Origin of the sequence: Alistipes sp. 56_sp_Nov_56_25 (genome assembly GCF_001915285.1) — a bacterium.
In the GTDB taxonomy this organism is placed as follows: Bacteria; Bacteroidota; Bacteroidia; order Bacteroidales; family Rikenellaceae; genus Alistipes; species Alistipes shahii.
Genome location: NZ_MNQF01000005.1, coordinates 1 through 57,671, shown reverse-complemented (window position 1 = coordinate 57,671; position 57,671 = coordinate 1). Strand labels below are relative to the sequence as shown.

Sequence of the window (57,671 nt, the reverse complement as noted above, 5' to 3'; positions counted from 1 at the left end):
CCGTCGGCGGGAATCGTCTCGCCGCTCTCGATGTAGACCACGTCGCCCGTGACCACGTCGCGTCGCGGAATTTCGCGGATCGACCCTTCGCGCATCACCTTCACGGGGATGTCGTCGTTCACCTGGTTGAGCCTCCGGAAACGCCGCTGGGCGTCCCATTCGAACCAGAATCCGACGCAGGTGGCGAGGATGATGGCGCAGATGATGCCCACCGATTCGGTGAAGTCCTTGTGGACGAATCCGATGATGAGCGACAGCACGGCGGCCAGCAGAAGGATGCGGATGATCGGGTCGCGGAATTTTTCCAGCAGCAGGCGCCAGGCCGAATCGTCCTTCGGCGGGGTGATGACATTGTCGCCGTGACGCCGGCGGCTTTCGTCGATTTGCGGGGTAGTCAGTCCTTTGGGGTTGTAGCGAATCATCGGGTATTATAGTTTGTGTACGGAAAATTGTCGTGTCGAGGCGTCGAGCCGCACGGCGATGAACAGCAGGATCGTGAAGGCGATGAGCGACGAGCCTCCGTAGCTCATAAACGGCAGCGGAATGCCCATCACGGGCATCAGGCCGATGGTCATGCCCACGTTGACCAGCACGTGGAACAGCAGGATCGCCGCCACGCAGTAGCAGTAGATGCGTCCGAACGGCTCCTGCTGCCGTTCGCCCATGCGCATCAGCCGCAGGATCAGCAGGCACAGCAGCGTCAGCACCACGACCGAGCCGAGGAATCCCCACTCCTCGCCCACGGTGCAGAAGATGAAGTCGGTGTGCTTTTCGGGGACGAACCCGTATTTGATCTGGGTCCCTTCGAGGAAGCCCTTGCCCCAGAAGTTGCCCGAGCCGATGGCGATTTTCGCCTGGTTGACGTTGTAGTCGGTTCCGAGCGGGTCGCTGATGATGCCCAGGAAACTCAATATACGGTCGCGCTGGTGCTGTTTGAGGATCGAATTGAAGATGTAGTCGGTGGTGGGCAGGAAGACGAGCGAACCGACGAACAGTCCCAGCGTGATGAAGATGTTGGCGAGATTCGAGCGGTAGGCGTATACGGCAGCGAAGACCACGGCCGCGAGGGTCGTTGTGAGCAGGCTGTGGTAGAGATCGAGCGTTCCGGGGGCGATCAGCGCCATCACGAGGCACAGCAGGATGGCCGACAGCATCACCGCGGCCAGGAACACGAGGCGCGAACGCCACTGGCCGTTCATCATCGCCTCGGAGAGCGTGCAGACCAGAATCAGCGCCACGAGCAGCGTCATCGGCGAGAGAAGGAACGAGACGATGAACAGCGCGGCGATCAGCAGCACCGGGATGCAGAGCCATTTGTTCAGCCCTTCGCGGTAGAGCACGAAAAGGAACGACCCCAGCACGATGCCCGATCCGGTGTCGTTCTGCAGGATGATGATGAAGAGCGGAATGCAGATCACCACGGCGACCTTCATCAGGTCGCCCGCGCGGTTGATCGAGAAGGAGTATTCGCTCATCACGCGGGCCAGGGCCAGGGCCGTGGCGATCTTGGCGAACTCCACGGGCTGCACGCGCAGCGACCCGAACTCGAACCACGCCTTCGCGCCGTTGACCTCGCGGCCGAAGAGCAGCGCGGCCACGAGCAGCGCGATGCCGCCCAGATAGGCCGGGTAGGCGAACATGTGGTAGAACCGTTCGTCGAGCAGCAGGACGATGATCGCCGTGACCCACGCCATGCCGATCCACATCAGCTGCTTCATGTAGAAGTGCGAGAACGAGAGCAGGTCGGCCGCGCTGTCGTCGTACGACGCCGAAGTGATCGAGATCCATCCCGCCGCGACGATCAGCACGTAGAGCAGGACGGTCCAGCCGTCCACGCCGTAAAAGATGCCGTTATGCCGGTTATTTGTCATAAGCGGGATAATAGATGTTCATGTCCTTGATGTATTGCAGCAGTTCGGGCCTGCGGATCGTGTCCGTCAGGTAGTACTCTTCCAGCAGGCTGGCGATCGGCAGGGCCGCCGAGGCGCCGAATCCGCCGTTTTCGACGTAGACCGAAATGGCGATCTTCGGATTGTCCTTCGGTGCGAACGAGAGAAAGGTCGAGTGGTCGCGGCCGCGCGGGTTTTCGGCCGTTCCGGTCTTGCCGCAGACGTCCAATCCTTCGAGCCGGGCGCGGGTCGAGGTTCCCCCGACGTTCACGCCCCGCCACATGCCCTCGACGATGGGTTCGAAGTGTTTCGGCTCGACCATCGTGTAGTGGCGTTCGTAGAAACGCGCGTCGAGCGAGTCCTGTCCTTCGATCTTCTTCACGATGTGCGGGATGTAGTAGTAGCCGCGGTTGGCCACGATGCACGCCAGATTGGCCAGCTGCAACGGCGTGCAGCCCAGCGCATCCTGCCCGATCGAGAGCGACAGCACCGTGAGCGAGTTCCACGAACCCCGGTACTGGCGGTCGTAGTAGGCGCGGTCGGGCACGTATCCGTTGCCCTCGTCGAGGAAGTCCGAACCCAGCTTGCGCCCGAATCCGAAGCTCTCGACATATTGTTTCCAGACGTCGTAACCCTCCTTCACGCTTCCGTATTTGGGGTTGTCGAGGATGTCGCGGAAGACGTAGCAGAAGTAGGCGTTGCACGAGGTCGCCACCGCGAAGCGCAGGTCCAGCGGCGAGGCGTGGGCGTGGCAGGCCATCTTCAGGCGGCCCGCCTGGTAGCCCATGTGGCAGGAGTGCAGGTCCGAAGGCCGGAGCACCCCTTCCTGAAGGCCGATCAGCCCCTGCACCAGCTTGAAGGTCGACCCCGGGGGATATTTGGCCTTCACCGCACGGTTGAACAGCGGCTTGCGCTTGTTGTAGAGCATCTTCATGTAGTTGTTGCCCCGCTCGCGCCCCACCAGTTCGTCCGGATCGTACGTCGGCGAGGAGACCATCATCAGGATTTCGCCCGTCGAAGGCTCGATGGCCACCGCGGCTCCCACCTTGCCGCGCATCAGCTCCTCGCCCAGCAGTTGCAGGCGGGCGTCGATGGTGCTCACCAGATAGCGTCCCGGTTCGGGAACCGAGTCGTAGCGGCCGTTCATGTAGGAACCCTTGATCGCCCCGTGGGTGTCGATCTCCTGAATCCGGACGCCCTTGCGGCCCCGGAGCTGCGGCTCGTAGGCTGACTCCACGCCGTTCATCCCTACGTAGTCGCCCGTCTTGTATTCGGGGTTGCGCTTCAGGTAGTCGGGGTTCACCTCGCTCACATACCCCAGCAGGTTGCCGCCCACTTCGCGGGGATACCGGCGGACGGTGCGGTAGACGGTGTAGAACCCCCGGAAGTTGCACTCGTCGAAGCGCAGTTTGTCCTCCTTGGAGATGTAGTTCATAATCAGCCGCGGCGCCCGCGGACGCATCCGCGCGTTGGCCAGTTCGCGTTCGAGCCGGGCGCGCGAAAGTCCCAGCACGTCGCACATGCGGGCCGTGTCGAAGCCCTGTTTGCCGATTTCGCTCGATATGACCATCAGGTCGTAGCATTCGCGGCTCTGCACCAGATATTCGCCGTTGCGGTCGAAGACCTCGCCGCGCGGCGGGTACTGCACGACGTGGCGCAGCACGTTGGCGCGCGCCAGATCGTCGTAGCGCGAATCGAAGAGCTGGATGTAGGCCAGCCGTCCGACGATCAGCGCGAAGATCAGCAGGACGATGACTTGCAGGGTGCGCATCCGCATGAAACTCTCGGAGTTTCTCATATGCGCACGGGGATTTTGGCGGTGAAGATGCGGGCGATGATCCAGATGAAGCCCGCCGATACCGCCGTGCTGACGACGATGCGCAGCAGCGTATGGAGCGCGTGGGTCCACGAAAGGGCCTCCAGCGAAAAGAATACGGCGTGATGCACGAGCGTCAGCGCCACGAGGTAGGTGATGAACTTTCGTTCGCCCAGGCGCGCCGACGAGGGGATGCCCCCTTCGCGGACGTTGTCGCGGCCGCAGATCATGCCGGCGAGGGTCGGGCGCAGGAAGGCGATCAGCAGCGTGGCGATCGTGTTGATCCCCGCCGCGCCCATGGCGAAGTCCATCGTGACGCCCAGCGCCAGTCCGGCGCCCAGAACTGCCGCGGGCGGCGTGTCGAGCGGCAGCAGGGCGATGAAGACGATGTATACGAGCGGGTTGAGGTAGATGCTGATGGTCAGGTTGTCGAACAGGAAAACCTGAAGCAGCGCCGCCGCCGCGAAAAGTCCGAGATATGGTAGTGTGCGGTACATTTAGTCGTTCCGGGTGTGTTGTTCGATTTGTTCGCTTTGCTGCAGGTTGCGGATTTCGTAGAAGTCGCGGTTGCCGACCAGCACGACTTCGTTCAGCCGCGACATTTCGGCTGCGAGCCGCACCCGTACCGTGTAGGCCGTGCGGGTCTCGTTGAGCGAGGCGCTCTCGACCCAGCCGATCAGCACGTCGGCGGGAAAATACTGCGAGAATCCGGTCGTCACGACCTCCTGTCCGGGCTTCGGGTCGGCGTATTTCGACAGCTCGCCGAGGATCACCACGTTCTGGTCCAGCCCGTCCCAATAGATCGAGCCGTAATATTCGGCGTCGGCGAGCTTGCCGCTGGCCCGGAACGAGGTGTTCAGCACCGACATCGCCACGGCGTAGCGTTCCGTGCAGTCGACGACGTAGCCGGCCATCGCGCCGTCGGGCGAGAGGACGGCCATCTCTTCGACCACGCCGTCCTGACGTCCGCGGTTGAGCGTGATGAGGTTCTGCGCCCGGTTGACCGTGTTGGCCACGACCGATGCCGTGACGAAGCGGTATTTCGATTCGCCGATGTCCTGCATATAGCTGTCCAGCCGCGCGTTGGTTTCGGCCTCCTCGTACTGGGCGAGCCGCTCTTCGAGCTGTGCGACGCGGCCCAGCAGCAGCCGGTTTTCGTGTCCGAGGCTGAAGTAACGCCTTATGCCCGCGAAAAATCCGTGCACGCCTCCCGCCACCTGGTTCGACCGTGCGAGCAGCCGGGCCTGGGTGTAGTGGGTGGAGTGGGCGTAGTAGCTGATGGCCGCGACCTCCAACGCCACGAACAGCACCACGACGTAGATGCTTCGTATGAACTCGAACAGTTTGCGCAAAGCAGTTCCTTAATTTAAGATTGCGGACCAAGGCCCGCAATCCGTATTTGTCAATTTATCCGATTCTTGTCGGAACGAACCGTATTTCGGGCTTCGCGAAGTCGGCGGTGCAGGGGCATACTCGGGTATGTGACTGCACCGGAGGGCGAACGACGTGCGGAAGACGGCCGTTATCGCAAGAATCACTTCATCAGGAACGAGAACCGGTTGATATTCTTCAGCGCGATTCCCGTTCCGCGGGCGATGGCCCGCAGCGGGTCTTCGGCGATGTGGAACGGAATGCCGGTCTTTTCGTTCAGCCGCCGGTCGAGTCCCTTGATCAGCGCGCCGCCGCCGGCGAGGTAGATGCCGTTCTTCACGATGTCGGCGTACAGCTCGGGCGGCATGGATTCGAGCACCTTCATCAGCGCCGCGTCGATCTTCGTGAGCGACTTTTCCAGCGCGTAGGCGATTTCGCTGTACGAGAGCGACACGGTCTGGGGCAGTGCGGTCAGCATGTTGGGACCCGTCACGACGAAGTCCTCGGGCTCCTGCTCCAGGTCCGAAACGGCGGCGCCGATCGAACATTTGATCGCCTCGGCCGTGCGTTCGCCGATGCGGATGTTGTGCTGCTGGCGGACGTAGCTCTGGATGTCGTTGGTGAAGACGTCGCCCGCGGTGTTGATCGACTCCGAGCAGACGATGCCCCCCAGCGAGATGCAGGCGATCTCCGACGTGCCGCCGCCGATGTCGATGACCATGTTGCCTTCGGGGGCCTCCACGTCGAGACCCGCGCCGAGCGCCGCGGCCATCGGTTCGTAGATCATGTAGACTTCGCGCCCTCCGGCGTGTTCGGCCGAGTCGCGCACGGCGCGTATTTCGACGTTGGTCGACCCGGAGGGAATGCAGATCACCATGCGCAGCGAGGGTGCGAAGAGGCTGCCCGAGGTCTTGACCTTCTTGATCATGCCGCGCAGCATCAGCTCCGTGGCGTTGAAGTCGGCGATCACGCCGTCTTTGAGCGGACGGATGGTTTTGATGTTCGGGTTGGTCTTCTCGTGCATCTGGCGGGCCTGCTGGCCGATGGCCACGAGTTTGCCCGTGTGGACGTCCAGCGCCACGATCGAAGGTTCGTCGACGACGACCTTTCCGTTGTAAATTATCAGCGTGTTGGCCGTTCCGAGGTCGATGGCCAACTCCTGTGTCAATGAAAAAATTCCCATATTCCTACACCCAACTGTTCTGTTTCGTGAAATGCTTTATTCTCAATCCGATACGCACCCGCGACGCCGCTTCGGGCTTCGGCGGATGACATATCCCGACAAAGGTAGCAAAAAGCCCCGGAACTTTTTGTATTTTATTCTGATTTTTTTTAATTACATTTGTGCTGGAAAAACTGAATCTCCGCATGGAATACAAAATCGGAACCGACGCCCGCTGTGCGGTCATCGGCTATGGAAGCTGGGCGACGGCCATCGTCGGACTGCTTGCAGCCAACGGCCGGCGCGTAGGGTGGTATGTCCGCAATCCCGAGGTGCTCGAATCGCTGTGCTCGGACGGCCGCAACCCCCGCTATCTGAACGATCTGGAGTTCGACCGCAACAGCATCGCCCCCTCTTCCGACCTTGACGCCGTGGTGCGCGACGCCGACATCGTGATCCTCGCCACGCCTTCGGCCTACCTCAAGGATTTCCTCGCCCCGCTGACCGTTCCGCTCCGTGACAAATTCGTCGTTTCGGCCATCAAGGGCATCGTCCCGGGCGACTATCAGACCGTCGTGGAGTACATCCACGACCATTACGGGCTGTCGTATAGGCAGATCGGGCTGGTGACCGGGCCTTCGCACGCCGAGGAGGTCTCGCGCGGCAAGCTTTCGTACCTCACGGTCGTCTGCGCCGATCCCGAAAACGCGCGGCGCATCGGCGAACGCTTTGCCGGGGAGAACATTTGCTTCAGCTATTCCGCGGATCTCTATGGCGTCGAATACGCCGCAATTCTCAAGAATATCTACGCCCTTTCGGTCGGCATCGCCGTGGGGCTGGGCTACGGCGACAATTTTCTGGCCGTGCTGATCGCCAATGCGGCGGGCGAGATGACGCGTTTCCTGGAGGAGAGTTATCCCGATGAGCGCAACACGCAGGTCTCGGCCTATCTGGGCGACCTGCTGGTGACCTGCTATTCGACTTACAGCCGCAACCGCCGGCTGGGGCTGCTCATCGGCCACGGCTGTACCGTCAAGAGCGCCCTGAACGAGATGACGATGGTCGCCGAGGGCTATTTCGCGGCCGACTGCATCCGTCACATCAACTTCCGCCACCGGGTCGACATGCCCATCGCCGACATGGTTTACCGGGTGCTCTACGAGGGCGCCTCGGCGCGCAGGTGCATGCAGGAACTGACAACCAAATTAATTTAGTTAGCGATATGATGAAAAATGTGAAATTGGACATTGCCAAGACGGGCATTGAAATTTCCGCCGACATCGAGGCCAAAGCGCAGGCCGCCAATGCCCTGCTGCATTCGGGCAAAGGCGCCGGCAACGATTTTCTGGGTTGGGTGCACCTCCCCTCCTCGATTTCGGAGAACGAGATCGACGCCATCCGGAAGGAGGCTGCGAAACTGCGCTCGAAGGCCGACGTGGTCGTCTGCATCGGCATCGGCGGCTCGTACCTCGGCGCCAAGGCCGTGCTCGAAGCCATGAGCGACCCCTTCAAACTGCTGCACAAGGAGCAGAAGGACCCCACGGTCATTTTCGCCGGACAGAACATTTCGGAGGATTACACCGCCGAACTGCTCGCCGCGCTGAAGGAGCATTCGATCGCCGCCATCGTGATTTCGAAGTCGGGCACGACGACCGAGCCGGCCATCGCGTTCCGCCTCATAAAGGCCGAGATCGAGAAGCGTTACGGCAAGAAGGAGGCTGCGGAGCGTATCGTGGCCATCACCGACAAGGCGCGCGGGGCGTTGAAGACGCTCGCCACGCAGGAGGGATACCCGACGTTCGTCATTCCCGACGATGTGGGCGGACGTTTCTCGGTGCTGACCCCCGTGGGGCTGCTGCCGCTGGCCGTCGCCGGCGTGGACATCGCGGCCCTTGTCCGCGGTGCGCAGGAGATGGAGAAGGCCACGGCCGAAGGCGTTGCTTTCAAGGAGAATCCGGCAGCCGTCTACGCCGCCGTGCGCAACATCCTCTACGACGGAGGCAAGAAGATCGAGATTCTGGGTTCCTACGAACCTAAACTGCAATATATCAACGAGTGGTGGAAACAGCTCTACGGCGAGAGCGAGGGCAAGGAGGGCAAGGGCATCTTCCCGGCGAGCGTCACGCTGACGGCCGACCTGCACTCGATGGGCCAGTATATCCAGGACGGCGAGCGCACCCTGTTCGAGACGATCATTTCGGTGGCCAAACCCGCCGCCGAAGTGCTGATCGAGGCTGACGGGGAGAACCTCGACGGGCTGAACTTCCTGGCCGGGAAGCGCATTTCGGAGGTCAACCGCATGGCCGAGCTGGGCGTTCAGCTGGCCCACGTGGACGGCGGCGTGCCGAATATCCGCATCGAGATTCCCGAAATCTCGGAGAGCGTGATCGGCGGCCTGCTGTACTTCTTCGAGAAGGCCTGCGGCATCAGCGGCTATATGCTGGGCGTGAATCCCTTCGACCAGCCGGGCGTCGAGGCCTACAAGAAGAACATGTTCGCCCTGCTGGACAAACCCGGCTACGAGGAGGCTTCGAAAGCCATCAAGGCCCGTTTGTAAAACGGGTTTCAGGGGCGTGGGCGGCGGCGTTTCCGAGCTGCTCCTGCGCTTCCATCCGGCTGGTTTCTAAAGCCGATACCGAAAAAGCCAATCCCCGCCGGGGATTGGCTTTTTTTATTTATTGGCCGCGGCGTTTATTGACCGCGCACCCGTCTGCCTTTCTCGGTGAAAATCTCTGTTTCGCCCTCTTTCTGCATGTAGAGCAGTTTTTCCCGGAAACCGCCGTTCGGAGCCGCGACGCTCTTTCCGGCTTCTGCCGTGTCGGCCTGCGTGTCGATAACGGTATGCCCTTCTTTGTAATAAACAGCGTCGTAGACGCACGGGACGATCGGTCGGCCGCGGTCGTTCAGCACGCCCCACTTGCCGTCGCGCCGGACGATTGTGAATCCGGGGGTGGCTATGAGCAGGTACGCCAGCTCATAGACGCACGGCACGACGAGGCGGCCTTTCGGATCGATGCAGCCCCATTTCCCGTCGGCGAAGCCCAGGTTCTGCAACCGGGTGTCCGCGAAATCCGTGCGACCGTCGTTCACGAACGCCACCTTGTCCCGGACCGGGAAGATGAACCCGTAGAACGGCGTGACCCGGTTGCCTTTCCGGTCGATCAGGGCCGTTGGGCAATCCGAGAGAATCGGCACTTTGAATTTGTCGACTTCGTTTTTGACCATCGCGACGCTCTTGTCGAACCCGTATTCCCCGAAACTGCCGCACCAGTCGTATTGCAGGGGGACGGCCGTTGCGCCCGAGGGGTCGATGAACCCCCATTTGCCGTTGAGCCGTACGGCGGCCCGGTCGCCGATAAACTGCCGGGCGTCTTCGTAACGGGCATTCCCGAAAACGGCGTGGCCGTATTCGTCGGTGAAATAACACGGGGCGGAACCCCGCGTCCGGTTCATGTAAAGCTGCGGACACTGCGAAGCGGCGCACGATGACAGCGCGAGGCTGATTAATAAGATATATGGACGCATCGGTTTAATATCTGACGTGTTTCTCCGTGTCGTGTTTTTTCTCAAAAATGTACTGTTCCTTCCAATTCAGGGGCGCAGCTTGCATTATATTATTTATAGATGCAGGGGGGGGACAAAAAAGGCGAACTTGAAGAGAGTTCGTCTTTTTTCATGGAAAAAAATCGGCCTATATGACTCCCTGCTCGACCATCGACTTGGCGACTTTCATAAAGCCCGCGATGTTCGCGCCCTTCATGTAGTTGAGGTAGCCGTCCTTCTCGGTGCCGTACTCCACGCAGGCGTGGTGGATCGACGACATGATCTGGTGCAGCTTGGCGTCGACCTCCTCGGCCGTCCAGTTGAGCTTCTGCGAGTTCTGCGTCATTTCGAGACCCGACGTGGCCACGCCGCCGGCGTTCACGGCCTTGCCCGGTCCGTAGGGAATCTTCGCCGCGATGAAGGCGTCGATGGCCTCCGGGCGGCAGCCCATGTTCGAAACCTCGGCCACGACTTTCACGCCGTTGGCCAGCAGCCGTTTGGCGTCCTCGCCGTCCAGCTCGTTCTGCGTGGCGCACGGCATGGCGATGTCCACCTTGACCTCCCACGGTTTCTTGCCCGCGAAGAACTGCGAGCCGGGGAATTTCTTGGCGTAGGGTTCCACCACGTCGTTGTTCGACGCGCGCAGTTCGAGCATGTAGGCGATCTTCTCGGCGTCGAGACCCGCAGGATCGTAGATGTATCCGTCGGGACCCGAGATCGTCACCACCTTGGCGCCCAGTTCCGTGGCCTTCGTCGCCGCGCCCCAGGCCACGTTGCCGAAGCCCGAGATGGCGATGGTCTGGCCCTTGATGTCCATGCCGGCCTTTTCGAGCATCTGACGCAGGAAATAGACGGCTCCGAAGCCCGTCGCCTCGGGACGGATCAGCGAACCGCCGTAGGTCATGCCCTTGCCCGTCAGCACGCCGGTGTTCTCCTGGGCCAGCTTGCGGTACATGCCGTAGAGATAGCCGATTTCGCGTCCGCCGACGCCGATGTCGCCTGCCGGAACGTCGGTCTGCGGACCGATGTGACGCCACAGTTCGGTCATGAAGGCCTGGCAGAAGCGCATCACCTCACGGTCCGACTTGCCTTTGGGGTTGAAATCCGAACCGCCCTTCGCGCCGCCCATCGGAAGGGTCGTCAGCGCGTTCTTGAAGATCTGCTCGAAACCGAGGAACTTCAGGATCGAGGGGTTCACCGAGGGGTGGAAGCGCAGTCCGCCCTTGTAGGGGCCGATGGCGTTGTTGAACTGCACGCGGTAGCCCGTGTTCACCTGCACGTCGCCCTTGTCGTCGACCCATACGACCTTGAACGTGAAGGTTCGGTCGGGTTCCACGATGCGTTCGGCGATGCGGTTTGCCTCGAATTCCGGGTGCTGGTTGTAAGCATCCTCCACGGTCATCAGAACTTCGCGCACGGCTTGCAGGTATTCGCTTTCGCCGGGGTGCTTGCGCTCGAGTTCCGCCATAATTTTGTTAACGTTCATAGCTCTATCGGTTTTTGGTTGGTTTGCATCTCCTGTTCGGATTCTATCTTTTCACAAATATAAAAATATTTCCGACAGATTGTAATCTTTTCGGGGAAATTTATTTAAAATCCTAATCGTTTTTCCCTTCGCGTACCATGCCTTTGTTCGAACGCCCGTCGATGCAGACCCACAGCGGGCTGTCGAAGCGCACCTGCCGCAGGTACGTTCCGTCGTACAGCGCCTGTCGGGCGTCGAGTTCCTTTTCGCGGAAGAGGCCGTCGCCGCGGAAGGGGTTGATCGTCAGGTAACCCACGCCCAGCGAGGTGACGTTCTGGAAGAAGTGCGTGCCCTGCGAAGGCTCCACGTCGAACTTCTCGATGCCGCATTCGACGATCACCCTGGCCTCGGAGATGTGGTTCCACTTGACCGGAACCCCGAGGAACGGGTCCGAGGAGCCCCAGCGGCCGGGTCCCACGAGGATGTACGGCCGCCCCTGGTCGCGCATGCGGTTGTTGAGCGTCAGCAACTCTTCGGCGATCTTCTCGGTCGAGAGCGAGTCGAAGGCCTCGGATTTCACATAGATGATGTCGGCGATGTCGGTCATCTGCCCGATGCCGAGGGCCTGCTCGCCGTAGATCAGCGCGCGGGAGGCGTCGACCTCGTTCCAGTCGATGGACCGGTTGTCCTGGTTGTCGATGATCGGACGGATCTGCAACAGGTTGAAAACCTGCCGCTGTCCGGGCGCCACGTCCATGTTGACGGCGAATTCCACCTCTACGGGACAGCGCATCTCCTCGGCGCCCATCGTGAGGATGTCCGAGATGATTTCGGCCAGCGGGAAGGTGTTGTACTTGAGGATGTTGTTGAACGTGATGACCTTGCGTCCCTGGTCGAACGGGCTGTCGGAGATGCGTTCGTTCTCGCGGTCCCAGACCGAGCAGACGAATTTCGAGTTGCGGAAGCCGCCGATCTGGGTGAGTCCCAGCCGGCGCAGGTTCACCGCGTCGTCGATCGACGTGCGGAACTCCTCGGGCCGCAGGCTCAGGGCGAGCACCTCGTTCTGCGTGTCGCGCAGCGCCAGTTCGGGCGTCGAGGTCTGGAGCACCTTCTGCGGGTAGCGGGGCGAGAAGCGCAGCGTGCGTCCGCCGTCCACGACCAGTTTGCCCAGGCCCATGGCGATGTTGCAGACGCCGTCCTCCGGGCGTTCGTCGCCGATGGGGTAGTAGTTGATCGAGCGGGCCACGCCCGAACAGGTGGGGAAGTACAGCCCGTCCTGCTCCGTGCCGCACACTTCCTGGATGATCACGGCCATCTTCTCCTCCGAGATGAGGTTCTGCGACGACTGGATGTAGGCCCTCGACGCCGCGAAATAGACCGAGGCGTAGACGCTTTTGACCGCCTTGAGCAGCAGGCGCAGCATCTGGTCCTCGTTGTCGACGTAGGGGATCATGTAGGTCGAGTAGATGCCGGCGAAGGGTTGGTAGTGCGAGTCTTCGAGCTTCGACGACGAGCGGATGGCCAGCGGCGTGCGCACGGTGCGGATGTAGCTTTTCAGCGCCTCGCGCAACCGGAACGGGAGTACCGAGCTGACGAATTCCGAGAGGATCTCCTCGTCGGAAAAATCCTGCGAGATGATGTATTTCAGTCCGTTGTGGCGGATGAAGTCGTCGAAGAACTCCGTGGCGATGACCACCGACCGCGGGATCATGATGCGCACGTTTTCGTGCTTGTCGTACTGGCGGTGTTTCATAAGCATCGAGTTCATAAACGCCAAGCCGCGGGCCTTGCCGCCGAGCGAACCCTCGCCGATGCGCGCGAAGGCCACGGCGTCGGAGTAGGTCTCGGTGTCGAAACGCGCCACGACGCCCTGCCCGAGCAGCGTGCGGTAGTCGCGGATGAGTCCTACCAGCACGCGGCGGTGTTCTTCGACCGACGAGAAGTGGCTCTTGTTATACTGGCGGATCGACGACGCCAGCGGGAACAGTCCCCGCGAGTAGAGCCATTTCGAGAGGTGATTCTGCGAGGTGTGGTATTCGAACGCCCGGTCGGGGATCGTGGCGATCATCTGCTGCATCTGCGTCAGGTCCTTCGCGCGGCCGATTTCGGCGCCCGTGTCTGGGTCCTTGAAAACGAAGTCGCCGAAGGCGAACTCTTTGGCGATGTAGTCGTGCAGCTGCGAGAGCAGCGTCTTGGAGTTCTTGGCGATGAATCCCGCACCCAGCTCCGCGGCCTGTTTGCCGAAAGCCACCTGCGACGACTGCAACAGTACGGGCATCAGCGGGTTATCCTCCCGGATGCGGCGGCAGAGGTCGATGCCGGCGTCGAGTTTCTCGCTCTCGGGCGGGTCGTTGCGGCGGAGCACGAACCCCACGTCGGAGATCACGCCCAGCAGGTTTTTCTTGTAACGCTCGTACAGTTCCACGGCCTCCTCGTAGCAGCGCGCCAGCAGGATTTTCGGGCGTGCGCGTTTGCGCAGCACCTGCTGCTGCTCGTTGAAGGCGTCCTTCAGGAATTCGGTGTTTTGCAGCAGCAGCAGTTTGTAGATCTCCGGTAAATAGGTGGAATAGAAGCGGATCGAGTCCTCGACCAGAAGGATGGCCTGCACGCCCCCTTCGCGGATGTCCTCGTCGGCGTTCATCTTGTCCTCGATCAGCTTGATGATGGCGATGATCAGTTCCGTGTTGCCGTGCCACGAGAAGATGTAGTCCAGTCCCGAGCGGTCCTGCTCCTCGATGCGGCGGTAAATATCCTTCGAAAAGGAGGTCAGCAGCGCCACGGGGGTGTTGGGGTGCCGCTCCTTGACGATCTTGGCGAACGAAAAAACGTCGGGTTCGCCGACGTTGTACATCGTGAGGATGAAATCGAACGAATCGTCCCGGTCCAGCGCCTCCAGCGCCTCGGCGGTCGAGCTGACGCGCGTCAGCGACGGCGGGTTCGACATGTTGAGGTCGATGTACTCCTGGTTGATCTGCGACTCGATGTGCCCGTCCTCCTCCAGGATGTACCCGTCGTAGCTGCAACATACGAGCAGGATTTTGTGGATGCGGTATTTCATGAAGCGGTAGGGGACTTTGCTCCCGTCGGGCATGTATTGTTCCAGGCTTTTGTTCATTCGGATGCTAAATTTGTTCTACCAACAAAAATAAGGAAAAAATTGTTACCTTTGAAATCGGAAACGCTGAAAATAACCGCAAGACAAGATGAACAAGGAGAAATATACCCTGCAGGAGGTCACCACTCCCGCCCTGGAGCGCGAGTGGCTGGACTTTCCGAAACGAATCTATAAGGGAAACCGCAACTGGGTCTGCCCGCTGGACGTGGATGTCCTCGAGGTTTTCAACCCGTCGAAAAACGAACTTTTCGCCGACGGCGAGGCCATCCGCTGGGTGGCGCGCGACGCCCGGGGCGAGCTTGTCGGCCGCATCGCGGCGTTCTACAACCGCGAGAAGGCTTCGATCGAGGAGCAGCCCACGGGCGGCTGCGGGTTCTTCGAGTCGATCGACGACCAGCAGGTCGCCGACATGCTGTTCGAAGCCTCGCGCATGTGGCTGGCCAGCCGCGGCATGGAGGCCATGGACGGCCCGATCAACTTCGGACAGCGGCGCGACTGGTGGGGGCTGCTGGTCGAGGGCTACGAATTCCAGCCCCTCTACAAGAATCCCTACAATCCGCCCTATTACAAGGAGTTGTTCGAAAACTATGGTTTTAAGAATTATTTCAATCAGCACAGTTTTATCTGGCGGGTGAACGATTCGGAGGCCAACAAGCAGATTTTCGCCCGCGCCGAGCGTCTCTACACCGTGCCGGGTTACCGGGTCGAGAACATCGACATGAACAATCTGGAGGAGGCCGCCGAGAGTTTTCGCGTCATTTACAACAAGGCGTGGGCCTTGTTCTCGGGCGTCAAGCCGATGACGCAGGAGGAGGCGCTGGAGATGGTCCGGGAGATGAAACCGATCATCGACCCCAACATCATTTTCTTCGCCTATTTCAACGAAGAGCCGATCGGATTTTTCATCACCGTTCCCGACCTGAACCGCCTGATCGGCAAATTCAACGGCAAATTCGGCTTGCGGCAGAAGCTGCGGCTGATGTGGGACCTGAAGGTGCGCAAGTCGTGCGACCGCATTTTCGGCATCATCTTCGGCATCACGCCGGAGTTCCACGGCAAGGGCGTCGAGTCGGCCATCATGGTCAAGTACTGGCAGTTCCTCGAGCGGACGAAGAATCCCTACAAGTCGATGGAGCTGGCGTGGATCGGCGATTTCAACCCCGTGATGAACCGCATGATCGAGACCTACGTCTGTGCTACGCGCCACAAGGTGCACACCACCTACCGCTACCTGTTCGACCGCACGAAGGAGTTCCACCGCTGTCCGCGCCTGGGCGTGAAGCGCCGTTCGGAATGATTTGTTGTGCTGCAAGTCTCTCTTTCCAACGGGAGATTTCGGAGGAATTTTGAATACATGAAGCCTGCATCAAACACTCGTTACATATGAAAACCACCGTATTCACCAAGTACCACATCGCCGCGGGCGCCAAGATGGCCGAATTCGCGGGATACAACATGCCCATCGAATTCACGGGCATCAACGACGAGCACATGGCCGTGCGCAACGGCGCCGGGGTCTTCGACGTGAGCCACATGGGCGAAATCTGGGTCAAGGGTCCCCGGGCGCTCGATTTGCTGCAACGCATCACGACCAACGACGTTTCGAAGCTCTTCGACGGCAAGGTGCAGTACACCTGCATGCCCAACGGCCGCGGGGGCATCGTCGACGACATCCTGGTTTACCGCGTCGACGCCGAAACCTACATGCTCTGCGTCAACGCCGCCAATATCGACAAGGACTGGAAGCATATCTGCGCCGAGGGAAAGGCCTTCGGCATGGAGGCGGGCCACGGCAGGGAGCTTTACAATGCCTCGGACGAGATCTGCCAGCTGGCCGTGCAGGGACCGCTGGCTATGAAGATCGTGCAGAAGATGTGTGCCGAGCCGGTGGAAGGGATGGAGTATTATACCTTTAAGAAGATGCCCGTCGCCGGGTGCGACGCCATCCTTTCGATCACGGGTTACACCGGGTCGGGCGGCTGCGAGATCTACGTCGCCAACGAAGACGGCGACAAACTCTGGAAAGCCCTCTGGGAGGCCGGCGCGGAGTTCGGGCTGAAAAACATCGGTCTCGGCGCGCGCGACACCCTGCGTCTGGAAAAGGGCTTCTGCCTCTACGGCAACGACATCGACGACACTACGTCGCCGCTCGAAGCCGGGTTGGGGTGGATCACGAAATTCGCCGAGGGCAAGGATTTCATCGACCGCGCCGCGATGGAGCGGCTCAAGGCCGAGGGCGTGGGGCGCAAACTGGTGGGGCTGAAAATGGTCGAGCGGGGCATTCCGCGCCACGGCTACGCGATCGCCGCGCCGGACGGGACCGAAATCGGACATGTCACTTCCGGAACCATGTCGCCCTGCCTGAAAGTCGGCGTGGCGTTGGGTTACGTCGAGGCGGCCTATGCCAAGCCGGGCACGGAAATCGCTGTGGTCATCCGCGAGAAACCCGTGAAGGCCGAAGTGGTGAAGATTCCGTTCGTATAAACATAAACCGCAACCGATTTATTCTATGAAAGCGAAATATCTCGGGCTGGACCTTTCCAGTCCCATCGTGGTCAGCAGTTCGCCCTATACGGCCACGGTGTCCAACATCGAACAGTGCGTGCGCAACGGCGCGGGCGCCGTGGTGCTGAAATCAATTTTCGAGGAGCAGATTTACCGTCAGGCCGCCTCGCTCGACCGTATGGAAGGTTACGGCGACGCCGGGGAATACCTCGAACGCTATCTGGGTGAAGCCTATAAGGCGGAGTTGCTGGAGTTGGTTTCCGATGCCGCCAAGACGGGCATTCCCGTCATCGGCAGCATCAACTGCGCCGGCGCGGGCGACGCGTGGATCGAATATGCCGCGGCCATGCAGCAGGCCGGCGCTTCGGCATTGGAGCTGAATATCTTCCTGCTTCCGACAGATCGTCGGGCCTCGGCGCAGGAGATAGAGAGCCACTATGCCGGCATCGTGCGCAAGGTTGTCGCCGAGGTGACGATTCCCGTGTCGGTGAAGCTGCCGATGCGCCTTACGAACGTACTGTCGGTCGGCGACGCGCTGCTGGGCCGCGGGGCCGGCGGACTGGTGCTCTACAACCGCTTTTTCGAGCCGGACATCGACATCGAGAAGATGTGCCTGGTGAACGGCGATCCGTTCAGCGAGCCGGGCGAACTGCGCAACGTCCTGCGCAGCACGGCGTTGTGCGCCCATGCGCTCCCGCAGCTGGACATCGCCGTTTCGACCGGCGTCCACGACGGGGCCGCCGCGGTCAAGTCGCTGCTTTGCGGAGCGGCGGCGGTGCAGGTCTGCACGGCGATCCACAAATACGGCTACGAGGTGATCGGGGAGATGAACCGGTTCATCGACGCGTGGGCCGCCCGCCAGGGTTTCGAGTCGCTCGACGAATTCCGCGGACGCATGGATTACGGCTCCTCGGAGGGCGATTTCTACCAGCGCGTGCAGTACATGAAATATTTCCCGCACGATACCGAGTAGACTCCGCGTCGTTTCGAACGCAAATCCCGGATGCCGGCAAAAGGCGTCCGGGATTTTTTTGCGGGCCGGTCCGGAGGCGGGCTGGTTCGGGAACGGGTCGTTTTGCAGGGCGCTGTGCGGCGCGGTCTCTGCAAAAGGTTTTCTTGCCCGGTGTTGCGCGGGGCGCCCGGGATTTACTCCGCGGTCTCCGTGTCGAACGCCGCGTCGAACATCTTCCGCAGCCGTTGCGGGTCGCGGATCACGCCGCGCAGTTCTTCGAGCCGCCGGGCGTTTTCCGACTCTGCGATCCAGAGCCGCAGGTAACCGCCTTCGGCGTATTTCTGCTGCAAATGTGCGAGACAACGGGCATACTGCTCCTCGCGGTCCAGTTCCGGACAGTGCGCCAGCCCGTACTGCACGGTGCGGCGGATGATCGTTTCGGGGTCGATCACCCGGTCGGCCTCGGCCACGATCCGGCCGTAAATGGTGCGGGGTTCGCCGTCCGACGAGGCGCGGTGGTCCTCCACGGCGTCGCGCATCACCGCGATCTGTTCTTCGGAGAACCAGCGGCGCAGTTCGGTGTCGGCCGCAAGAATGCGTCCGGCGTCGATGTGGTGCCGTTCGCGGCCGTTTGCGAGACCCGTGTCGTGATAGGCGGCGACGGTGTAAACCATGTCGGCGTCCGCGTCGTAATGTGCAGCCAGCTCAAGGCTCTGCGCAATGACCGTCCGGACGTGGTCCGTGCGGTGCGCGGCGTCGAAATCTTCGTATCTGGGAATGATTTCCCGTTCGATATATCGTTCGAGTTCCTTGTTCATGGATGTAAAGGTATGAAAAGTCTCTGAATAACTCTCCTGCCCTGCGGTTTCATTTTCATCCGCAGCGTCGGCGGGACGTGTGTGCATGAAAAGTCCCTCCTTATCAGGGGAGGGACTTGGGATTGCCCGACGCTGCCGGATGGCGTACCCGGGTCGTGACGGTTATTTTGCGTAGGAAACGGCCCGCGTTTCGCGGATGACGGTGATCTTCACCTGACCCGGGTACGTCATTTCGTCCTGGATCTTTTTGGCTATGTCGTGCGAGAGTCCCTCCGACTCCTGGTCCGAGAGTTTGTCGGCGCCGACGATCACGCGCAGTTCGCGGCCGGCCTGAATGGCGTAGGTCTTCATCACGCCGGGATACGAAAGGGCGATGTCCTCCATCTCCTTCAGACGCTTGATGTAGCTCTCCACCACTTCGCGGCGCGCTCCGGGACGTGCGCCCGAAATGGCGTCGCAGACCTGGATGATCGGGGCGATGAGCGAGGTCATCTCCACCTCGTCGTGGTGGGCGCCGATGGCGTTGCAGACCTCGGGCTTCTCCTTGAACTTCTCGGCGAGTTTCATGCCGATGATTGCGTGCGGCAGTTCCGGTTCGTCGTCGGGCACCTTGCCGATGTCGTGCAGCAGGCCTGCCCGGCGGGCGATCTTGGGGTTGAGACCCAGCTCCGAGGCCATGATGCCTGCGAGGTTCGCCGTTTCACGGGCATGCTGCAACAGGTTCTGTCCGTAGGACGAACGGTATTTCATCTTGCCGATCATGCGGATCAGTTCGGGGTGCAGTCCGTGGATTCCCAGGTCGATCGTCGTGCGCTTGCCGACCTCGACGATCTCCTCCTCGATCTGCTTCTGAACCTTGGCGACCACCTCCTCGATGCGTGCGGGGTGGATGCGGCCGTCGGTGACGAGCTGGTGCAGGGCCAGACGCGCGATTTCGCGGCGTACGGGATCGAAGCCCGAGAGGATGATGGCCTCGGGGGTGTCGTCGACGATGATCTCGATGCCCGTCGCGGCCTCCAGAGCGCGGATGTTGCGGCCCTCGCGGCCGATGATGCGGCCCTTGACCTCGTCGCTCTCGATGTTGAACACCGTCACGGCGTTTTCGATGGCCGTCTCGGTCGCCACGCGCTGAATCGACGCCACGATGATGCGTTTGGCCTCTTTCGTGGCGGTCAGTTTGGCCTCTTCGACCGTTTCGTTGATGTAGGCGGCGGCTTCGGTCTTGGCCTCGGCCTTCATGTTCTCGATCAGGATGTTCTTGGCGTCTTCGGAACTCATGCCTGAGATCTGCTCCAGGCGTGCGTTCTGTTCGCGCTGCATCTGGTCGACCTCCTCCTTCTTGTGTTCGAGGATTTGCAGCTGGTTCTGCATCTGCTCTTTCAGACGGTCGTTCTCGCAGAGTTTGTTTTCCAGTTCGCGCTGCTGGTTTTGCAGGTTCTGCTCGATCTGCTTGGCGCGCTGCTCGCTCTGGGCGATTTTCTGGTTGCGCTCGTTGACCTGACGGTCGTATTCGCTCTTGAGCTGTATGAACTTTTCCTTTGCCTGAAGGATGCGCTCCTTCTTGATCATCTCTCCCTCGGCTTCAGCCTCCTTGACGGCGGCTTCGCGGCGCTTGCGGATCGACGTCTTGATCACGAGGTTCGTTACGACCGCGTAGATTGCGACGGCGACCACGGCAGAGATTGAGGCAGCCAAAATGATACTATACATGGGTCTTTGCTTGTTTGTTTTTAGTTATTAATTAGGGTTTTAATTGTAGCCATAAAAAAACCGCATAGGATTCCTTAATCTTGTTTGACGAATCTGCCGATCAGTCATGTGTGGGGGCTCCGACAATCGCAATCTTCCAACGGTACGCCGTAACGTACTCCCCGTGAGGGTGGTAAGGCCTGATTTTGAAACGCCTTGAGTTGCCCCAATTTAGTAAATGTTCAGTTTCGCAAAGCTATAAGGAATCTATGCGGGTAGATTCTTGTATGTAAAAGAACGTTTTTCGAACGGTGCGTGTCGTTCCGGGCGGTTTCCGCCCTTTCCCCCCCCCTCGCGGCCTTCCGTCTGCGGAGGCCTTCGGCCGGTTACTTTTTCGGGTCGTTCAGATACGCATCTATTTCCGTGCCGATTTTTTCGAGCTGTCGGAGGTCTTCGTCGTCCACCTCCCGGCTCTGCCGCATTCCGACGTTCGCGATGGCGAATTTCAGCGCGGTCATCGACAGGTAGTCCTGGTCGTTCCAGTTCTTGATATTCTGTTGTTTTATCAGCGCGAGGTAGCTGTTCACCTCCCGTTCGGCAAGCCGGTACATCTCCTCCTTCCCGCTCTCGATGTTGAACGGATAGCTTTTGCCTGCTATTTTGAGGGTTATTGCCTGTTTTGCCATTTTTTCGTTTCGTTTATTCCGTCGTCCTCTTCTCCGGCCTTCCGGCCGTTTTTCCCGGGGCCGTTTATTCGGCCTCCTGCGTCGTCGGGGCCGCCAGCGGCTGGCCCAGCAGCGCGATGCACTTGTCCACCTCCCGCATAAGACGGTTGACGCGCGCCCGCGCTTTTTCCCGGTTACGGCCTCCGCCCGCAAGCCCTTCGGTCAGCTGCATGCGCGCCAGTTCGGCATCCAGCTCCCGGACGCGCTCTTCGAGCGTGCGTTTCTCGGAGCGGAGCGTGTCGCGCTGTGCGGTCAGTTCCGCACAAAGGTCCGACAGCCTTTTGTGGTCGTCGATCAGCTGCCGCACGCGGGCTTCGATGTTCGTTATCACGCTCTTGTCGGCCATGACTTTCGGGTAAAGTTCCGGTTTACTTTTCAAAGGTACGAAAAAAACGCAAAAAAGCAAAAAATTATTTTGCGGCAATCTCCCCGTAGAGGTCGTAGTCGGCGGCCGAGGTGACCGTCACGTCGTAGAAGTGCCCGCGCAGCAGGCGGCGTTCCGAGGCGGGAATCAGGATCTCCTGGTCCACTTCGGGCGAATCGTACTGCGTGCGGCCGACATACCAGTCGCCCTGACGCGAATCTATGATCACCCGTTCGGTGCGCCCCACGCGGCGGCGGTTGTTTTCGAGCGAAATCTCGTTCTGTAAGGCCATTACGCGCTCCGCGCGTTGCTGCTTGATCGTTTCGGGAATGTCGTCGCGGAGGTTTTCGGCTGACCAGGTTCCCTCCTCCTCCGAGTAGGGGAAGACGCCCAGCCGTTCGAAACGCACCTCGCGCACGAACGCCAGCAGTTCTTCGAAATCGGCCTCCGTCTCGCCCGGATAACCCACCAGCAGCGTCGTGCGCAGCGCCAGGTCGGGGATCGCCCCGCGCAGGCGGCCGATCAGTTCCATGGCCTCGGCCTTAGTGTGGCGGCGGTGCATCGACGCGAGCTGTGCATCGGAAATGTGCTGGAACGGAATGTCGAGGTACTTGCAGATTTTCGGCTCCGAGGCCATCGCCTCGATCACCTCGTCGGGGAACCCGGCGGGGTAGGCGTAGTGGAGCCGGATCCATTCGATGCCGTCGATGCGGCACAGGCGGCGCAGCAGCTCGGCGAGCATCCGCCGGCCGTAGAGGTCGATGCCGTAGTAGGTCGTGTCCTGCGCGATGACCATCAGCTCCCGGACGCCCTGCCCGGCCAGCTTGCGGGCCTCCTCCTCCAGCTCCTCCATCGGGACGGAGACGTGTGCGCCGCGGATGAGCGGAATGGCGCAGTAGCCGCATTTCCAGTTGCAGCCTTCCGAAATTTTCAGGTAGGCGTAGTGTTTCGGGGTCGTCAGACGGCGTTCGGTGGCCAGCGCCGGGTCCTCCGAGGCTCCCAGTGCACGGACGATGCCGTCCCACGTGCGTGCGCCGAAATAGTCGTCCACCTCGGGAATCTCGGCCCGCAGTTCGTCGGCGTAGCGTTCCGAGAGGCATCCCACGACGAACAGCCGTTCGATCTTTCCGGCCTGCTTGGCCGCCGCGGCGCGCAGAATCATGTCTATCGACTCCTGCTTGGCGTCGCCGATGAATCCGCAGGTGTTGATCACCACGACCTTGGCGTCGGTGCGGTCGCTGTCGAAGAGGACCTCGTATCCGGCGGCGGCGAGCCGTGCCATCAGATGCTCGCTGTCGACGGTGTTCTTCGAACAGCCGAGCGTTATGACGTTAATTTTTTTCATGACCGAACAATGCGTTGACGAACTCCTTCCGGTCGAAGATGCGCAGCTGGTCGATGCCTTCGCCGATGCCGATATAGCGCACCGGGATGTGGAACTGGTCGCTGATGCCGATCACCACGCCGCCCTTGGCCGTGCCGTCGAGCTTGGTGATCGTGAGCGAGGTGACCTGCGTGGCCTGCGTGAACTGCTTCGCCTGCTCGAAGGCGTTCTGTCCCGTCGATCCGTCGAGCACGAGCATCACCTCGTGCGGCGCGCCGGGAATCACTTTGCCCATGACGTTGCGGATTTTCGTCAGCTCGTTCATCAGGCCCACCTTGTTGTGCAGGCGTCCGGCGGTGTCGATCAGCACCACGTCGGCTCCGTTGGCCTTGGCCGAGGTGAGCGTGTCGAAAGCCACCGATGCGGGGTCGGAACCCATCTGCTGACGGATCATCGTCGCCCCGGCGCGGTCGGCCCACACCTGCAACTGGTCGATGGCCGCCGCGCGGAACGTGTCCGCCGCGCCGATCCAGACCTTCCGGCCCGCCTTGCCGAGCTGCGCAGCCAGTTTGCCGATGGTCGTGGTCTTGCCGGCGCCGTTGACGCCCACGACCATCACCACGTAGGGCTGACCTTCGGTGGCGTCGAACCCGAAATTCTCCGACGAGCCGTGCGCATCCTCCATCAGCGTCGCGATCTCCCCGCGCAGGATAGATTGCAGCTCCGAGGCGTTCATGTACTTGTCCCGGGCCACGCGCTCCTCGATGCGGCGGATGATCTTCACGGTCGTCTCCACGCCCACGTCCGACGAGATGAGCACCTCTTCGAGGTCGTCGAGTACCCCGGCGTCGATCGTCGACCGGCCCGCCACGGCGCGCGCCAGTTTCGAGAAAAGCCCTGTTTTGGTTTTTTCCAGCCCGGCGGAGAGCTCCTCCTGCTGTTTCTGCGCCTGCTCCCCGGTGGGCGGCGTATCCTGTTTCTTTTTGAAAATATCGAAAAATGCCATGTCGTAAGGATTAATCCTTTGCAAAGATACGAAAAATGCAGGACGGTTCCAAAACCGGATTGCGGGCAATCTGACAAAACGTTCCGACCTCCTGAAAGTGCCGTTACGGCACCAAAGATACGAAAAATGCAGGATGGTTTCAAAACCGGATCGCGGGCAATCTGGCAAAACGTTCCGACCTCCTGAAAGCGCCGTTGCGGCGCCGAAGATACGAACAAGTCGGATGGGGCCAAAACCGAACCGCCTCCGGCGCGAAAAAAGGTTCCGACTCCTAAAAGTGTCGTCGCGACGCCGAAGATAACAAGAAAGTTTGAAAAAAAGCGTTATATTTGTCGTATATACCTGTATTGATAATGATGAAACGAACCATTCTGTTGTCGCTCGCAGCGTTGTGCTGCGCCCTGACGGCCGCCGCGCAGGACCTGATCGTCAAGACCGACGCCGCGAAAATCGAAGCCAAAGTGATCGAAATCACGCCCGAAGCGGTGCGTTACAAGCGTTTTTCGAATCCCGACGGTCCGACCTACGTGCTCCCCGTTGCGCAGATCCATTACATCCAGTATGCCAACGGCGAAAAGGAGTATTACACCAAAACCATTCCCGCGACGCCGCTGACTCCGGCCACTCCGACTGTTCCAGCCACCCCGGCCACTCCGGCTGTCCCGGAAGCGCCGGCCGTGCAGCCTGTTTCCGGAGGCCGGTACGTGCTCAAACAGTACGAAATCGGCGAACTCTACGACCAGAACGGCATCCGGGGAGTGATCTGCCAGCTTTCGGACGACCGCCAGCACGGACTGGTCGTATCGCTCGATGAAATCTACCTTCACTGGAGCGAGTTCCGCAAGCCGGACCTGCGCCTTGCGGGCGCCGACAACCGCACCGACGGGGTGGCGAACATGGAGAAGGTGGCGCAGTACATCGCTGCGAACAACCTTTCGTGGGACGATTTCCCGGCTTTCAAATGGTGCCGCGACAAGGGTGAAGGCTGGTATCTGCCGGCCATCGACGAACTGCTGACCATCGGCCACAACTACAACGGCGGCACCCGCGTACAGAACAACCGCCAGGCCCGCAACAAGTTCAACGATGCGCTCAAGGACGCCGGCGGCAAACGCATGGACCGCCTGGTCTACTATTTCTCCTCGACCGAGATGGACGAGAAGAACGCCTACACGACCCATATGGGCATCGAGCCTCCCTATGTGATCGAAATTCCGAAATACAACAAGTTCCTCGTGCGCGCCGTGCACAAGTTCTGACGCTGCGCGCAAAGACCGCAAAAAGACGGAGCGTCCGCATCGGACGCTCCGTCTTTTTTGATGCCGGTGTCGGTCAGATGCTTTCGATCAGCGTTCGCAGTTTCGGAATGATAATCTCCCAGTCGTAGTGTTCGCGCACATAGGCCGGGCCTTTTTCGCTCATTGTGCGCCGCAGTTCCGGATCGGAGAGCAGTCTGTGCAGTTTTTTGCGGAAGTCGCGGCCGTTATTATACCACAAGCCCGCGCCGCTCAGACGGCAATGGTCCTTCATCACCTTGCTGCGCCCGTTGACCAGCAGCGGTATGCGGCTCTGCATCCCTTCGAGCATCAGTAGCGAAAGGCTCTCCATCGGCGACGGGTTGACCATCACCGTGGCGTGCCGGACGATTGCGGTTTTTTCCTCGTCGGAGACATAGCCCGTGAAAAGAATGTCCGGCGAGTCGAACTTTCGGATCTCGTTTTCGAATCCGCCGACCAATACCAGTTTGGCGTCGCCGCCGTATTTTGCCTTGCAGCGCAGGAAGTAGGGCAGCAGTTTGTCCACTTTGGCTTTGGAGACGCGCCCCAAATAGAGCACGTATTCATCCGGAAGCTCGTATTTTGCCTTTACGCCGCTCCACTCTGCCTCCGGGGCCATTTCGATACCGCAGCCGACGATGCTGTTCGGGGCCAGGAACCGTCCGAAAACGCTGCGGCACAATTGCCGTTCGGCTTCGGTGTTGAATGCGATATGCCGTACCCGGGTGAACATCGGGGCGTTGATGCAGTAATAGAGCGGCTTGTCCGGGTGCGCCATCGGGATCAGCAGGCTTTTTTCCGGAGCGACGACCGATCCCAGAACCGCTTGGGGCGTGTAGAAGTTCGCGAAGATGAACGCTGCATATTCAGCCTTGTGGCTTTCGATATAACGCAGCAGGCCCGGGGCATGGGTCGCTGTCGATTCGTAGAAAGGCCGTTCGTTTTCAATCCCCGATTTCCACTCCGGGTGCAGGAAGGAGGCCGCTCGCAGCAGGTTCAGCTTTTTCAGGTATTGCCGGATACGGCGTGCGGTCTTGTATTTTTTGCGGAAGGGCCTGAATTGCTCCTGGTCGATGGGCTGCGGCTTGAAACGGCGTATGGTGACGCCGTTCCAGGAACTGACACCTTCCGTGTAATCCTGATCCGGGTGGTTGAAAGCCCGGATGGTCGTGGTCAGCACTTCGACCTCGTAATAGGGCAGCAGCCGTTCAGCAAGCATCTGGCAGTGAACTTCTGCGCCGCCGTTGATATTTTCGCCGTAACGGACGATGATGAATGCTATTTTTTTCATAATGAGTTATAACTTGCCGAACAGCGCGAGCCACTCTTGGCCGATGCATTCCAGATCATAGCGCTCTGCGGCCTTGTAGCAGTTTTCGCGCATTCGTTTTTGCAGTTCCTCGTCGGCCAGCGCGCGGTTCAGCAGTTCCGCATATTTGCGCAGACTGTATGCCGGGACCATGATTCCGCATTCCCCGTCGCAGGTGATTTCCCGGATGCCGGAATACGAGTCGAACGACACCGGAATGGCCCCGTACTGCTGCCCCTCCATCAGGCACATGGGCAGCCCTTCGAAGTTTGAAGTCAGGCAGACGAAGGTGGCCCGGCGGTAGAAGGGCGTGACATCGTATTGATAGCCTGCGAATTCAATCCGCTGCAATTTCAACCTGCGGGCCTGCTTCTCCAGATCGCCGCGTTCTTCTCCGTCGCCGACGATCACCAGCCGCCATTCGGGATTTTGCTGCTCGATGCGCTTCCATATTTTCAGCAGCCGGTCGATGCGTTTGTGACATCGCTGGAATCGTCCGGCGTAGAGAACGATCTTCTCTTTGGGCGTTTTCGCGGGTTCCTGTGTCGGCAGCATCGGATTGAGCATCGCGGTAAGGCGTTCGCGGGGGAAATCGCAGCCGGGAAGTCCCGACCGGCGGATCTCTCGTTCGAATTCGTCGCTGTAACCCGGGCATAGCGTCACGAACCGGTCCACGTTCGAGAGCACCCGGATGTACAGTTGGGCGTAACGTTGTTCGAGTTTGCGGGTTAGCCGGTAGGCGGGCTTGCGCAGAAGTGCGTATTCCAGCCTGCGCGTCAGTGTGGGGCGGGGGATCTCCGACGACTTCTTGTGCTTCAGGTCGTATACCTCCCAGAATGGCGTGTTGTGCAGGCAGAAAATGATTTTGGCCGTGGTGCGCGTCCGGATCTGCTCGAATGCGATGTCGGTGGTTGCTTGTATGAACAGGACGTCTGCCCGCTCTGTTTTCAGCGATTCGCAGAGAAAGTCGGTATTTCGGGCTCCCGAAATCCGTTTGGTGTCGGGCAGCGGACGGATGTCGAAGATTTTTCGCAGTTCTTCGGTAAGCAGTTCCGCATTCGGCTTCCAGGTATAGAGAAGTACTCTGAAGCCGTGTTTGGCAAAGAAGCGGCCCAGGTTGCAGGTTACGACTTCGGCGCCGCCTGCCGGGAATGTATAGTGATAAAAGGCGATGGTTTTGACCTGCATACTCGGAATTTAATGTTCAAAAGTAATAAATTATTTTGATATGCGCGACCGGCGGGGCTGAAAACACAAAGGGCATCCCGAAAGATGCCCTTTGTATTTAAGAGTCGAACTCTTAAAATACTTATTTCTTCTCCTCGAAGAAAGCCTTTACCTGGTCGTTGGCGATGACGCCTTCCTTGAACATGTAGGAACCGGTCTTCTCCGACTTGACCATCTTGATGCACTTGGTGAACTGCTTACCCGTGCCGGTTTTCAGTGTTGCGACTACTTTCTTTGCCATAGAGCTTCTTTACTATTTGATTTCACGGTGAACGGTAACCCGCTTGAGGAACGGATTGTACTTCTTGCGCTCCAGACGGTCGGGGGTGTTTTTCTTGTTCTTGGTGGTGATGTAACGGGACATTCCCGCAACGCCGCTCTCTTTTTGTTCGGTGCACTCGAGGATGACCTGAACTCTGTTGCCTTTCTTTGCCATTTGTTACTCGTTGTTTTTAGTACACGCTTTTGGGTGCGGCAGCTTCGCGCAGAGCGGCTGCGAGCCCTTTCTTGTTGATTGTTTTCATGCCGGCAGCGGATACCTTCAGGGTAATCCAGCGACCCTCCTGCTCGGACCAGAAGCGCTTGGTTTTCAGATTGGGACTGAATTTGCGCTTGGTCTTGTGGTGCGAGTGCGAGACGTTATTTCCCACGATCGCCACCTTGCCTGTGATTTCGCAAACTTTCATTGTTTGATTATTTTTGGTTAAAACCCGATTAAGGGAGTGCAAATATACAACCTTTTCGGCAAATAGCAAAAGCGGCCGTCTTTTTTTTCGGCCGGAGTGCTTATTCGGCCCGCATTTGCGCCATTCTGCGGGGATCGTCAGCGGAGACCGCGCTCCGGGGGGGCATGACGGGCGGTTCGTTCGTGGCTGGAGGCGTTTAATTTCCGTTCAGGCAGTCGCGCAGCAGGCCGATGGCGAAGGCGCTGGCGCGGTCGATGATCTGTCCCCGGTCGGTTCCGCACTGTTTGAGGATTGCGACCGTCTCCCGGGGTGTCGCCACGGCGATCCACACCGTGCCGACGGGCTTTTCCGCCGAGCCGCCCGAAGGTCCTGCGATTCCGGTGGTGGCCATGCCGTAGTCGGCGCCTGCCGTGCGGCGGACGCCCTCGGCCATCTGGCGGGCCACCTGTTCGCTCACGGCGCCGTAGCGGGCGATGTCCGCGGGGTTGACGCCCAGCAGTTCGGCTTTTGATTCGTTGCTGTACGACACCACGCCGCAGAGGAAATAGGCCGAAGCGCCGGGCATGGCCGTGAAGCGCGCGGCGATCGAGCCGCCCGTGCAGCTTTCGGCTGTGGCGAGCGTCAGGGAGCGTTCGGTGAGTATTTTGTGCACCACCTCCTGCATGGTGGCGGTTTCGAATCCGATGATGTTGTGGGGGATGATCCTGCGCAGGGCCTCGAACCGGCTCTCGATTTCGCGGGCGACGCTTTCGCCCTCCACCTCGTAGGCCGACAGGCGCAGGCGCACCGCGCCCGGATTGGGCAGGTAGGCCAGTTTCAGGTACGGGGGCAGGGCGTTTTCCCACGCTTCGATGCGCTTGGCGAGCATCGACTCGGGCAGTCCGGCGGTGATCATCGTGCGGTGGACGATCTGCCGCAGCGCGAAGCGGGTCTTCAGGCGGGGCATCACCTCGTCCTCCATCAGGTGCTCCATCTCGAACGGCACGCCCGGCAGCGAGACGACGACGTGCCCGTCGCGCTCGAACCACATGCCCGGGGCCGTGCCGTGGGCGTTGAACAGCACCGTGCAGCACGCGGGGACCATCGCCTGCGAACGGTTGAGTTCGTTAAACTCGATGCCGCGTTCGGCGAGCATTTTCTCAACGTGCCCGGCCACCCGTTCGTCGTAGCGCATGTCGCTGCGGAACATCTCCGCGAGGGTCTTTTTGGTGATGTCGTCCTTCGTGGGGCCGAGTCCTCCGGTGATGACGGTCACCTCCGAGCCGGCGAGGGCGCGCTCCGCGGTTTCGATGATTTGCGTGCGGTCGTCGCCGATCGAGATTTTCTCGCGGACCACGATGCCCGCCGCATTGAGGTGTTTGGCGATGGAGACCGAATTGGTGTCGACGATCTGCCCGATGAGTATTTCGTCGCCGATGGTGATGATGGTTGCCTTCATGTGTGGGGTTATTTTTGTCCGGACCCGGGGCGGCGTTCCTCTTCCGATTCGCCGTCGGATGCCTTCCCGGCGGTCCCGACGGCCTCCGGGGCGGATGCTTCGGGGTTTTCCCCGTTTTGCACGGACTCCCCGGCGGCGCGCATGGCGGCCGGCTTTTCGGCCGCGGCGATCAGTTCGCGGCACACCGCTTTGACCATTCCGGGACCGTTGTAGACGTATCCGGTGTAGAGTTGCACGAGGTCGGCCCCGGCGTCGAGCATCGCCCGCACGTCGCCGGCCGACATCAGTCCGCCGACCCCGATGATGGGGTAGGTTCCGCCCGAACGGGTGTGGACGCGGCGCACGATCTCCACGGCGCGGTGCGTGAGCGGTGCGCCGCTGAGGCGTCCGCTGCCGATCTTTTCGAGCGTCGTACGGCTCGTGTGGAGTCCTCCGCGGCTGTGGGTTCCGTTGGTGGCCACGATCCCGTCGAGCGGCGTTTCGAGCAGCACGTCGGTGATCTGGTCGATCACCTCGTCCGACATGTCGGGCGAGATTTTGAGCATGATCGGCCGGAACTGGTTCTGCCCGCGCCGGAAGTCGAACAGCGGGTTGAGTATCTGAAGGATATGTTCGCGCGTGTGCGTCGTGCCTTCGCGGCAGGCGTTGTCGCAGCTGATGTTGACGGTGAAATAGTCCGCATACTGGTAGAGGCTGCGGAAGAGTTTGAGGTAGTCCGCCGGAGCGTTCTCGGCGGGGGTCGAGGTGTTCTTGCCGATGTTGCAGCCCACGATCACGCCGTCGTGCGGGCGCCGCAGGTGGCGAATGGTGGCTTCCAGTCCGCGGTTCGCCAGACCGATGCGGTTGATGATGGCATTGTCCTTCGGGAGGCGGAAGACCCGCGGCCGCGGGTTGCCCGCCTGCGGACGGGGCGTCACGGTCCCCACCTCGACGAATCCGAATCCCAGCGCGGCCAGTTCGCGGAACGCCTCGCCGTTGTGGTCGAATCCTGCGGCCAGCCCGATGGGGTTGGCGAAACGGATGCCGAACACCTCGCGTTCGAGCGCCGGATGCTCCACGGCGTAGCATTTGCGCAACAGCCAGCGGCCGCCGGGTATCAGCCCGATGATGCGCAGCAACAGCAGCACCGCGTGGTGGGCCTGCTCGATGGTAAGCGAGAAAAGTACGGGCTTTATGACTCTCCGGTACATGGTTCTTAACTGATAATCGCGGGCAAAGGTAATTAAAAAAGGGCGAATTCGCTAATAAAAAGCAGGTTTCGCCTTTTTCGGACGCCGGAGCGTGCGCAATCCGCGCCGTTCGTGCTAAAAATATTCGCGGCGGTAGGCGTAGTGGTCGCGCATGGATTCGAAATCCCCGGGCCGCTCCTTGAGGCTGCGGCTTTCGGACGCGATGTCGTACGCCCCGCCGATGGTCCGGCAAAGTTCCTGCCAGGAGATCGGCCGCCGGCGCGCCGGGGCGGCCTGTGGCGGATACCACCCTTCGAGCGGCAGGCCGAAACGGCGGGCCAGCGAGGCGACGGACATTGCCGTGGCGTTGGCCTTGCCCTGCTCGGAGTAGCCCGCGATGTGGGGTGTGGCGAGCAGCGCGTTTTCCAGCAGCGCCGGATCGAGGTGCGGTTCGTGCTCCCAGACGTCGAGCGCCCAGCCGAGACCGCTCCGGAGCAGGGCCTCGCCGTCGACCACCTCCCCGCGCGAGGAGTTTATGAGGATGGCGCCGGGTTTCATCAGGCCGAACAGCCGGCTGTCGGCCATGTGGCGCGTCGAAGCGTCGAGCGGCGTGTGGAAGGTGAGGATGTCGGCCTCGCGGGCCACCTCCTCCAGCGTCCGGAATCCGCACCGCTCGCGCTCCTCGCGCGGCGGGTCGCAGCAGACGACGCGGAATCCCCACCCTTCGGCATACGCTTTCACGAGCGATCCGACGTGTCCCACGCCCACGATTCCCAGCGTGCGCTCGGCGGGCTGCCAGCCCTGCGTGCGGGAGAGGTGGACGAGCGCCGCGCCGACCCATTGCAGTACGCCCCGGGCGTTGCAGCCCGCGGCCGTCGTGACTTCGATGCCGTGCGCCGCGCACCACGCCGTGTCGATGTGGTCGAAGCCGATGGTCGCCGTGGCGATCAGCTTTACGCGCGAATCCGCCAGTAGTTTTTCGTCGCACCGCGTGCGGGTGCGGATCACCAGCGCGTCGGCGTTGCGGACGTCGGCGGCCGAAATCGCCGTTCCGGGGAGGTATTCCACCTCGGCGAACGGCTCCAGAACGCCCCGCAGAAAGGGAATGGCGCTGTCGGCAATGATTTTCATGGTAACGGGTGCTTTTTTCGTTTTTCGTCTTTGAGCAAACAAATATAGGTAAAAAATAAAAAATGCGTACCTTTGCAATTCAAAAGCATGTTATGGAACAGAAAAACTTCGATCCGGACGGGGTCGGCGTGGACAACGGAACCTATTTCGGACTTCCGTTCGCTCCCGAAACGGCGGAACTGGTGCTGATCTCGGCGCCGTGGGACGTGACGGTCTCCTACGGGGCCGGAGCGGCTTATGCCCCCGACGCCATTATCGAAGCCTCGACGCAGCTGGATTTCCACGATCCGCTGGCTCCCGGCGCCTGGCGCCGCGGCATCGCCACGGCCGATGTGGACTATTCGCTGCTGGAGTCTTCGCAGCGTCTGCGGGCCGACGCCGCACGGGTGATCGACCACCTCGAAGGAGGCGGCTGCCTGGAGGACGACTATGTCGTGCGCAAGGTCCGCCGTGTCAACGAGGGGTGCATGTCGATGAACGCCAACGTCGGGGCGCAGGCTTCGCGCTGGCTCGATGCGGGCAAGACTGTGGGGCTGGTCGGCGGCGACCACTCGACGCCCTACGGGCTGATCCGGGCGCTGGGCGCGCGCCATGCGGCGTTCGGCATCCTGCACGTCGATGCGCACTGCGACCTGCGCGATGCCTACGAGGGGTTTGAGTTTTCCCACGCCTCGATCATGTTCAACGTCCTGCGCGACGTGCCGCAGGTGACGAAGATCGCCCAGGTCGCCGTGCGCGACTTCAGCGAGTCGGAGGCTGCGCTGGCCGCCTCGTCCGGGCGCGTCGCCACGTTCGACGACCTTTCGCTCGCGGCCGCCCTTTTCCGCGGCGAGACGTGGGATGCGCAGTGCCGCCGCATCGTCGACGCGCTGCCGCAGGAGGTCTACGTGAGTTTCGACATCGACGCCTTGACCTTCGAAAACTGCCCTCACACCGGAACGCCGGTTTCCGGCGGCCTTACGTTCAACCAGGCCGTCTGGCTGCTCGATACGCTCACCCGCTCGGGACGCCGTATCATCGGTTTCGACGTGGTGGAGGTGTGCCCCGCGCCCGACGAGCGGATCGACGCCATCACGGGCGCCCGCATGCTCTGGAAACTCTGCGGGCAGACCCTCAAGTCAAACGAATCATAAAACGACCGATAGATGCGACTTTTTTCGATGTACCGCTGGGTTCGCCAGCGACACATGATGGGGCTTCGGGGCCGCAACTTCCTGGAAGCGCCCTGGGCCGGAGGCGTGGTGCTGCTGGTGTGCGTGATCGCCGCCATGCTGCTGGCCAATCTCCCCGCGACCAAACTCTATTACCACCACCTGCTGGAGACCGACCTCTCGCTGATGATCCATTCCCCGGACGGTGTGATCGACTGGATTTTCCCGCGGGGCATGACCGTCGAGAAGTTCATCAACGACGGGCTGATGGTGATTTTCTTCTTTGCCGTGGGGCTTGAGATCAAGCGCGAGATCGTCTGCGGGCAGCTTTCGTCCGCGCGCCGGGCCATCCTTCCGGTGCTGGCCGCAGCGGGCGGCATGCTGGTCCCGGCGATTTTCTTCACGGCGTTCAACCACGGCACGATGGCCGCAAACGGCTGGGGGATCCCCACCGCCACGGACATCGCCTTCGCCATAGGCATCCTCTCGATGCTGGGCAACCGCGTCCCCGTGTCGCTCAAAATCTTCCTCACGGCGCTGGCCGTCGCCGACGACCTGGGGGCCATTCTGGTCATCGCGCTTTTCTATGGCGGCAAGGTGCAGATCACCTGCCTGCTGGTGGCGCTGGTCATCATGCTGGGGGTCTACTTTATGAAGCAGATGGGCGAGAAGCGCATGTTCTCCTATCTGGTCCCGGCCTTCGTGGTCTGGGGGCTGTTCTATTACTCGGGCGTCCACTCGACCATCTCGGGCGTGGCGATGGCGCTGCTGATCCCGATGGAGCCGCGTTACAGCAAGGAGTATTTCGCCCATAAGATGCGATGGCTCAATGCGCTGATGCTCCGCGCCGCCTCGCACGAGGACTTCCCCAACGAGGAGCAGCGGTTCTACCTGCGGCGCATGCACGACCTGTCGTCCAACTCGGTGGGCATGAGCTACCGTCTGGAGCACGGACTGGCGCCCTACGTCACGTTCCTGATCATGCCGGTCTTCGCGCTGGCCAACGCCGGCGTCGAGATTACGTCGCTCGAATACCTCAATATTTTCCACTATTCGCCCGAAATCGGATCAATCGGCATGGGCGTCTTCTTCGGTCTTGTCCTCGGCAAGCCGCTGGGCATCTTCCTTGCCAGCTGGGGAGCCGTGAGGACGGGTCTTGCGGAGCTGCCCGAGGGGGCGACGTGGCGCATGCTGCTGGCCGTGGCCTGCCTGGGCGGTATCGGGTTCACGATGTCGCTGTTCGTCGATTCGCTGGCCTTCACCGACCCCGATCTGGTCGACCGCGGCAAGATCGCGATCCTGATGGGTTCGCTGGCCGCCGCCGTCGTGGGGTGCCTGCTGATCCTGATCTTTTCGGGAAAAAACCGCCGGACCCGGCAGGGCGGGCGGTAGGCATCCGCCGCGCAGGCGGCGTTTGCCGGAAATGGCGTCCGGTCCGGACCCGTGCGGCCGGAACAGATTTATTTGCTTCTGCCGGTGCCTTGCACTATCTTTGCAAAAAAGATTCGATAATGATGAAAAAGACCTTCCCGATCCTCCCGGCCCTCGTGCTGCTGGCCGGAGCCTGCTCGAAAAATTCGGGCGGAGGCGGCGTGAAACTCCGGAACGATACCGATTCGGTGGCCTACGTCATCGGCATGAACGTGGGCGCGAACCTGCTGAAAATGGATTCGACGATCAATGTGAACGCCGTTTGCGAAGGCATCCGCGACATGTTCCGCGGCAATCCCAGACTCTCGGCGGCCGATGCCGAGACGTTCTATCTGAGCTACGTGAACTACGCCCTTCCCGAGAAGGCGCGCGCCTATGAGGAGCAGTTCCTCCTCGACATCGCCAAGTCGAACCGCTCCTATGCCCGCACGTCGTCGGGCGTGACCTACACCGTTACGGACGTCGGGGATCAGAATCAGGTTCCCACTTCCGAGCGCGACAGCGTGGCCCTGCGGTGGGTGATCCGCACGGCGGCGGGCGACGAGATCGCCTCCTCCTACGAGCGGGGCGATACGGTGCGTTCGCTGGTCCGCAACCTGCGGCGCGGGGTGCAGGAGAGCGTGAAGCTCATCGGCAAGGGCGGCAAGATCAACGCCTGGATGCCTTCGTCGGCAGCCTACGGCGCCGAGGGCGACAAGGAACTGGGCGTGGCTCCCAATGCGACGCTCTATTTCGAGATCGAACTCGTCGACCTCGACAAGTATACGACCCGGTCGCGGCGGCGTTGACGGTCCGTCCGGCGCCGCCGGTTCCGCGGCCGGATCGTCCGGCCCGGGGATTTCGCCAAAATAGTTGCTCGGAATCATTTCGTTAACAAAATTTTTATATCTTTGCGGGGAATAAGCCCGCGCTTTGATAGGCGGCGCCTCGGCAGAGCCGGATAAATTCGCCTCTGCTCCCGGTTTGCACTGTCTTTGCGCGTGCGACGGCGACAATATAAAGGAAACATCAAACATAGTGAAAACAACAATGAAAAAAATCTTTTTTGCTGCGGCGCTCGCGGGTGCCGCAATGCTCGCCTCCTGCGGAGGAAACAAGAGCGGGGTACAGCTGGGCAGTCTGTCCGAGTTCGACTCTCTGTCGTATTCGCTCGGAGCCAACATCGGTTATGGCATGAGCTACGAAATGAAGGATATTCCGTTCGATTTCAAGGCTGTGGACAAGGGCGTCCGGGAAGGCGCTCTGGGCAAGGCCACCCAGGAGCACGACAAGTCGCTCGATATGCTGTGCGAATATTTTATGACCAAGCGCGGCGAGCGTGCGCAGGCCGTGGCGCAGAAGCGCGCCGAGGCGGACAGCGTGCGCCTGGCCGGCGGCGACACGACCAAGGTGGAGTATCCCGCGGCCGATCCCGACATGTTCGAGAGCGAGGAGGAGCGTACCGAGATCTCCTATGCCTTCGGTAACAACATCGGTTACAACATCGCACAGAGCGGCATGCCCATTCAGCTGGTCTGGATCGGCGAGGCCATGCAGAACGTGCGCGACAACAACGCCAAGATGACCGAGGACGAGGTGAACCAGTACTTGCAGTACTACTTCATGGTGAAGCGTCCGGCCGAGAACGCCGAGGCTTCGAAGGCGTGGCTGGAGAAGACGGAGAAGAAGTCGGGCGTGAAGAAGACCGAGTCGGGCCTGCTCTATAAGGTTACCGACGCCGGCGACGCTTCGGTGATGCCCAAGGACCCGCGCGACGTGGTGAAGGTGCACTATACGGGCCGTACCCGCGAAGGCAAGGTGTTCGACACCTCGAAGTTCGCCAACCGTTCGAAGGAGCAGCAGGAGATGATCAAGAAGCAGCGTCCCGATGATTTCGACAAGGACGAACCCGTCGAGTTCCCGCTCAACCGTGTGATTCCCGGATGGACGGAAGGGTTGCAGCTGGTGGGCAAGGGCGGCAAGATCACGCTCTGGATTCCCGCCGACCTGGCTTACGGTGCGCGCGGCGCAGGCCGTGACATCGGTCCCAACGAGGCTCTGGAGTTCGAGGTCGAGCTGATCGACGTCACTCCCTACGTGGAGCCTGCTCCGGCCGATTCGACCGCAACGGCCGAGAAGCCCGAGGCTGCTCCCGCAAAATAGTCGGACCGCGAAAAATGAATCCGGATGTGCGCATGCGCATCCGGATTTTTTATAAATAGGCATCTAAAAAACTCCGGCCTTCGAATCATCGAAGGCCGGAGTTTTTCGGTTGAGTCCGTTTAGAACGGCAGGTCGTCGACCTGTGCGGGCGCAGAGGCGTAGGAAGGCTCCTCGGCGATGGGCGGCATGTCGGGCATCGGGGCCGCCGCGGCCTCCTGTTTGGGTTGCAGACGCCATGCGCGGATGTCGGTGTACCAGCGGCCGTTGTATTCGCGCGACTCGATGTTGACCGAGACGTTGTAGGTCGAGCCCTCTTTCAGACGGGCCACGTCTTCGGGCTTGTTGAAGAACGTAACGCAGATTTTGCGTGTGAAAGAGCCTTCGTTCATTTCGAAAACCACATCCTGACGCTGCCACTCACCGCGTGCCGACGTTCCCTTCGTCACGGGCAGTATTTTGTAAACGGTTCCTTCGAATTCCATAGTGTAAATAGGGTTTGTTTGCGGCAAAGGTAGCAATTTTCCGGGACATTCGGAGCCTTTCCCGCGGAAAAAACGCCTGACGTCCGAAGATCGGCGGATGCGGCGTTTCTGTCCCGGAACCGCGGCGTGCGCCCCGTTCCGTTCGGCTCCGTCGGAGGTTCGGCCCTTTCTTTTTGCTGTCTGTTGCAGTGGCCTGCGGCCCGTAATCCGTATAAAAAAGCAGGACCCGGTTTGCTTTTTTTGCTTTTTTTGAATTATCTTTGGTGCTGTAATGATATTTTTTATTTGTCGGAGCGTTCTGCCGGACTGTCCGGTTTCGGCTGCGTCCGGCGTGTTGGCACCTTTGTCCATGATGAAAAAACTACTGCTTTTTGTTGCGCTTCTCGGCCTCGCGCTGCCCCTGCGGGCGCAGGACGACAAGGCGCTGGCCGCCGCCGCTGCGAAGGCCGACCTGAAACTGATGTCGTTCAACATCCGCTATTACAAGCCCGGCGCCGACGGCGACAACGGCTGGGTTGCGCGGCGCGCCGCCTGTCTGGAGATGATCCGTGCGGAATCGCCCGACGTCATCGGCTTCCAGGAGCCGCACCGGCCGCAGATCGACTATCTGAAGGTGAACCTCCCCGAATACGCCGAGGTCGACATGGGACGCGACGCCGCGACCGACATCGAGAAGAAACCCGACGGCGGCGAGCATCTGATGATCATGTACCGCCGTTCGAAATACATCCTGCTCGACAGCGGGTTTTTCTGGATCAGCCCCACGCCCGAATGCCCTTCGCGGGGCTGGGACGCCATGTGCCGCCGCGTCACGGTGTGGGTGCAGCTCAAGGACCGGAAAACCGGAAAGGAGTTCTTCTATTTCGACACCCATTTCGATCATATCGGCAAGCAGGCCCGCGCCGAATCGGCCCGGATGATGGTCGCCCGGATGAAGCGGATCGCCGGTGAGAAGGCCGCCGTCTTTCTCTCGGGAGACCTGAATACGACCTACGACAACGCCCTGCTCGACCCGCTGAAGGCGTGGATGCAGTCGGCGCGCCATGCGGCCCCGGTGACCGACGAACTGCCGACGTTCAACGACTTCGGCAAGCGTTCGCTGTGGATCGACTTCATTTTCGCCCGCAACGCCCGTGCGCTGGCCTACCGGACCCTTGTCGATTCCGGGCGTTACGGCGTTCCGTTCCTCTCGGACCACAATCCCGTTTACGCGCTCTACAAACTCTGAATCCGCCGGACGGCCGACAAACCCGGATACAACCAAATTCCGATACCATGAAGAACCTTTCCCTCGTTTTCCGCAGCCTCGCGCTGCCCGTGCTGCTGCTGACGCTGAACGCCGCCGGTGCGCAGGAGAAGCAACCGCTCCGTTACGTCGATGCCGCGACGCTGACCGTCATCGGCAAGAGCATGCCCACACCCAAACTGTTCCAGCGGGTCGACACCGCCCGTTACGAGCTCTGGCAGCCCGTGAAGAACTACTCGGCCTTCTCCACCGGACTGGCCGTCGTTTTCCGCACCGACAGCCGGACGATCCGCGCCCGGTGGAAAACCGGCGGATACGGATTGGGCCACAACATGACCGCCATCGCCCGCAAGGGTCTCGATCTCTACATCGAGCGCGACGGGCAGTGGGCCTACGCCGGTTTCGGCTGGCCCAAGGGCGACAACCACGACAGCGCGCTGGTCGAGTATATGGACGAGGGCGAAAAGACCTGTCTGGTCTACCTGCCCCTGTGGGACGAGGTGCTTTCGCTGGAACTGGGCATCGACGGCGACAGCCGCATCGAGGCCGTTCCGAACCCCTTCCGCCACCGGATCGTGGTGCTCGGGTCGAGCATCACCCACGGCGCTTCGGCCGGGCGTCCCGGCATGACCTGGACGGCGCGGCTGGCCCGCCGGATGGGACTCGATTTCCTGAATCTCGGTTACAGCGGGCAATGCAAGCTGCAACCCGAATTCGCGCGGATGCTGGCCGAGATGGATGCCGACGCCTTTGTTTTCGACGCCTTCTCCAACCCGAGCGCCGGGGAGATCGAGGAGCGGCTCGACGCCTTCGTGGCGACCGTCCGCAAGGCGCATCCCTCGACGCCGCTGATCTTCATTCAGACCGAGGTCCGCGAGACCGTGAATTTCAACCTCCGGGCGCGGAAATTCGAATCCGACAAGCGCGCCGCCGCCGAAGCGGGCGTCCGGCGGCTGATGAAGGACGACCGGAACATCTACTTCATCGACTCCCGGGGGATGATCGGCACGGACCACCTCGGGACGGTCGACGGTTCGCACCCCTCCGACCAGGGTTTCATGTACATGACCCGCCATCTCGAACCGCAGCTGCGCAAGATTTTCCGGAAATACGGAATCCGCTGATCCGCAGACCGGCAGGGCCGCAGCTTTCGGGCTGCGGCTTTTTCGTTTTTTGGGGCAGGAGGTTGCAAATCTGAAATTAATGCTATCTTTGCTTCCGGTATGACCGAAGATTTCATTCAGGAAAACGAGGATCGGGAACTGTTCCGGCGGATCAAGCAGGGGAGCGAGGAGGCTTTCCGGGTGGTTTACGGGAAGTATCACCGGATACTCTATGCCGTGGCCCTGAAGATGCTGAAGGACCGTTCCGCGGCCGAGAACGCCGTGCAGCACGTCTTCGTGAAACTTTGGATCGGGCGGCAGGAGATGACCGTCATGCTGAGCCTGCGGAACTACCTCTACACGATGACCCGCAACTACATCCTCAATTACCTGCGCAGCCGCAATACCGAGCTGGTGCACAGCTACCGCCTGGCGCAGCTCATTCCCGAGGCTTCGGACCCGCTCGACGCGCAGATCGAGCGCGAGGATCTTTTGCAGATGCTCGATACGGTGATCGCGGGGCTTCCGACCCAGAAGCGGCAGGTCATGTACCTGCGCAAGGCGGGCTATTCGAACCCCGAGATCGCCGAAATGCTCAATCTTTCGGTCAACACCGTCCGTTCGCACTACCAGGAGGGCGTCAAACTCCTGAAGAGCCGTTTCGGCCATATCGTCCTGCTTATCGTCATCCTGCAAACTTTATTTTTATGAACAGACCTTCGGAAGAACTTTTGCATAAGACGCTCGAAAACCGCGCCACCGCCGCCGAGGCCGCTTCGGTCGCCGAGTGGCTCGCCACCGATTCGGGCCAGGCATGGGCCAGTCGCTACATCGGCCGCGACTTCGACCGGCAGGAGTCCTGCGGCGACTATGAGCGGGAGGAGGTCGCCTCGGAGCGCATCTTCGCGCGGATCAAAACCGCCCTCACGCGCGGCCGGCGGCGCCGCATTCTTTTTCGCGTCGCCGCCGTCGTGATTCCCGTCGCGCTGGTGCTGGGCGTCGCCCTGCGTCTCGACCGTCAGGTAGGGGGCATCTTTTCGGATGCGGAGTACGGCGAATTCGTCGTCGACCGGGGGCGGCGTACGCAGTGCCTGTTTCAGGACGGCACGGTCGCCCACCTCAATTCCGAGTCGAAAATCCACTATCCCGTGAAGTTCGGGCTTTTCGAGCGTCGCATCCGGCTCGAAGGCGAAGCCTACTTCGAGGTGACCCACAATCCCCGGCGGCCGTTCGTCGTGGAGTTCGAGGGCGGAGAGATCCAGGTGCTCGGCACGTCGTTCAACGTCAAGGCCTACCGCGACGATGACATCGTCGCCGTAACGCTCGACGAGGGGCGCGTGGTGCTCGACGACCGCCGCGGCGGTCGTTTCGAACTGTCGCCCTCCGAACAGCTGCTCTACGACCGGCGCTCGGGCGAGGGGCGGATCGTCCGCGGCGCCGACGCCATGCGTTATTCGATCTGGAAGGACGACGTGATCTCGTTCCGCGACACGCCCCTTGCAGAGGTGCTCGAAACCCTTTCGCGGTGGTACGACGTGCGCTTCGAAACCGACGGACAGCCCGATCGCCCCATATCCTACACCTTTGCGACCGACAATACGCTGCTGGATAATGTTTTGCGTGAAATGGAACTGATCTCTCCGGTGCGTTTCGAACGCACCAAAACAGAAATAAAGGTAAGTTTCAGATAAAAAAAAGAGTTTCGGCTCATCGTTTTTTCCCGTTTGCGTGTCTATTCTGTGAAAAGCGCGCAAACGGGCTTTTTAGTAAACAACTACCTAAACTAATCTGTATGAAACGAATCAGACTACTCTTTCTGATGCTGCTTTGTGTAGCCGGGACGGCCCTGACGGCCCGGGCGCAGAAAGTGACGTTGAATTTCCGGAATGCCAAGCTCGAACAGGTGTTCGGGCGGATTACCGAGCAGACGGGCTACACGTTCTACTATGCGCGTCCGACGGTCAATCCCGACAAGGTCGTCAGCATCGCCGTCGCGGATGTCGACGTGCGTGCGGCGCTGAAACAGCTGCTGGCGGACGACAAGGTCGAAATCGAGATCCGCGACGGCAAGATTTACCTTTCCCCCCCCCGGCAGAGTGCCGCTGTGCCGCAATCCGTTAAGGGCGTCGTCCGGGATGCCGCGGGCCAGCCCGTTGTCGGGGCCGCGGTGATCGTCAAGGGAACCACCCGCGGCGTGAGTTCCGGGACCGACGGCTCGTTCTCGTTCGAGGGTCTGGCTGACGGCGCCGTGCTGCAAGTCTCGGCGCTGGGCTACGCCACTGCCGAAATCCCGGTCGGCAACCGTTCGTTCGTCACCGTGGAGCTGAAGGAGGACGCCACGCTCGTCGACGAGGTGGTGGTCGTGGGCTACGGCACGCAGAAGAAGGCCAACCTGACGGGCGCCGTCGACCAGGTCTCCTCGGAACTTCTGGAGAACCGTCCCGTGGCCAACGTCACGCAGATGTTGCAGGGCGCCGTGCCCAACCTCAATATTTCGCTGGCCGACGGCAAGCCCAACCGCTCGGCGTCGTACAACATCCGCGGCAAGACGTCGATCGGCGCGGGCGGATCGGCTCTGGTGCTGATCGACGGCGTCGAGGGCGACCCCGCGATGCTCAACCCCAACGACATCGAGTCGGTCTCGGTGCTCAAGGACGCAGCTTCGGCCGCCATCTACGGTTCGCGCGCACCCTACGGCGTGGTGCTCATCACCACCAAGGACCCGGGCAAACTCACCGACAAGTTCACGATCAACTACACGGGCAACGTCTCCATCCAGCAGCCCACGGCCATTCCCGACGTCGTGGACGACGGTTACGTCTATTCGCGCCTCTTCTACGACGCATGGTACAACTACCGCTTCAACGAGCCGACGGGCTTCAACAACTCGCAGGACTTTTCGCGTGCGTGGCTCGACACCTTCCGCCAGCGCAAACTCGCGGGCAACAAGCTCGAAACGACGGTCGAACCCGACGGCAAGTATGTCTACTACGGCAATACGGACTACTACGACGCACTTTACAAGGATACGGTGATCGCCCAGACGCACAACATCTCGGTCAGCGGTTCGAACGGCAAGATCAGCCACTACCTTTCGGGGCGTCTGTACGACTACAACGGCCTGTTCAACTTCACGCCCGACACCTACCGCACGATGAACCTCCGTTCGAAGGTCTCCTCGCAGGTGTTCAAATGGCTGAAGATCAGCAATAACTTCGACTACACGCACGACCGCTACCGTCAGCCGATGGGTTATTCGAAGGAGGGCGGCGGCGTGCTGTGGCGTTCGCTCAACGACCAGGGGCACCCCTCGTCGCCGATCTTCAATCCCGACGGTACGCTCACCAAGTCGGGCGCCTACGCCATCGGCGGTCTGGTGACGGGCAACAACTGGCTCGACCGCACGACCAAGACGCTCAAGAACACCACCACGCTCAATGTCACGATGCTGGAGAACCGCCTGCGCCTGACGGGCGACTTCTCGTTCCGCACCAAGGACTACACCGAGACCAAAAAGACCACGGCCATCCCTTACAGCGCCTACGAGGGCGAAATCGTCTACCTCGGCACGCCCGAGACCGACGACGTGATGAAGGAGTCGCTGCAACTGACGACCTATATCGCCACCAACGCCTACGCCGAGTTCGAGGACACCTTCGCCGAGAAACACTATTTCAAGGCGCTGGCCGGTTACAACTACGAGCAGCAGGACTACAAGTCGACCTACTCCGAGCGCAACGGCCTTCTGATGCCCGACGCCGACAACATCAACTTCGCGCTGGGCGACATCATGTCGATCACCGCCGGCGGCAGCCGTTGGCGTTACGTGGGCGCTTTCTTCCGCTTCAATTACGCCTACGACGACCGCTACCTGCTCGAAGTCAACGGCCGCTACGACGGCTCGTCGAAATTTCCGAACAACTCCCAATGGGGCTTCTTCCCCTCGGCTTCGGCCGCCTGGCGCGTTTCGCAGGAGAAGTTCTGGAACGTCAGCCCCAAGGCCGTTTCGAACCTCAAGCTGCGCGCCTCGTACGGTGCGCTGGGCAACAGCAACGTCGATCCCTACACCTACCTCGAAACCTTCGGCCTGTCGACCTTCGGAACCGGTTCGGGCGACGCGGCCCGCTACCTCTTCGGGCAGGCCAAGCTGCGCTACACGAGCCTCCCGGGCCAGATTCCCGACAACATCGGCTGGGAGACCTCCAAAACCTTCGACGTGGGACTGGACGCCGGTTTCCTGAACGGACGGCTGAACCTCACGGCCGACTACTACATCCGCAAGACGGTGGACATGTACACCGTCGGCCCGACGCTTCCCGACACCTTCGGAGCGACGGCCCCCAAGGGCAACTACGCCGACATGAGCACCTACGGCTATGAAATCGCGTTGAGCTACAACGATTCGTTCAAGCTGGCGGGCAAGCCCTTCAATTTCGGAATCAAGGCGACGCTGGCCGACTATTATTCCATAATCGACCGCTATAACAACGCCTCGCGCAAGCTCTCCGATTACTACGAGGGGCAGCGTCTGGGCGAGATCTGGGGTTTCGTCTGCAACGGGCTGTTCCAGTCGCAGGCCGAAATCGACGCGGCGTTCGGCGGCAAGGGCTACAAGAATGACATCATGCAGACCTCCGAGAAGTACATCACCTATCCGGGCGACATGCGCTTCGAGGATCTGAACGGTAACGACGCCATCGACCGCGGCAGCAGCACGGTCGACGATCCGGGCGACCGGAAGATCATCGGCAACTCCGAGCCGCGCTACCTCTACACCATTTCGCTCAATGCCGACTGGAACGGTTTCTTCCTCTCGGCGCTGTTCGACGGCGTGGGCAGACAGCAGTGGTTCCCCAGCGACGAAAGCCTTTTCTGGGGCATGTACAACCGTCCCTACAACCAGGTTCCGACGTGGCATCTGCAAAACTACTGGACCGAGGAGCGTCCGAACGCCTACCTGCCGCGCTACGTGGGCTACTACGGTCCGATGAACGCCAATACGGTCAACGTCAATACGCGCTACCTGCAGGACGTGTCGTACATCCGGCTGAAGAATCTTCAGTTCGGTTACGAGCTGCCCAAGCGGTGGATCTCGAAGATCGGTCTTTCGAAGGTCTCGGTCTACTTCTCGGGCGAGAACCTCTGGAGCTGGTCGCCGCTCTACCGCCACACGAAGGATTTCGACGTGACGGTGGCCAGCAAGAAATCCGACTCGGATATTTCCAACAGCAAGGGCGACGGACATAACTATCCCGTGATGCGCAGCTTCAGCTTCGGCATCTCGATCACCTATTAAACTGTTTACGTGCTATGAAAAGATCAACCTATATATGGAGTCTGCTCGTGGGCTGCGTTGCGTTCGCCACGTCGTGCGACCTGACGGAGAACGTGCAGGTGAAAGCCGACAAGTCGATGATCTTCGGATCGAAATCGGGTCTCGAACTCTACTCCAATTCGTTTTACAAGGCCCTGCCGACGCTCAAGAACGGCTTCATGCAGGACAAGATGTGCGACGTGGGGGCCGTCAGCAACACCGACACCTTCATCAAGCGGGGGGCCTACAACACCGAGACGGCGACCAGCTGGAGCTGGGGCGCGCTCAAGAACGTGAACTACTTCATCGACGGCTGCAATGATCCGAAATACTGCACCGTCGAAGCCGAGACGCGCGACAACTACCTGGGCATCGCCCGTTGGTTCCGTGCGTGGTTCTACTACGACAAGCTGACCACCTACGGCGAAGTTCCCTGGTTCCCCAACGACATCCAGTCCTACCAGAACGACGTGATGTACAAGGACCGCGACAGCCGCGACGTGATCATCCGCAACCTGATCGCCGACCTCGATTTCGCCTACGAGCACATCCAGGCCACCTCGTCGACCGGCAGCGCGACGCTCACGCGCTGGGCCGCCGCCGCGCTCAAGTCGCGCGTCTGCCTCTTCGAAGCGGCTTACCGCCGTTACCACAACCTCACGGGGCTTGAGATAACCCCCGAGGAGCTGTATCGCGAGGCCGCCAAGGCCGCCAAGCTGGTGATCGACAACAGCGGTTGCTCGCTCAACACCGCCGCGGGCAAGAAGGGCGCCTATCGCGATCTGTTTTACAGCGAGACGCCGCTGACGCAGGAGGTGATCCTCGCCGTCTGCGCCAACGAGAAATCCGGCATCTTCGGCGAGCAGAACTGGTGGTTCAACGCCCGCTCGTACGGACTGTGCTGGAGCCTCGTCCGCTCGTTCGTCCACACCTACCTCAAGCAGGACGGCACGCCCTTCACCGCCGCCGCCGACTACGCCGTGAAATCCTTCGCCGAGGAGATGGAGGGGCGCGACCTGCGCCTGGAGCAGACCGTGCGCGGCCGCAACTTCCTGTGGGACGGCAAGACGGCGGTCGCCGACATCAAAAACCTTTCGCTCACGGGCTACCAGGTGATCAAGTACACGCTCGACGAATCGAAGTACGACGGCGGTGCGAAGAACATCAACAGCATTCCGCTGATCCGCTATGCCGAGGTGCTGCTCAACTACGCCGAGGCGCAGGCCGAACTGGGGGTGCTCACCGACTCCGAATGGGCGCTCACGGTCGGTGCGCTGCGTAAGCGCGCGGGTATCACGGGCGGCACGGAGACGCTGCCCACGACCGTCGACAGCTACCTGCAACGCACCTTTTATCCGGACGTGACCAGCCCCGTGCTGCTCGAAATCCGCCGCGAGCGGGCCATAGAACTCGTCGCCGAAGGCATGCGCTTCGACGACCTGCGCCGCTGGAAGTGCGGATCGCTGATGGAGACCCTGCCGTGGAGCGGCATTCACATCCCCGGGTTGGAGCAGCCCGTCGATGTCAACGGCGACGGCGTGAACGACTACTACTTCACCGAGGGCGAGGTTGCGTCGGCTCCGGCGGCCTACAAGAACATCGCCGTCCGCGTCAATCAGGACGGCGTGGGGCTTTATGCCGAGGCGAATCCCGTGTCGGGTTACGATCTGGTCTACAAGACCGGTGCGGGCGACCGCTACTGGTATCCCGACGGGCGCCAGTACCTCTATCCGATTCCCGCCAAGGTGATCCGCGATTACAGGAACGCGGGCTATACGATCTCGCAGAACCCCGAGTGGGACAACGAATAAATAAAAAGCAAGACCATGAGAATATTCCGTTATTTACTGACCTTTTCGTTGAGTTTCGCCTTCGTTTTCGCCGCCGGGTGCAGCGATCCGAAGCCCGATTACTCGGAATTCTACAAACCCCAGCCCGGCGACGAACCGGAGGAGCCGGTCAATCCCGGACTTGAGGACAATCAGCTGAAAGTCATGTCGTTCAATGTGCGTTACAGCTCGGGCGACGACGGTGCGAACAGTTGGGACAACCGCAAAAAGGCCGTTCCGGCGATGTTCGCCGACCAGCAGCCGACGGTGCTCGGCGTGCAGGAGGCGCGGCTCGACCAGAAGACCTACATGGACGAGAACTGCGCGGGCTACAAGAGCGTCGGCGTGGGCCGCACCGACGGCCAGAATGCCGGTGAGTTCATGGCCATCTACTACCTCGCCGATGCCGTGAAGCTCGAAAAGTGGGGGACCTTCTGGCTCTCCGACACCCCCGACGTCCCGTCGGTCGGCTGGGACGCCTCGACCTACCGCACGGCCACGTGGGCCTTGTTCACCCACTACAAGTCGGGCCGCAAGTTCTTCTACGTCAACACTCACATCGACCATGTGGGGCAGGTGGCGGCCCAGAAGTCGATGGAGCTGATCGAGGCGAAGATCCGGTCGCTCAACCCCGACAACCAGCCGACGGTGCTGACCGCCGACTTCAACAAGATGCTCGACAGCCCGATTTTCGACGGCGTGAAGAAGTTCATGGCCGACGCGCGCACGACCGCTCCCGTGACCGACAACAAGGCGTCGTTCAACAACTTCGGCGGGGCGACCAACTACCCGCGCATCGACCACATCTTCAGCTCGGGCTTCACGCCCCTGCGCTTCGCCACCGTCGACCAGCGTTACGAGAAGGTCCCCTACATTTCGGACCACTATCCCATCGCGGCCGTGTTAGAGTTCAAGTAATCCTGCAACCAAAGCTCAAAACCGATTGAAATGAAACGATTTATCTATATGCTGGCCGCTTTCGCCCTCATGGGGGCCGTCTCCTGCCAGCCGGACGAGGAAGTGGCGGTCCACGCCTCGTTCACCACCGACAAGGAGTCCTACGATGTGGGCGATCCGGTGGTGCTCACCAACACTTCGACGGCCGAAAACGCCCTGATCGCCATCTGCAAATGGGAGCTGGGCAAGGGCGTCGTCTCCTACGAAACCACTCCGGAGAACATCTCCTACGATCAGGCCGGAGAGTATGTCATCAAGCTGACCGTCACCTCCGACCGCGGGGCGAAGAAGTCGTCGTTCGAGAAGACCATTCGGGTCGTGGACAACAACATCCGGCCCGTGGCCGACTTCACGTGGTCGCCCGAGAAGGTCGTGGCGGGCGAACCGGTGCAGTTCACCGACTGTTCGACCGACGAGGACGGCGAGGTGGTGGCCTGGGAGTGGAAATTCGGAACCACGACCTCCGACAAGCAGAATCCCGAATTCACCTTCGCGGCGCAGGGGGCTACGGAGGTCTCGCTGACCGTGACCGACAACAAGAAAGGCAGGAACACCAAGACGGTGACCATCGACGTGGGCCGCGGCGCCATCAGCCTCGACCTGCTCTGGTCGTACCCCTACGACGACACGAAGGACGCCTATGTGTTCGGCACGTCGCCCGCGGTCAGCCCCGACGGTGAGTATGTCTATGTGACTTCGACGGGTTATTCGCTGGTCTGCTTCACGAAGGCCGGCGAGCGTCTCTGGGCCTTCGACATCGGCAAGGACGGTGCGTCGGCCGAGAACAACAGCGGTTCGATCAAGGTGCAGTCGCCGACGCCTTCGGTCGACGAGGACGGCACGGTCTACGCGCTGGCGGGCTTCAACGAGCCGAACAAGGGCGCGGGAGGCAGCGCGTTCTACGCCGTCAGCGGCGGCGCCGGGGGCGGCTCGCAGGTCTGGCATGTGAATACGGGCGTGAACACCAGCTTCCGGTTCCTTTCGCCGGCCGTCACCGAGAAATATCTCTTCATTGTGGCGCGCAACGTGCCTTCGGGGCATCAGAATTTCCAGGTCTACGACAAATCGTCGGGCGACCTGGTGGACGAGCGACACGTCAACGGCGGCTCCTACGGCGGCGTGCTGCCGCTCAAAAACGGCATGGTGATCGCCGGTACGGGCGGCAGTCACGGCATGCGCGTCTTCTTCCCCGACGGCGCGGGCAAGTGGAAATTCTCCTGCGTGAAGTCGAACGGCCGCGAGCACAACTACGGCGGCAGCGGCAAGGATGCTACGTGCGAGGCGCCGAACGGCACGCAGCCTGCGTCGGGTCCCGGCGGCAAGGTCTACATCCTGTTCCAGAACCAGGGCGTGCGTGCGGACAAGAGTCTGGGCGGGGGTGTCGTCTACTGTTATGATCCGGCAAAGACCGTCTACGGGCAGACGCCCGAACCGGACTGGTACTGTCCCGTCAAGGGCGATTGCGCCCAGTCGGGCATGGGCGTGGCGCTGGGCGAGGACGGCACGGTCTACGCCGCGACGCAGAAGACCGGCAGCGTGGCGGCCCACGTCACGGCCATCTCCGCGCAGGGCGTGAAACGCTGGGAGCACGCCGCCGACGGCGACATCAACGGCGTTCCGGCCGTTGACGATCAGGGCTTCGTCTATTACAACGACCGGACTACGGGCAAGCTGGTGAAACTCCGCCCGGAGGACGGCTCGCGCGTGGCGGAGATCAAGCTGGCCGACGAGCTGCGTTCGTCGCCGACGATCTCCTACGACGGCACGATCTACGTCAACGGCATGAAGGATGACAAGCCCACCGTCTTCGCGGTGAAGGGTGCGGCCGAGGGCTGCGCCGCGTCGTGGTCGCAGCAGGGAGGCAACCCATCCAAAACCGAGTATATGTACTGATCCGCTGAAAATCAGGGATGAGCGGGCCGCGTCACACGACGCGGCCCATTTTTTTCGGCCTTCGTGTATGTCGTTTCCGGCAAAATTCCCTCTTTATTATGGAACGGTCGCAGGAACCGGGACGAAAAGAACCTCGAACACAATTCTAAATTTCAGCAGATGATCCGAAAACTATTGGTGCTGTTGCTCTGCCTCACGGCGGCGACGGCGACGGCGAAGAAGCCCAAATCCTCCGCTTCGAAGAAGGCGGAGAGTTCGGCCGAAAAACCGAAGGAAAGCGATTACGACAAACTCTTCAAGGAGAAACATACGGTGGCCGACGGCATGTTCCGCCTGCACGACGTCAAGGGGAAGCTCTATTTCGAGATTCCCGATTCGCTTTTCGGGCGCGAAATGCTGCTCGGATCGACCATTTCGGAGGTTTCGGACAACGCTGCGGCGACGACCGGCTCCAAGTCGGACTATCCGCTGCACGTGGTTTTCACGCGCAACGACCGTTCGGTCCAGCTGCGTACGGTCAACTGCGAGAACATCACCGACGAGACGGGGGCTTCCCGCGCGCTGGCCGAGGCGGTGAAGCGGAACACGGCCGATCCCATCCTGCGCAATTACAAGATCGAGGCCTGGAACCGGGACAGCACGGCCGTGGTGGTCAACGTCACGGACCTGTTCGTGGCCGACGTGGAGGAGATGTCGCCCTTCTCGAAGTACGGACTTTATACGGCTTTCGAGCTGAAGAAGACCTTTCAGAAGGAGCGTTCGATGCTGGGCGAAATCAAGGCTTTCAGCGACAATGTGGTGGTGCGCAGTACGTTGAGCTATATTTTCACGCTCACCCGCGGCCGCACGACGCTGGTCAAGGACCAGCCGCTGACGGCCGTGATGACCCGTTCGCTGGTGTTGCTGCCCCGCGAGCCTTACCGTCCGCGCATCACCGACAGCCGCATGTCGGTGTTCCCGACCGGCAAGGTGCTTTTCAGCGAGCGCGAGCAGCGTGCCAAGGTGATCTACTACGCCCACCGCTGGCGGCTGGAGCCGTCGGACATGGATGCCTGGAAGCGCGGCGAGCGGGTCGCGCCGAAGAAACAGATCGTTTTCTACGTCGACGACGGATTCCCGGAGATGTGGAAAAAGCATATTTTCGAGGCCGTCGACCAGTGGAACGAGCCTTTCGGGCGCATCGGATTTAAAAACGCCATCGCCGCAAAGCCCTATCCGAAGGACGATCCCGAATTCGATCCCGACAACATCAAGTATTCGTGCATTCGCTACGCGCCGATCGCCATCGCCAACGCCATGGGGCCTTCGTGGGTCGATCCGCGCAGCGGCGAGATACTCAACGCTTCGGTCTATGTCTACCACGACGTGATGAAACTGCTGAACAACTGGCTGTTCGTCCAGACGGCGCAGGCCGACGAGCGCGTGCGCGCCGTGACGATTCCCGAGGAGGTGATCGGCGACGGACTGCGCTACGTCGTGGCCCACGAGGTCGGCCATTGCCTGGGTTACATGCACAACATGAGCGCCTCGGCGGTGATTCCTGTCGATTCGCTCCGCTCGCCGTCGTTCACGCAGAAGTACGGCACGACCACCTCGATCATGGACTACGCTCGCTTCAACTACGTGGCCCGGCCCGGAGATAGGGAGCGCGGCGTGAAGCTCACCCCGCCGCGTTTCGGCCTCTACGACTACTATGCCGTGAAATGGCTCTACACGCCCGTGCCCGACGCTGCGACGGCTGCCGACGAATATGCCGTCACTTCGAAATGGATAACCGGGGCCGCCGCCGATTCGGTCTACCGTTTCGGCAAGCAGCAGTTCAGCCGCTCGATCGATCCCCGTTCGCAGTCGGAGGATCTGGGCGACGACGCCGTGAAGGCCTCGGGCTACGGCATCGCCAATCTGAAATACATTCTCGGCAACATGAACGCCTGGATCGGCGCCCAGGACCCCGATTTCTCCCAGCGGCGCACCCTCTACGACGAGGTGCTCACGCAGTATATCCGCTACCTGAACCACGTGCTGGCCAACGTCGGCGGCATCTACTTCGCCGAGAAGATGGAGGGCGATCCCGTGGAAGCCTACCGCAGCGTGCCGCGCGAACGCCAGCGCGAAGCCCTGCTGTTCTGTCTCGCGCAGCTCAAGGACATGAAGTGGCTGGACAACGCCGAGCTGATCCGCGACATGCCGCTGATGGGTTCGCCCGCCGAGTCGATCATGGCCTCGCTGGTGTCGGTCGTCGTGGCCGCCCCGGCGCGTGTGGCTTTGAGCGCCGCGCTGGCCGAAAAGGAGGCCTACACGCCCGAGGAGTGCCGCAGGGATGTCTATGAATTCGTGTGGGCTTCGACGCTGAAGGGCCGCACGCCCGATGCGCTGGAGATGATGCTCCAGCGCGAATACGTCCGCAGTCTCAGCCTTTCGGCCGGGCTGAAATACACCGGGACGGGGGCGCGGGAGGAGAAGAAGCTGGTCTCCGACGAGGGACTGATGCCCGTTCCCGCCTTCCTCGGGGAGCATGCGGCCCGCACCGCGGCGCTCACCGCCTGCGGGGAACGCTGCGGCCACGACCCCTTCGAAACCTTCTCCGCCGCGCACCGCGTCGACACCGCGCCGCTGTTGGGCTACGGCTCTCCGCGCCTGAACTACTACGACCCGCGCAACACCGAGGCCGGGGATTATGCCGCGCTGCTCAAACTGCGTGCGATGCTCCGCACGAAGAGCGTTTCGGCGACGGGCGAAGCGCGCCTGCACTACGAGTTGTTGCTGCGCAACATCGAGAAAGCGTTGAAAAAATAAATCTTCCGGACCATGATGAAACTGTTTAAAATAGCTTTCCTTTCGCTGCTGGCGGGAATCTTGCTGCTGCCGGCGGCGTCTCGGCCCGTCCGGGCGGCCGGTTCGGCCGCCGTGGAAGCCGGAGCCGGGGACAGGAAGCGCGACAAGAAAAAGAAGCAGGAGGCCGATACCGCCGCCAAGGCGACTCCCTACGAGAAACTGTTCAAGGACAAGCGGGTGGAGACTGTCCGCGGCGGCGGGCTGACCCTGCACCTGACTGCGGACAAACTCTACCTCGAACTCCCCGATTCGCTGCTCGGCCGGGGGCTGATGATCACCACGACGATCGAGCGGACGGGCGATCCCGGCGACGGACTGGCCCACCAGCAGCCCGTGCCGCCCTACATGGTCGAGTTCGGCCGCGGGAAGAGCGACACGCTCCTCTGCATGCGGGAGTTCGCTCCGGTGGTGATCGTCGACGGCAGCCCGGCGATGCGTGAGGCCGTTGGACGGAGCAACATCGGTCCGATCGTGGCCTCGTATGCCGTGAAGGCCCGCACGCCCGACGGGAAGTCGTCCGTCGTCGACGTCACGGCGCTTTTCGTCGGGGACGTCAAACGCCTGCGTCCGATCGACCCCGAGGGCGGCAACACCTACGGCGGCTGGATGACGGCCAAGGCCGATTACAAGAAGGACCGTTCGATGCTGACCGGCGTGACGGGCGGAAAAGGGTGCGTTTCGGTGGTGGGAGAGCTTTCCTACGGCACGACGGTCAGCTTCCTCGGCCTGCTCGACCTGTGGAAGGACAAGCCCCAGTCGATCGTCGCCCGCCGCACGCTCCGCGTGCTGGGCGATCCCGAACGGCGGATGCGGCTCTGCGACCAGCGGCTCGGGCTGGCGGCCAAGGCGTTCAAACGCTTCTCGGACCGGGAGCAGGAGGCCAAAACCGATTATTACGCCTGCCGCCGTTCGATCCTCGACAGCGCGGGGAAGGTGCGTCCCGTGGTGTTTTACGTCGACACGGCTTTCGACGCTTCGGCCTATGCCGCCGTCGAGCGGGGGCTTCTGCTGTGGAACGATGCCTTCGCGAAGATCGGCTGCAAGGATGTCGTGCGGGTAGAGCCTTTTCCGGCTGATCCGGCTTTCAACGACAACAGCCTCTATAACAACTGCGTGCGGCGCACGGGAACCTCCAATTCGGAACTCTACACCGCCTCGTGGGTCGATCCGCGCAGCGGTGAAATCCTCGGGACCGACATCTTCGTGCCCTTCAATTTCACGGCCGCCATTCAGAAGAAGCTGCTCCTGACGTTGTCGGCCGCCGACCCCGAGGCGCGCACCACGCAGCCTTCGGCGCGTCAGATCGCCGACGCCCTGACGGCCATGGTGGCCCGCCGTGCGGCCTCGGCTTTCGGCGTGATGCCCAACTACGCCGCCTCGTCGGCCTATCCGACCGACTCGCTCCGTTCGCCGTCGTTTACGCGGGAAAACGGCCTGGCGGCGTCGATCACCGACGACGTGTTCTACAACATCGTCGCGCAGCCGGGCGACAGGGAGCGCGGTGTGAAGCTCGTGGCCGATGCGCTGGGTCCTTACGATTACCTGGCCGTCGAGTGGCTCTACAAGCCCGTTCCGGGGGCTGTGACGCCGCACGACGAGGTTCCGGAGCTGCGCCGCCTGCTCGCCTCGAAGGAGGGAGACCCCCGCTGTTTCTTCGCGCAGTACGCCTCCGGGACTTACGATCCCCGCGTGGGGGCCGGAGACCTGGGCGACGACCTGTTCCGGAGCGTGGCGCTGCAATCGGCCAATCTGAAATATGTCGCCGAGCACGGCGACGGGTGGCTTTCGGGCCGCGACGGCGACTACAAGTTCCGCGAGGAGCTGCTCACGGAGATGGTTCTGCGCGTCAACTCCCTCGCCTTGCAGCTGATGCGCTACATCGGGGGCGTCTATATGAATCCGGTCTACGAGGGAACGGCCCGGCCCGCCTGCACGGCCGTGCCGCGCGAAGTGCAGCGACGCGCCCTGCGCGAGGCGCTCGCCCTGACCGCCGACCTCGGCTGGATCGACCGGCAGGGGGTGTCGAAGAACGTTTACAACCGCGTGCAGGCATGCGAATACCTCCAGCGCCGGATTGCGCGCACGCTTCTTGAAAAGCTCGGAACGCTGGACCTCGCGGCTTCGAAGGCCGACGATCCTTATACGGCCGACCTCATGGCGAAGGACCTCGTGGCGTGGTTCGAGGAGCGGCTCCGTTCGCGCGAACCGCTGACGGACCATGTCCGTAATCTGCAACAGTCGCTGCTCAAATCGACCGTCGCCGCGGCCAACGTCAAAGATAAGCCTTCGTCGGGTTCGGGAAGCGCCTTCGCGCTGTTTGACGGGTCCGGTTCGCTGTCCGACGGCGGCGATCTGTTCCCGGCGACTGACGCCGGGGCGCTTCCGGACATGCCGGCGGAGCGCCGGGCCGACGATTTCACGCCGTTGGGCGCCGGCGAGGTGCAGGGCGCCGCCTACGGCTACCGGACGCCGCGGGTGATTCCCGCCTTCCGGGAGCATCTGTTCTACGGACTGCTGCTCGACATGAAGGCGATGTACCGGCGGGGCGCTGCGTCGGCTCCCTTGGCCGATACGCGCAGTTTCTGCCGCTACATGGCCGATCGGATCGACCGGGAGCTGGCGGTCGAATGACGCTGACAAACAAGCAGGCTGCAACCTCTCGGTTGCAGCCTGCTTGTTTGTGCCCGGGGCGATCAGCGCGTTTGGTCGAGAATTACGGTCTGTCCGGATAGCCTGCTTCGCTCGGCTTCGAAGCATATCCGGTGGCTTTCGACCGATTTTCCGATTGATGTGCGGAAGCGGTGCTCCCTGCGGCTGATCGTGTCGACGAAATCCTCGACCAGATTTAGGTCGGCTCCGGCGTGGAACGGCTTGCCGAGTATGCCGGAGAAGTCGTAGACCTGCTCTTCCCCGCCCCGGAATCGGCGCACGCGCAGGATGCGTTCGTCACCGTCGATTTCGCCGTGAGTCAGCCGTATGTGTGTCTCTCGCTGGTCGCCGAGGGTGAAGGCATCCATCGAGAAGGAGATCGTGACGTCGTTTTCCATTTCCATGGATACGATCTGGTGGTCCACCACGTCGTTGTCGCAGCGGAACACGCATCGGCCGTAATCGCCCGTGCGCAACTGTCGGAGTATGACCTCGTCGAGCGTCGCGCCTTCCGGGACGTCGAAATTCGAAATCCAGTCGCGCCGGTTATAGTAGAGGTCCACTGCCGAGTAGGGGCACTCCTTTTCCAGCGGGCAGTCGATGCACCGGGGCGTGCTTCCCTTCGGGGCGTTTTCGGCCCGGAACCAGCGCAGGGACCCGAACGACGATAGTTTGCGGCAGCGCGCCTCGGTGAGCCACAGCAGGAAGTCGATGTCGTGGCAGCATTTCGAAATCAGCATCGGGTTGGTGATCTCCTCGCGGCGCCACATGCCGCGGACGAATCCGTGTGTGGTTCGGTCGAGCCCCACGGCTGCGAGGTGGCTGATTGATATGATCTCTCCCAGCTGGCCCGAGTCGACGATCTCCTTGATCTTGATGAAATAGGGATGGTATCGCAGGACGTGGCAGACGCCGACGATGACCCCTTTGCGCCGCGCCGCTTCGGCGATGCGGCAGCATTCGGGCAGCGACTGCGCGATCGGTTTTTCGAGCAGGACGTTGTAACCCGCCTCGATGGCCTTCATGCAAGGCTCGAAGTGCATGTTCTCGGGCGTTCCGATCAGGATGGCGTCGGCCGGGACGGGGTTTTCGAAAAAGCGTTCGTAGTCGGCGAAGCACTCTTCGGGCTTCAGTCCGAATTTGGAGGCGACTGCGTGGCGGCGGATGTCGTTGAGCTCCGCTACGCCGACCAGTTTCATCCGGTCGGGATTCCGGATCGCGTATTCGAGGTATTTGTTGGTACGGTTGCCCGCCCCGATGGCTACGATCGTGACGGGCTTCGTTTCGCTTGTTCGCTCCATATGTCTTCTGCTATTCCGTCGTTTCCGTCATTTCCGTCGTTTGTTCCTCTTCGGCGGCGTGCTTGCGCTCGGTCCGCTCCGCGAGTTTGATGCTCAATTCATACAGCCCGTATAGCGGCAGGATCACCAGAATGAGGCTGAATATGTCGGGCGGGGTTATGATTGCCGCGACGACGAGCAGTATGACGAACGCATGGCGTCGGTATTTGCGGAGGAATCCGGCCGAAACCAGCCCCATGCGGGTCAGGAAGTAGATCAGCAGCGGCAGTTCGAACATGAAGGCGCAGGCTATCGAGACGATGATGACGGTGGTCAGGTAGTCGCTGATGTCGAACATGTTGGTGATGAACTCGCTGGCCTGGTAGTTGGCGAAGAAGTTGATCGACAGCGGCGCCATGACGAAATAACCGAACAGCAGCCCTCCGAAGAAACAGAGCGACACCCAGAATACGAACAGGTGGGTTCCCTGAATCTCCTTCGGCGTGAGCGCCGGGCGCACGAAGCGCCAGAACTCCCACAGCGTGTAGGGCATGGCCATTGCCAGTCCCGTCAGGAGCGAGATCTTCATGTGGAGGTTGAACTGCCCGGACAGCGAAGTGTTGATGATCGAGAAACGGTCGTTGGCGATGCGGAAGGTCTCCGGATCGGTGTCGAACGACGTGCCGAGCACGCTGTTGAGCCATTCGGCCATATGCGCCCACTGGGCGCCCACCCATGTCAGCATGCGGTTGGTGGGGAAGTCCGGCCTTTGTGGCCCGAACAGCACCGTGTCGATAATGAAACTCTTGCAGAAGAAGGCCACCAGTCCGATGACTCCGATTGCCATCACCCCTCGCACCAGATGCGGGCGCAGGGCGTCGATGTGCTCGAAAAAAGTCATCTCCGTCGACTCCGGATCCTTTTTTTTCATGTTCATTTGTTTGCCGCCGCGGAACAGGTGTGATTACTCGGTCTTTCCGGAGTCGGATTTGTCTCCGGGTTTGTTGTCTTCGGCCGTATAGTCTTTGTTGACGGCATCCTTGAATTCTTTGACGCCGCGGCCCAGTCCGCGCATCAGTTCGGGGATTTTCTTGCCTCCGAAGAGCAGGATGACTACCAATACGATTACGATGATCTGCCCGTAACCGATTGCACAAGGGATAAGCATGGTTTTTTCTTTTAGGTTTTTATTCTGAACTCGGCGGCGCGGAGGCTGCGCTCCGGCCTATTTTTTGCAAATATAACACAATTTTTGCGATATTCGGGCCTGCTGTTCGCAAAAACCCGCCCGAAATTCGGGCGGGTTCGCTTTCAGAGGGTCAGGGCTATTTTTTGGTCTTCGCCGCGGGCAGTTCCTTGATTCGTATGTTTCGGAACT

General features: G+C 61.1%; 47 protein-coding genes (1 of these 47 running past the window's edge). 20 read left to right on the top strand and 27 right to left on the bottom strand.

Going from position 1 to position 57,671, the window contains the following annotated elements:
• From BHV64_RS03535 to BHV64_RS03510, 6 genes are all read right to left on the bottom strand, one after another.
• Window positions 1-422, bottom strand: the 5' portion of a protein-coding gene (locus BHV64_RS03535; protein WP_118406789.1) for a calcium-translocating P-type ATPase, PMCA-type. It extends 2,164 nt beyond the left edge of the window; the window shows 422 of its 2,586 coding nt (coding positions 1-422); its start codon is at window positions 420-422; its stop codon lies off the left edge, out of view.
• Between the two features lie 6 nt (window positions 423-428).
• Window positions 429-1,871 carry a rod shape-determining protein RodA gene (gene rodA / locus BHV64_RS03530; RefSeq protein WP_015547281.1) on the bottom strand — a complete coding sequence of 481 codons (1,443 nt, stop codon included), beginning with the start codon at window positions 1,869-1,871 and terminating at the stop codon, window positions 429-431.
• Window positions 1,861-3,687, bottom strand: a complete 1,827-nt coding sequence (locus BHV64_RS03525; protein ID WP_217727656.1) for a peptidoglycan D,D-transpeptidase FtsI family protein — start codon at window positions 3,685-3,687, stop codon at window positions 1,861-1,863. Before BHV64_RS03525 ends, rodA begins: the two co-directional genes overlap by 11 nt.
• Window positions 3,684-4,202: a rod shape-determining protein MreD gene (locus BHV64_RS03520; RefSeq protein ID WP_147620984.1), complete on the bottom strand. Its 519-nt coding sequence runs from the start codon at window positions 4,200-4,202 to the stop codon at window positions 3,684-3,686. The genes BHV64_RS03525 and BHV64_RS03520 overlap by 4 nt, the downstream gene beginning before the upstream one ends.
• Window positions 4,203-5,057: a rod shape-determining protein MreC gene (mreC, locus tag BHV64_RS03515; protein WP_044054443.1), complete on the bottom strand. Its 855-nt coding sequence runs from the start codon at window positions 5,055-5,057 to the stop codon at window positions 4,203-4,205.
• A gap of 182 nt (window positions 5,058-5,239) precedes the next feature.
• Window positions 5,240-6,259, bottom strand: coding sequence for a rod shape-determining protein (locus BHV64_RS03510; RefSeq protein WP_010266755.1), 1,020 nt, complete (start codon window positions 6,257-6,259; stop codon window positions 5,240-5,242).
• Between the two features lie 185 nt (window positions 6,260-6,444).
• Between BHV64_RS03510 and BHV64_RS03505 the strand changes: the two genes are divergently transcribed.
• Both BHV64_RS03505 and BHV64_RS03500 read left to right on the top strand, forming a co-directional pair.
• On the top strand, window positions 6,445-7,452 hold the full coding sequence (locus tag BHV64_RS03505) for an NAD(P)H-dependent glycerol-3-phosphate dehydrogenase (protein ID WP_195285808.1): 1,008 nt from the start codon (window positions 6,445-6,447) through the stop codon (window positions 7,450-7,452).
• A gap of 11 nt (window positions 7,453-7,463) precedes the next feature.
• Window positions 7,464-8,795: a glucose-6-phosphate isomerase gene (locus BHV64_RS03500; protein ID WP_217727657.1), complete on the top strand. Its 1,332-nt coding sequence runs from the start codon at window positions 7,464-7,466 to the stop codon at window positions 8,793-8,795.
• A gap of 134 nt (window positions 8,796-8,929) precedes the next feature.
• On the opposite strand, the gene BHV64_RS03495 is transcribed toward BHV64_RS03500, so the two are convergent.
• The 3 genes from BHV64_RS03495 to BHV64_RS03485 all read right to left on the bottom strand — a co-directional run bounded on the left by BHV64_RS03495 (window position 8,930) and on the right by BHV64_RS03485 (window position 14,361).
• Window positions 8,930-9,763, bottom strand: coding sequence for a WG repeat-containing protein (locus BHV64_RS03495; protein ID WP_217727658.1), 834 nt, complete (start codon window positions 9,761-9,763; stop codon window positions 8,930-8,932).
• A gap of 166 nt (window positions 9,764-9,929) precedes the next feature.
• Entirely contained in the window at window positions 9,930-11,267 is a 1,338-nt protein-coding gene (gdhA, locus tag BHV64_RS03490; RefSeq protein ID WP_217727659.1) for an NADP-specific glutamate dehydrogenase, read from the bottom strand.
• A gap of 112 nt (window positions 11,268-11,379) precedes the next feature.
• Complete coding sequence (locus tag BHV64_RS03485; RefSeq protein WP_149887618.1) at window positions 11,380-14,361, bottom strand: PEP/pyruvate-binding domain-containing protein; 2,982 nt, start codon at window positions 14,359-14,361, stop codon at window positions 11,380-11,382.
• A gap of 88 nt (window positions 14,362-14,449) precedes the next feature.
• Here BHV64_RS03485 and BHV64_RS03480 point away from each other — a divergent pair, with 88 nt between their 5' ends.
• From BHV64_RS03480 to BHV64_RS03470, 3 genes are all read left to right on the top strand, one after another.
• On the top strand, window positions 14,450-15,658 hold the full coding sequence (locus tag BHV64_RS03480) for a hypothetical protein (RefSeq protein ID WP_015547274.1): 1,209 nt from the start codon (window positions 14,450-14,452) through the stop codon (window positions 15,656-15,658).
• An 86-nt stretch (window positions 15,659-15,744) separates the two neighbouring features.
• Window positions 15,745-16,845, top strand: coding sequence for a glycine cleavage system aminomethyltransferase GcvT (gene gcvT, locus BHV64_RS03475; protein WP_015547273.1), 1,101 nt, complete (start codon window positions 15,745-15,747; stop codon window positions 16,843-16,845).
• Between the two features lie 25 nt (window positions 16,846-16,870).
• The gene (locus tag BHV64_RS03470) at window positions 16,871-17,839 is read left to right on the top strand and encodes a dihydroorotate dehydrogenase-like protein (RefSeq protein WP_217727660.1); all 969 of its coding nucleotides are present in this window, start codon (window positions 16,871-16,873) and stop codon (window positions 17,837-17,839) included.
• Window positions 17,840-18,012: 173 nt separating this feature from the next.
• On the opposite strand, the gene BHV64_RS03465 is transcribed toward BHV64_RS03470, so the two are convergent.
• From BHV64_RS03465 to ftsY, 6 genes are all read right to left on the bottom strand, one after another.
• Window positions 18,013-18,636 (bottom strand): HD domain-containing protein, encoded by a 624-nt coding sequence (locus tag BHV64_RS03465; protein ID WP_015547272.1) that lies wholly within the window; start codon window positions 18,634-18,636, stop codon window positions 18,013-18,015.
• Window positions 18,637-18,798: 162 nt separating this feature from the next.
• The gene (gene rny / locus BHV64_RS03460) at window positions 18,799-20,346 is read right to left on the bottom strand and encodes a ribonuclease Y (RefSeq protein WP_217727661.1); all 1,548 of its coding nucleotides are present in this window, start codon (window positions 20,344-20,346) and stop codon (window positions 18,799-18,801) included.
• Window positions 20,347-20,711: 365 nt separating this feature from the next.
• Entirely contained in the window at window positions 20,712-21,011 is a 300-nt protein-coding gene (locus BHV64_RS03455) for a cell division protein ZapA (RefSeq protein WP_015547271.1), read from the bottom strand.
• Between the two features lie 64 nt (window positions 21,012-21,075).
• A complete protein-coding gene (locus BHV64_RS03450; protein ID WP_015547270.1) occupies window positions 21,076-21,396 on the bottom strand; it encodes a hypothetical protein in 321 nt (106 codons plus the stop codon).
• A 64-nt stretch (window positions 21,397-21,460) separates the two neighbouring features.
• Window positions 21,461-22,759, bottom strand: coding sequence for a 30S ribosomal protein S12 methylthiotransferase RimO (gene rimO / locus BHV64_RS03445; RefSeq protein ID WP_015547269.1), 1,299 nt, complete (start codon window positions 22,757-22,759; stop codon window positions 21,461-21,463).
• Complete coding sequence (gene ftsY, locus BHV64_RS03440; RefSeq protein WP_288115560.1) at window positions 22,746-23,744, bottom strand: signal recognition particle-docking protein FtsY; 999 nt, start codon at window positions 23,742-23,744, stop codon at window positions 22,746-22,748. Before ftsY ends, rimO begins: the two co-directional genes overlap by 14 nt.
• A 353-nt stretch (window positions 23,745-24,097) precedes the next feature.
• Here ftsY and BHV64_RS03435 point away from each other — a divergent pair, with 353 nt between their 5' ends.
• Window positions 24,098-25,003 (top strand): hypothetical protein, encoded by a 906-nt coding sequence (locus BHV64_RS03435; RefSeq protein WP_044054435.1) that lies wholly within the window; start codon window positions 24,098-24,100, stop codon window positions 25,001-25,003.
• A gap of 73 nt (window positions 25,004-25,076) precedes the next feature.
• On the opposite strand, the gene BHV64_RS03430 is transcribed toward BHV64_RS03435, so the two are convergent.
• From BHV64_RS03430 to BHV64_RS03395, 8 genes are all read right to left on the bottom strand, one after another.
• Entirely contained in the window at window positions 25,077-26,312 is a 1,236-nt protein-coding gene (locus BHV64_RS03430; RefSeq protein WP_015547267.1) for a glycosyltransferase family 4 protein, read from the bottom strand.
• 6 nt (window positions 26,313-26,318) lie between these two features.
• Complete coding sequence (locus BHV64_RS03425; protein ID WP_149887615.1) at window positions 26,319-27,518, bottom strand: glycosyltransferase; 1,200 nt, start codon at window positions 27,516-27,518, stop codon at window positions 26,319-26,321.
• A 121-nt stretch (window positions 27,519-27,639) separates the two neighbouring features.
• Window positions 27,640-27,798, bottom strand: coding sequence for a DUF4295 domain-containing protein (locus BHV64_RS03420; RefSeq protein ID WP_015547265.1), 159 nt, complete (start codon window positions 27,796-27,798; stop codon window positions 27,640-27,642).
• Between the two features lie 12 nt (window positions 27,799-27,810).
• Complete coding sequence (gene rpmG / locus BHV64_RS03415) at window positions 27,811-27,993, bottom strand: 50S ribosomal protein L33 (RefSeq protein WP_015547264.1); 183 nt, start codon at window positions 27,991-27,993, stop codon at window positions 27,811-27,813.
• Window positions 27,994-28,009: 16 nt separating this feature from the next.
• Window positions 28,010-28,243, bottom strand: coding sequence for a 50S ribosomal protein L28 (gene rpmB / locus BHV64_RS03410; protein WP_022062508.1), 234 nt, complete (start codon window positions 28,241-28,243; stop codon window positions 28,010-28,012).
• 196 nt (window positions 28,244-28,439) lie between these two features.
• Window positions 28,440-29,681, bottom strand: coding sequence for a competence/damage-inducible protein A (locus tag BHV64_RS03405; protein WP_276770312.1), 1,242 nt, complete (start codon window positions 29,679-29,681; stop codon window positions 28,440-28,442).
• A gap of 8 nt (window positions 29,682-29,689) precedes the next feature.
• A complete protein-coding gene (locus tag BHV64_RS03400; protein ID WP_118406795.1) occupies window positions 29,690-30,871 on the bottom strand; it encodes a quinone-dependent dihydroorotate dehydrogenase in 1,182 nt (393 codons plus the stop codon).
• Between the two features lie 114 nt (window positions 30,872-30,985).
• Window positions 30,986-31,981: a 4-phosphoerythronate dehydrogenase gene (locus BHV64_RS03395; protein WP_015547260.1), complete on the bottom strand. Its 996-nt coding sequence runs from the start codon at window positions 31,979-31,981 to the stop codon at window positions 30,986-30,988.
• A gap of 92 nt (window positions 31,982-32,073) precedes the next feature.
• Here BHV64_RS03395 and BHV64_RS03390 point away from each other — a divergent pair, with 92 nt between their 5' ends.
• The 4 genes from BHV64_RS03390 to BHV64_RS03375 all read left to right on the top strand — a co-directional run bounded on the left by BHV64_RS03390 (window position 32,074) and on the right by BHV64_RS03375 (window position 36,705).
• Complete coding sequence (locus BHV64_RS03390) at window positions 32,074-33,114, top strand: agmatinase family protein (RefSeq protein WP_288115559.1); 1,041 nt, start codon at window positions 32,074-32,076, stop codon at window positions 33,112-33,114.
• A gap of 12 nt (window positions 33,115-33,126) precedes the next feature.
• On the top strand, window positions 33,127-34,524 hold the full coding sequence (nhaA, locus tag BHV64_RS03385; protein WP_229108372.1) for a Na+/H+ antiporter NhaA: 1,398 nt from the start codon (window positions 33,127-33,129) through the stop codon (window positions 34,522-34,524).
• A 122-nt stretch (window positions 34,525-34,646) separates the two neighbouring features.
• Window positions 34,647-35,351, top strand: a complete 705-nt coding sequence (locus BHV64_RS03380) for an FKBP-type peptidyl-prolyl cis-trans isomerase N-terminal domain-containing protein (protein ID WP_217727670.1) — start codon at window positions 34,647-34,649, stop codon at window positions 35,349-35,351.
• 241 nt (window positions 35,352-35,592) lie between these two features.
• Entirely contained in the window at window positions 35,593-36,705 is a 1,113-nt protein-coding gene (locus tag BHV64_RS03375; RefSeq protein WP_288115558.1) for an FKBP-type peptidyl-prolyl cis-trans isomerase N-terminal domain-containing protein, read from the top strand.
• Between the two features lie 119 nt (window positions 36,706-36,824).
• Here the strand turns inward: BHV64_RS03375 and BHV64_RS03370 are convergent, their stop codons facing one another.
• Complete coding sequence (locus BHV64_RS03370) at window positions 36,825-37,187, bottom strand: DUF3127 domain-containing protein (protein ID WP_015547255.1); 363 nt, start codon at window positions 37,185-37,187, stop codon at window positions 36,825-36,827.
• Window positions 37,188-37,539: 352 nt separating this feature from the next.
• Between BHV64_RS03370 and BHV64_RS03365 the strand changes: the two genes are divergently transcribed.
• From BHV64_RS03365 to BHV64_RS03320, 10 genes are all read left to right on the top strand, one after another.
• Window positions 37,540-38,415 carry an endonuclease/exonuclease/phosphatase family protein gene (locus tag BHV64_RS03365; protein WP_044054431.1) on the top strand — a complete coding sequence of 292 codons (876 nt, stop codon included), beginning with the start codon at window positions 37,540-37,542 and terminating at the stop codon, window positions 38,413-38,415.
• A gap of 47 nt (window positions 38,416-38,462) precedes the next feature.
• Window positions 38,463-39,557: an SGNH/GDSL hydrolase family protein gene (locus BHV64_RS03360; RefSeq protein WP_015547253.1), complete on the top strand. Its 1,095-nt coding sequence runs from the start codon at window positions 38,463-38,465 to the stop codon at window positions 39,555-39,557.
• A 99-nt stretch (window positions 39,558-39,656) separates the two neighbouring features.
• Window positions 39,657-40,247, top strand: a complete 591-nt coding sequence (locus tag BHV64_RS03355; RefSeq protein ID WP_015547252.1) for an RNA polymerase sigma factor — start codon at window positions 39,657-39,659, stop codon at window positions 40,245-40,247.
• Window positions 40,244-41,227, top strand: a complete 984-nt coding sequence (locus BHV64_RS03350; protein ID WP_015547251.1) for a FecR family protein — start codon at window positions 40,244-40,246, stop codon at window positions 41,225-41,227. The genes BHV64_RS03355 and BHV64_RS03350 overlap by 4 nt, the downstream gene beginning before the upstream one ends.
• 101 nt (window positions 41,228-41,328) lie before the next feature.
• Entirely contained in the window at window positions 41,329-44,832 is a 3,504-nt protein-coding gene (locus BHV64_RS03345) for a SusC/RagA family TonB-linked outer membrane protein (protein WP_288115557.1), read from the top strand.
• Window positions 44,833-44,846: 14 nt separating this feature from the next.
• A complete protein-coding gene (locus BHV64_RS03340; protein ID WP_217727667.1) occupies window positions 44,847-46,661 on the top strand; it encodes a RagB/SusD family nutrient uptake outer membrane protein in 1,815 nt (604 codons plus the stop codon).
• Between the two features lie 15 nt (window positions 46,662-46,676).
• Window positions 46,677-47,597: an endonuclease/exonuclease/phosphatase family protein gene (locus BHV64_RS03335; RefSeq protein ID WP_022062519.1), complete on the top strand. Its 921-nt coding sequence runs from the start codon at window positions 46,677-46,679 to the stop codon at window positions 47,595-47,597.
• Window positions 47,598-47,627: 30 nt separating this feature from the next.
• On the top strand, window positions 47,628-49,529 hold the full coding sequence (locus BHV64_RS03330; protein ID WP_217727668.1) for a PKD domain-containing protein: 1,902 nt from the start codon (window positions 47,628-47,630) through the stop codon (window positions 49,527-49,529).
• 159 nt (window positions 49,530-49,688) lie between these two features.
• Window positions 49,689-52,325 carry a zinc-dependent metalloprotease gene (locus BHV64_RS03325; protein ID WP_288115556.1) on the top strand — a complete coding sequence of 879 codons (2,637 nt, stop codon included), beginning with the start codon at window positions 49,689-49,691 and terminating at the stop codon, window positions 52,323-52,325.
• 12 nt (window positions 52,326-52,337) lie between these two features.
• Window positions 52,338-54,995: a zinc-dependent metalloprotease gene (locus BHV64_RS03320; RefSeq protein WP_288115555.1), complete on the top strand. Its 2,658-nt coding sequence runs from the start codon at window positions 52,338-52,340 to the stop codon at window positions 54,993-54,995.
• A gap of 62 nt (window positions 54,996-55,057) precedes the next feature.
• Here BHV64_RS03320 and BHV64_RS03315 read toward each other — a convergent pair whose 3' ends face one another.
• The 3 genes from BHV64_RS03315 to BHV64_RS03305 are packed head-to-tail and all read right to left on the bottom strand — an operon-like array spanning window position 55,058 to window position 57,461.
• A complete protein-coding gene (locus tag BHV64_RS03315; protein ID WP_138266195.1) occupies window positions 55,058-56,314 on the bottom strand; it encodes a Gfo/Idh/MocA family protein in 1,257 nt (418 codons plus the stop codon).
• 10 nt (window positions 56,315-56,324) lie between these two features.
• Window positions 56,325-57,230 (bottom strand): twin-arginine translocase subunit TatC, encoded by a 906-nt coding sequence (gene tatC, locus BHV64_RS03310; RefSeq protein ID WP_288115554.1) that lies wholly within the window; start codon window positions 57,228-57,230, stop codon window positions 56,325-56,327.
• A gap of 27 nt (window positions 57,231-57,257) precedes the next feature.
• Window positions 57,258-57,461 carry a Sec-independent protein translocase subunit TatA/TatB gene (locus BHV64_RS03305; protein ID WP_022062525.1) on the bottom strand — a complete coding sequence of 68 codons (204 nt, stop codon included), beginning with the start codon at window positions 57,459-57,461 and terminating at the stop codon, window positions 57,258-57,260.
• Between the last annotated feature and the right edge of the window lie 210 nt (window positions 57,462-57,671).

Bases quoted from the DNA above. Each gene is read 5' to 3' on its own strand.
- rodA (WP_015547281.1), bottom strand. From the start codon at position 1,871: ATGACAAATAACCGGCATAACGGCATCTTTTACGGCGTGGACGGCTGG.
- BHV64_RS03525 (WP_217727656.1), bottom strand. From the start codon at position 3,687: ATGAGAAACTCCGAGAGTTTCATGCGGATGCGCACCCTGCAAGTCATC.
- BHV64_RS03520 (WP_147620984.1), bottom strand. From the start codon at position 4,202: ATGTACCGCACACTACCATATCTCGGACTTTTCGCGGCGGCGGCGCTG.
- BHV64_RS03510 (WP_010266755.1), bottom strand. From the start codon at position 6,259: ATGGGAATTTTTTCATTGACACAGGAGTTGGCCATCGACCTCGGAACG.
- BHV64_RS03505 (WP_195285808.1), top strand. From the start codon at position 6,445: ATGGAATACAAAATCGGAACCGACGCCCGCTGTGCGGTCATCGGCTAT.
- BHV64_RS03500 (WP_217727657.1), top strand. From the start codon at position 7,464: ATGAAAAATGTGAAATTGGACATTGCCAAGACGGGCATTGAAATTTCC.
- BHV64_RS03495 (WP_217727658.1), bottom strand. From the start codon at position 9,763: ATGCGTCCATATATCTTATTAATCAGCCTCGCGCTGTCATCGTGCGCC.
- gdhA (WP_217727659.1), bottom strand. From the start codon at position 11,267: ATGAACGTTAACAAAATTATGGCGGAACTCGAGCGCAAGCACCCCGGC.
- BHV64_RS03485 (WP_149887618.1), bottom strand. From the start codon at position 14,361: ATGAACAAAAGCCTGGAACAATACATGCCCGACGGGAGCAAAGTCCCC.
- BHV64_RS03480 (WP_015547274.1), top strand. From the start codon at position 14,450: ATGAACAAGGAGAAATATACCCTGCAGGAGGTCACCACTCCCGCCCTG.
- gcvT (WP_015547273.1), top strand. From the start codon at position 15,745: ATGAAAACCACCGTATTCACCAAGTACCACATCGCCGCGGGCGCCAAG.
- BHV64_RS03470 (WP_217727660.1), top strand. From the start codon at position 16,871: ATGAAAGCGAAATATCTCGGGCTGGACCTTTCCAGTCCCATCGTGGTC.
- BHV64_RS03465 (WP_015547272.1), bottom strand. From the start codon at position 18,636: ATGAACAAGGAACTCGAACGATATATCGAACGGGAAATCATTCCCAGA.
- rny (WP_217727661.1), bottom strand. From the start codon at position 20,346: ATGTATAGTATCATTTTGGCTGCCTCAATCTCTGCCGTGGTCGCCGTC.
- BHV64_RS03455 (WP_015547271.1), bottom strand. From the start codon at position 21,011: ATGGCAAAACAGGCAATAACCCTCAAAATAGCAGGCAAAAGCTATCCG.
- BHV64_RS03450 (WP_015547270.1), bottom strand. From the start codon at position 21,396: ATGGCCGACAAGAGCGTGATAACGAACATCGAAGCCCGCGTGCGGCAG.
- rimO (WP_015547269.1), bottom strand. From the start codon at position 22,759: ATGAAAAAAATTAACGTCATAACGCTCGGCTGTTCGAAGAACACCGTC.
- ftsY (WP_288115560.1), bottom strand. From the start codon at position 23,744: ATGGCATTTTTCGATATTTTCAAAAAGAAACAGGATACGCCGCCCACC.
- BHV64_RS03435 (WP_044054435.1), top strand. From the start codon at position 24,098: ATGATGAAACGAACCATTCTGTTGTCGCTCGCAGCGTTGTGCTGCGCC.
- BHV64_RS03430 (WP_015547267.1), bottom strand. From the start codon at position 26,312: ATGAAAAAAATAGCATTCATCATCGTCCGTTACGGCGAAAATATCAAC.
- BHV64_RS03425 (WP_149887615.1), bottom strand. From the start codon at position 27,518: ATGCAGGTCAAAACCATCGCCTTTTATCACTATACATTCCCGGCAGGC.
- BHV64_RS03420 (WP_015547265.1), bottom strand. From the start codon at position 27,798: ATGGCAAAGAAAGTAGTCGCAACACTGAAAACCGGCACGGGTAAGCAG.
- rpmG (WP_015547264.1), bottom strand. From the start codon at position 27,993: ATGGCAAAGAAAGGCAACAGAGTTCAGGTCATCCTCGAGTGCACCGAA.
- rpmB (WP_022062508.1), bottom strand. From the start codon at position 28,243: ATGAAAGTTTGCGAAATCACAGGCAAGGTGGCGATCGTGGGAAATAAC.
- BHV64_RS03405 (WP_276770312.1), bottom strand. From the start codon at position 29,681: ATGAAGGCAACCATCATCACCATCGGCGACGAAATACTCATCGGGCAG.
- BHV64_RS03400 (WP_118406795.1), bottom strand. From the start codon at position 30,871: ATGTACCGGAGAGTCATAAAGCCCGTACTTTTCTCGCTTACCATCGAG.
- BHV64_RS03395 (WP_015547260.1), bottom strand. From the start codon at position 31,981: ATGAAAATCATTGCCGACAGCGCCATTCCCTTTCTGCGGGGCGTTCTG.
- BHV64_RS03390 (WP_288115559.1), top strand. From the start codon at position 32,074: ATGGAACAGAAAAACTTCGATCCGGACGGGGTCGGCGTGGACAACGGA.
- nhaA (WP_229108372.1), top strand. From the start codon at position 33,127: ATGCGACTTTTTTCGATGTACCGCTGGGTTCGCCAGCGACACATGATG.
- BHV64_RS03380 (WP_217727670.1), top strand. From the start codon at position 34,647: ATGAAAAAGACCTTCCCGATCCTCCCGGCCCTCGTGCTGCTGGCCGGA.
- BHV64_RS03375 (WP_288115558.1), top strand. From the start codon at position 35,593: ATGAAAAAAATCTTTTTTGCTGCGGCGCTCGCGGGTGCCGCAATGCTC.
- BHV64_RS03370 (WP_015547255.1), bottom strand. From the start codon at position 37,187: ATGGAATTCGAAGGAACCGTTTACAAAATACTGCCCGTGACGAAGGGA.
- BHV64_RS03365 (WP_044054431.1), top strand. From the start codon at position 37,540: ATGAAAAAACTACTGCTTTTTGTTGCGCTTCTCGGCCTCGCGCTGCCC.
- BHV64_RS03360 (WP_015547253.1), top strand. From the start codon at position 38,463: ATGAAGAACCTTTCCCTCGTTTTCCGCAGCCTCGCGCTGCCCGTGCTG.
- BHV64_RS03355 (WP_015547252.1), top strand. From the start codon at position 39,657: ATGACCGAAGATTTCATTCAGGAAAACGAGGATCGGGAACTGTTCCGG.
- BHV64_RS03350 (WP_015547251.1), top strand. From the start codon at position 40,244: ATGAACAGACCTTCGGAAGAACTTTTGCATAAGACGCTCGAAAACCGC.
- BHV64_RS03345 (WP_288115557.1), top strand. From the start codon at position 41,329: ATGAAACGAATCAGACTACTCTTTCTGATGCTGCTTTGTGTAGCCGGG.
- BHV64_RS03340 (WP_217727667.1), top strand. From the start codon at position 44,847: ATGAAAAGATCAACCTATATATGGAGTCTGCTCGTGGGCTGCGTTGCG.
- BHV64_RS03335 (WP_022062519.1), top strand. From the start codon at position 46,677: ATGAGAATATTCCGTTATTTACTGACCTTTTCGTTGAGTTTCGCCTTC.
- BHV64_RS03330 (WP_217727668.1), top strand. From the start codon at position 47,628: ATGAAACGATTTATCTATATGCTGGCCGCTTTCGCCCTCATGGGGGCC.
- BHV64_RS03325 (WP_288115556.1), top strand. From the start codon at position 49,689: ATGATCCGAAAACTATTGGTGCTGTTGCTCTGCCTCACGGCGGCGACG.
- BHV64_RS03320 (WP_288115555.1), top strand. From the start codon at position 52,338: ATGATGAAACTGTTTAAAATAGCTTTCCTTTCGCTGCTGGCGGGAATC.
- BHV64_RS03315 (WP_138266195.1), bottom strand. From the start codon at position 56,314: ATGGAGCGAACAAGCGAAACGAAGCCCGTCACGATCGTAGCCATCGGG.
- tatC (WP_288115554.1), bottom strand. From the start codon at position 57,230: ATGAACATGAAAAAAAAGGATCCGGAGTCGACGGAGATGACTTTTTTC.
- BHV64_RS03305 (WP_022062525.1), bottom strand. From the start codon at position 57,461: ATGCTTATCCCTTGTGCAATCGGTTACGGGCAGATCATCGTAATCGTA.